Source organism: Komagataeibacter xylinus (assembly GCF_009834365.1).
Classification (GTDB): Bacteria; Pseudomonadota; Alphaproteobacteria; order Acetobacterales; family Acetobacteraceae; genus Komagataeibacter; species Komagataeibacter xylinus_D.
On sequence record NZ_CP041348.1, the window covers coordinates 1 to 53,278 of the forward strand.

General features: G+C 59.6%; 71 protein-coding genes (1 of these 71 cut by a window edge). 45 read left to right on the forward strand and 26 right to left on the reverse strand.

Features of this window, described 5'->3' with window-relative positions:
- Window positions 1-100: 100 nt before the first annotated feature.
- From dnaA to mutM, 3 genes are all read right to left on the reverse strand, one after another.
- Window positions 101-1,561 (reverse strand): chromosomal replication initiator protein DnaA, encoded by a 1,461-nt coding sequence (dnaA, locus tag FMA36_RS00005; RefSeq protein WP_159259944.1) that lies wholly within the window; start codon window positions 1,559-1,561, stop codon window positions 101-103.
- Between the two features lie 367 nt (window positions 1,562-1,928).
- Complete coding sequence (gene rpsT / locus FMA36_RS00010) at window positions 1,929-2,198, reverse strand: 30S ribosomal protein S20 (protein ID WP_159259946.1); 270 nt, start codon at window positions 2,196-2,198, stop codon at window positions 1,929-1,931.
- Window positions 2,199-2,328: 130 nt separating this feature from the next.
- A complete protein-coding gene (gene mutM, locus FMA36_RS00015; protein ID WP_159259950.1) occupies window positions 2,329-3,183 on the reverse strand; it encodes a bifunctional DNA-formamidopyrimidine glycosylase/DNA-(apurinic or apyrimidinic site) lyase in 855 nt (284 codons plus the stop codon).
- Window positions 3,184-3,212: 29 nt separating this feature from the next.
- Here mutM and FMA36_RS00020 point away from each other — a divergent pair, with 29 nt between their 5' ends.
- The 5 genes from FMA36_RS00020 to FMA36_RS00040 all read left to right on the forward strand — a co-directional run bounded on the left by FMA36_RS00020 (window position 3,213) and on the right by FMA36_RS00040 (window position 8,784).
- Window positions 3,213-4,010, forward strand: coding sequence for a class I SAM-dependent methyltransferase (locus FMA36_RS00020; RefSeq protein WP_159259952.1), 798 nt, complete (start codon window positions 3,213-3,215; stop codon window positions 4,008-4,010).
- A complete protein-coding gene (gene coaBC / locus FMA36_RS00025) occupies window positions 4,010-5,239 on the forward strand; it encodes a bifunctional phosphopantothenoylcysteine decarboxylase/phosphopantothenate--cysteine ligase CoaBC (RefSeq protein WP_159259954.1) in 1,230 nt (409 codons plus the stop codon). The genes FMA36_RS00020 and coaBC overlap by 1 nt, the downstream gene beginning before the upstream one ends.
- Window positions 5,236-5,697, forward strand: coding sequence for a dUTP diphosphatase (gene dut, locus FMA36_RS00030; protein ID WP_159259956.1), 462 nt, complete (start codon window positions 5,236-5,238; stop codon window positions 5,695-5,697). The genes coaBC and dut overlap by 4 nt, the downstream gene beginning before the upstream one ends.
- Window positions 5,698-5,768: 71 nt before the next feature.
- Window positions 5,769-7,412 (forward strand): ABC transporter permease, encoded by a 1,644-nt coding sequence (locus tag FMA36_RS00035; protein ID WP_206065241.1) that lies wholly within the window; start codon window positions 5,769-5,771, stop codon window positions 7,410-7,412.
- Between the two features lie 10 nt (window positions 7,413-7,422).
- The gene (locus tag FMA36_RS00040; protein WP_159259961.1) at window positions 7,423-8,784 is read left to right on the forward strand and encodes an ABC transporter ATP-binding protein; all 1,362 of its coding nucleotides are present in this window, start codon (window positions 7,423-7,425) and stop codon (window positions 8,782-8,784) included.
- A gap of 51 nt (window positions 8,785-8,835) precedes the next feature.
- On the opposite strand, the gene msrA is transcribed toward FMA36_RS00040, so the two are convergent.
- The 20 genes from msrA to FMA36_RS00135 all read right to left on the reverse strand — a co-directional run bounded on the left by msrA (window position 8,836) and on the right by FMA36_RS00135 (window position 21,184).
- The gene (gene msrA / locus FMA36_RS00045) at window positions 8,836-9,390 is read right to left on the reverse strand and encodes a peptide-methionine (S)-S-oxide reductase MsrA (RefSeq protein WP_159259963.1); all 555 of its coding nucleotides are present in this window, start codon (window positions 9,388-9,390) and stop codon (window positions 8,836-8,838) included.
- 128 nt (window positions 9,391-9,518) lie between these two features.
- Window positions 9,519-12,212 (reverse strand): valine--tRNA ligase, encoded by a 2,694-nt coding sequence (locus FMA36_RS00050; protein ID WP_159263442.1) that lies wholly within the window; start codon window positions 12,210-12,212, stop codon window positions 9,519-9,521.
- Window positions 12,213-12,546: 334 nt separating this feature from the next.
- Entirely contained in the window at window positions 12,547-12,765 is a 219-nt protein-coding gene (locus FMA36_RS00055) for a helix-turn-helix transcriptional regulator (protein WP_159259964.1), read from the reverse strand.
- On the reverse strand, window positions 12,758-12,928 hold the full coding sequence (locus tag FMA36_RS19100; protein ID WP_167517992.1) for a hypothetical protein: 171 nt from the start codon (window positions 12,926-12,928) through the stop codon (window positions 12,758-12,760). Before FMA36_RS19100 ends, FMA36_RS00055 begins: the two co-directional genes overlap by 8 nt.
- A complete protein-coding gene (locus FMA36_RS00060) occupies window positions 12,925-13,437 on the reverse strand; it encodes a DNA N-6-adenine-methyltransferase (RefSeq protein WP_159259966.1) in 513 nt (170 codons plus the stop codon). The genes FMA36_RS19100 and FMA36_RS00060 overlap by 4 nt, the downstream gene beginning before the upstream one ends.
- Complete coding sequence (locus FMA36_RS19375; protein ID WP_240906427.1) at window positions 13,434-13,808, reverse strand: DUF3310 domain-containing protein; 375 nt, start codon at window positions 13,806-13,808, stop codon at window positions 13,434-13,436. The genes FMA36_RS00060 and FMA36_RS19375 overlap by 4 nt, the downstream gene beginning before the upstream one ends.
- Complete coding sequence (thyX, locus tag FMA36_RS00070; RefSeq protein WP_167517993.1) at window positions 13,805-14,470, reverse strand: FAD-dependent thymidylate synthase; 666 nt, start codon at window positions 14,468-14,470, stop codon at window positions 13,805-13,807. Before thyX ends, FMA36_RS19375 begins: the two co-directional genes overlap by 4 nt.
- A complete protein-coding gene (locus FMA36_RS00075) occupies window positions 14,467-14,706 on the reverse strand; it encodes a hypothetical protein (RefSeq protein ID WP_159259968.1) in 240 nt (79 codons plus the stop codon). The genes thyX and FMA36_RS00075 overlap by 4 nt, the downstream gene beginning before the upstream one ends.
- Window positions 14,699-15,007 carry a hypothetical protein gene (locus FMA36_RS00080; RefSeq protein ID WP_159259970.1) on the reverse strand — a complete coding sequence of 103 codons (309 nt, stop codon included), beginning with the start codon at window positions 15,005-15,007 and terminating at the stop codon, window positions 14,699-14,701. The genes FMA36_RS00075 and FMA36_RS00080 overlap by 8 nt, the downstream gene beginning before the upstream one ends.
- Window positions 15,004-15,378: a hypothetical protein gene (locus FMA36_RS00085; RefSeq protein ID WP_159259972.1), complete on the reverse strand. Its 375-nt coding sequence runs from the start codon at window positions 15,376-15,378 to the stop codon at window positions 15,004-15,006. Before FMA36_RS00085 ends, FMA36_RS00080 begins: the two co-directional genes overlap by 4 nt.
- Window positions 15,375-15,560: a hypothetical protein gene (locus FMA36_RS00090; protein ID WP_159259974.1), complete on the reverse strand. Its 186-nt coding sequence runs from the start codon at window positions 15,558-15,560 to the stop codon at window positions 15,375-15,377. Before FMA36_RS00090 ends, FMA36_RS00085 begins: the two co-directional genes overlap by 4 nt.
- On the reverse strand, window positions 15,557-16,123 hold the full coding sequence (locus tag FMA36_RS00095) for a hypothetical protein (RefSeq protein WP_159259976.1): 567 nt from the start codon (window positions 16,121-16,123) through the stop codon (window positions 15,557-15,559). Before FMA36_RS00095 ends, FMA36_RS00090 begins: the two co-directional genes overlap by 4 nt.
- Entirely contained in the window at window positions 16,110-16,316 is a 207-nt protein-coding gene (locus tag FMA36_RS00100; RefSeq protein WP_159259977.1) for a hypothetical protein, read from the reverse strand. The genes FMA36_RS00095 and FMA36_RS00100 overlap by 14 nt, the downstream gene beginning before the upstream one ends.
- Window positions 16,313-17,197: a phage recombination protein Bet gene (bet, locus tag FMA36_RS00105; RefSeq protein WP_159259979.1), complete on the reverse strand. Its 885-nt coding sequence runs from the start codon at window positions 17,195-17,197 to the stop codon at window positions 16,313-16,315. Before bet ends, FMA36_RS00100 begins: the two co-directional genes overlap by 4 nt.
- Window positions 17,194-17,661: a siphovirus Gp157 family protein gene (locus FMA36_RS00110; protein ID WP_159259981.1), complete on the reverse strand. Its 468-nt coding sequence runs from the start codon at window positions 17,659-17,661 to the stop codon at window positions 17,194-17,196. Before FMA36_RS00110 ends, bet begins: the two co-directional genes overlap by 4 nt.
- Window positions 17,661-17,840, reverse strand: a complete 180-nt coding sequence (locus FMA36_RS00115) for a hypothetical protein (protein ID WP_159259983.1) — start codon at window positions 17,838-17,840, stop codon at window positions 17,661-17,663. The genes FMA36_RS00110 and FMA36_RS00115 overlap by 1 nt, the downstream gene beginning before the upstream one ends.
- 85 nt (window positions 17,841-17,925) lie before the next feature.
- Entirely contained in the window at window positions 17,926-18,219 is a 294-nt protein-coding gene (locus FMA36_RS00120) for a hypothetical protein (RefSeq protein WP_159259985.1), read from the reverse strand.
- Between the two features lie 188 nt (window positions 18,220-18,407).
- Window positions 18,408-19,697, reverse strand: a complete 1,290-nt coding sequence (locus tag FMA36_RS19270; protein WP_206065139.1) for a YdhT family protein — start codon at window positions 19,695-19,697, stop codon at window positions 18,408-18,410.
- A gap of 14 nt (window positions 19,698-19,711) precedes the next feature.
- The gene (locus FMA36_RS00130; protein WP_159259987.1) at window positions 19,712-20,443 is read right to left on the reverse strand and encodes a BRO family protein; all 732 of its coding nucleotides are present in this window, start codon (window positions 20,441-20,443) and stop codon (window positions 19,712-19,714) included.
- A gap of 129 nt (window positions 20,444-20,572) precedes the next feature.
- Window positions 20,573-21,184 (reverse strand): S24 family peptidase, encoded by a 612-nt coding sequence (locus tag FMA36_RS00135; protein WP_159259989.1) that lies wholly within the window; start codon window positions 21,182-21,184, stop codon window positions 20,573-20,575.
- 86 nt (window positions 21,185-21,270) lie between these two features.
- Between FMA36_RS00135 and FMA36_RS00140 the strand changes: the two genes are divergently transcribed.
- From FMA36_RS00140 to FMA36_RS00150, 3 genes are read left to right on the forward strand one after another with little or no spacing between them, the layout of a single operon-like run.
- Window positions 21,271-21,498 (forward strand): helix-turn-helix domain-containing protein, encoded by a 228-nt coding sequence (locus tag FMA36_RS00140; RefSeq protein ID WP_159259991.1) that lies wholly within the window; start codon window positions 21,271-21,273, stop codon window positions 21,496-21,498.
- Window positions 21,495-21,701: a S4 domain-containing protein gene (locus tag FMA36_RS00145; RefSeq protein WP_159259993.1), complete on the forward strand. Its 207-nt coding sequence runs from the start codon at window positions 21,495-21,497 to the stop codon at window positions 21,699-21,701. The genes FMA36_RS00140 and FMA36_RS00145 overlap by 4 nt, the downstream gene beginning before the upstream one ends.
- On the forward strand, window positions 21,702-22,412 hold the full coding sequence (locus FMA36_RS00150) for a hypothetical protein (protein ID WP_159259995.1): 711 nt from the start codon (window positions 21,702-21,704) through the stop codon (window positions 22,410-22,412).
- 4 nt (window positions 22,413-22,416) lie between these two features.
- Here FMA36_RS00150 and FMA36_RS00155 read toward each other — a convergent pair whose 3' ends face one another.
- Window positions 22,417-22,599 (reverse strand): hypothetical protein, encoded by a 183-nt coding sequence (locus FMA36_RS00155; protein ID WP_159259997.1) that lies wholly within the window; start codon window positions 22,597-22,599, stop codon window positions 22,417-22,419.
- A gap of 47 nt (window positions 22,600-22,646) precedes the next feature.
- Here FMA36_RS00155 and FMA36_RS00160 point away from each other — a divergent pair, with 47 nt between their 5' ends.
- The 31 genes from FMA36_RS00160 (at window position 22,647) to FMA36_RS00310 (ending at window position 46,964) form a co-directional block, all read left to right on the forward strand.
- Window positions 22,647-23,087 carry a hypothetical protein gene (locus FMA36_RS00160; RefSeq protein ID WP_146220893.1) on the forward strand — a complete coding sequence of 147 codons (441 nt, stop codon included), beginning with the start codon at window positions 22,647-22,649 and terminating at the stop codon, window positions 23,085-23,087.
- A gap of 287 nt (window positions 23,088-23,374) precedes the next feature.
- Window positions 23,375-24,325, forward strand: a complete 951-nt coding sequence (locus FMA36_RS00165; RefSeq protein ID WP_159259998.1) for a DNA cytosine methyltransferase — start codon at window positions 23,375-23,377, stop codon at window positions 24,323-24,325.
- Between the two features lie 214 nt (window positions 24,326-24,539).
- Window positions 24,540-24,956 carry a hypothetical protein gene (locus tag FMA36_RS00170; protein WP_159260001.1) on the forward strand — a complete coding sequence of 139 codons (417 nt, stop codon included), beginning with the start codon at window positions 24,540-24,542 and terminating at the stop codon, window positions 24,954-24,956.
- Window positions 24,953-25,831, forward strand: coding sequence for a helix-turn-helix domain-containing protein (locus tag FMA36_RS00175; protein WP_159260003.1), 879 nt, complete (start codon window positions 24,953-24,955; stop codon window positions 25,829-25,831). The genes FMA36_RS00170 and FMA36_RS00175 overlap by 4 nt, the downstream gene beginning before the upstream one ends.
- Entirely contained in the window at window positions 25,828-26,043 is a 216-nt protein-coding gene (locus tag FMA36_RS00180) for a hypothetical protein (RefSeq protein ID WP_159260005.1), read from the forward strand. The genes FMA36_RS00175 and FMA36_RS00180 overlap by 4 nt, the downstream gene beginning before the upstream one ends.
- Window positions 26,040-27,545: a replicative DNA helicase gene (locus FMA36_RS00185; protein ID WP_159260007.1), complete on the forward strand. Its 1,506-nt coding sequence runs from the start codon at window positions 26,040-26,042 to the stop codon at window positions 27,543-27,545. The genes FMA36_RS00180 and FMA36_RS00185 overlap by 4 nt, the downstream gene beginning before the upstream one ends.
- Window positions 27,539-27,796, forward strand: coding sequence for a hypothetical protein (locus tag FMA36_RS00190; RefSeq protein ID WP_240906428.1), 258 nt, complete (start codon window positions 27,539-27,541; stop codon window positions 27,794-27,796). The genes FMA36_RS00185 and FMA36_RS00190 overlap by 7 nt, the downstream gene beginning before the upstream one ends.
- 223 nt (window positions 27,797-28,019) lie before the next feature.
- On the forward strand, window positions 28,020-28,316 hold the full coding sequence (locus FMA36_RS00195) for a hypothetical protein (protein WP_159260009.1): 297 nt from the start codon (window positions 28,020-28,022) through the stop codon (window positions 28,314-28,316).
- A 171-nt stretch (window positions 28,317-28,487) separates the two neighbouring features.
- Window positions 28,488-28,703, forward strand: coding sequence for a hypothetical protein (locus FMA36_RS00200; protein ID WP_159260011.1), 216 nt, complete (start codon window positions 28,488-28,490; stop codon window positions 28,701-28,703).
- Between the two features lie 187 nt (window positions 28,704-28,890).
- Window positions 28,891-29,055: a hypothetical protein gene (locus FMA36_RS00205; RefSeq protein WP_159260013.1), complete on the forward strand. Its 165-nt coding sequence runs from the start codon at window positions 28,891-28,893 to the stop codon at window positions 29,053-29,055.
- A gap of 218 nt (window positions 29,056-29,273) precedes the next feature.
- The gene (locus FMA36_RS00210; RefSeq protein ID WP_159260014.1) at window positions 29,274-29,846 is read left to right on the forward strand and encodes a hypothetical protein; all 573 of its coding nucleotides are present in this window, start codon (window positions 29,274-29,276) and stop codon (window positions 29,844-29,846) included.
- 101 nt (window positions 29,847-29,947) lie between these two features.
- Window positions 29,948-30,376: a terminase small subunit-like protein gene (locus FMA36_RS00215; protein WP_159260016.1), complete on the forward strand. Its 429-nt coding sequence runs from the start codon at window positions 29,948-29,950 to the stop codon at window positions 30,374-30,376.
- A 2-nt stretch (window positions 30,377-30,378) separates the two neighbouring features.
- A complete protein-coding gene (locus tag FMA36_RS00220; protein WP_159260018.1) occupies window positions 30,379-31,605 on the forward strand; it encodes a PBSX family phage terminase large subunit in 1,227 nt (408 codons plus the stop codon).
- Window positions 31,606-31,699: 94 nt separating this feature from the next.
- On the forward strand, window positions 31,700-33,139 hold the full coding sequence (locus FMA36_RS00225) for a DUF1073 domain-containing protein (protein WP_240906429.1): 1,440 nt from the start codon (window positions 31,700-31,702) through the stop codon (window positions 33,137-33,139).
- Entirely contained in the window at window positions 33,139-33,936 is a 798-nt protein-coding gene (locus FMA36_RS00230; protein ID WP_159260020.1) for a phage head morphogenesis protein, read from the forward strand. Before FMA36_RS00225 ends, FMA36_RS00230 begins: the two co-directional genes overlap by 1 nt.
- Window positions 33,933-35,456 (forward strand): DUF2213 domain-containing protein, encoded by a 1,524-nt coding sequence (locus FMA36_RS00235; RefSeq protein WP_159260022.1) that lies wholly within the window; start codon window positions 33,933-33,935, stop codon window positions 35,454-35,456. Before FMA36_RS00230 ends, FMA36_RS00235 begins: the two co-directional genes overlap by 4 nt.
- A 4-nt stretch (window positions 35,457-35,460) precedes the next feature.
- Window positions 35,461-36,462, forward strand: coding sequence for a gp53 minor capsid family protein (locus tag FMA36_RS00240; protein ID WP_159260024.1), 1,002 nt, complete (start codon window positions 35,461-35,463; stop codon window positions 36,460-36,462).
- Complete coding sequence (locus tag FMA36_RS00245; RefSeq protein WP_159260026.1) at window positions 36,462-37,499, forward strand: major capsid family protein; 1,038 nt, start codon at window positions 36,462-36,464, stop codon at window positions 37,497-37,499. The genes FMA36_RS00240 and FMA36_RS00245 overlap by 1 nt, the downstream gene beginning before the upstream one ends.
- Window positions 37,500-37,502: 3 nt before the next feature.
- Window positions 37,503-37,823 (forward strand): hypothetical protein, encoded by a 321-nt coding sequence (locus FMA36_RS00250; RefSeq protein ID WP_159260028.1) that lies wholly within the window; start codon window positions 37,503-37,505, stop codon window positions 37,821-37,823.
- A gap of 7 nt (window positions 37,824-37,830) precedes the next feature.
- Window positions 37,831-38,253 carry a DUF4054 domain-containing protein gene (locus FMA36_RS00255; RefSeq protein ID WP_159260030.1) on the forward strand — a complete coding sequence of 141 codons (423 nt, stop codon included), beginning with the start codon at window positions 37,831-37,833 and terminating at the stop codon, window positions 38,251-38,253.
- On the forward strand, window positions 38,244-38,780 hold the full coding sequence (locus tag FMA36_RS00260; RefSeq protein ID WP_159260031.1) for an HK97-gp10 family putative phage morphogenesis protein: 537 nt from the start codon (window positions 38,244-38,246) through the stop codon (window positions 38,778-38,780). Before FMA36_RS00255 ends, FMA36_RS00260 begins: the two co-directional genes overlap by 10 nt.
- Entirely contained in the window at window positions 38,770-39,153 is a 384-nt protein-coding gene (locus FMA36_RS00265; protein WP_159260033.1) for a hypothetical protein, read from the forward strand. Before FMA36_RS00260 ends, FMA36_RS00265 begins: the two co-directional genes overlap by 11 nt.
- Window positions 39,111-39,671, forward strand: a complete 561-nt coding sequence (locus FMA36_RS00270) for a phage neck terminator protein (RefSeq protein ID WP_159260035.1) — start codon at window positions 39,111-39,113, stop codon at window positions 39,669-39,671. Before FMA36_RS00265 ends, FMA36_RS00270 begins: the two co-directional genes overlap by 43 nt.
- 4 nt (window positions 39,672-39,675) lie before the next feature.
- Window positions 39,676-41,328 carry a DUF3383 family protein gene (locus FMA36_RS00275; RefSeq protein WP_159260037.1) on the forward strand — a complete coding sequence of 551 codons (1,653 nt, stop codon included), beginning with the start codon at window positions 39,676-39,678 and terminating at the stop codon, window positions 41,326-41,328.
- A gap of 2 nt (window positions 41,329-41,330) precedes the next feature.
- Window positions 41,331-41,768, forward strand: coding sequence for a phage tail fiber protein (locus tag FMA36_RS00280; RefSeq protein WP_159260039.1), 438 nt, complete (start codon window positions 41,331-41,333; stop codon window positions 41,766-41,768).
- Window position 41,769: 1 nt separating this feature from the next.
- Entirely contained in the window at window positions 41,770-42,246 is a 477-nt protein-coding gene (locus FMA36_RS00285; RefSeq protein ID WP_159260041.1) for a hypothetical protein, read from the forward strand.
- A gap of 124 nt (window positions 42,247-42,370) precedes the next feature.
- Window positions 42,371-44,320 (forward strand): phage tail tip lysozyme, encoded by a 1,950-nt coding sequence (locus FMA36_RS00290; protein WP_159260042.1) that lies wholly within the window; start codon window positions 42,371-42,373, stop codon window positions 44,318-44,320.
- 15 nt (window positions 44,321-44,335) lie between these two features.
- The gene (locus tag FMA36_RS00295; RefSeq protein WP_159260044.1) at window positions 44,336-45,067 is read left to right on the forward strand and encodes a phage baseplate protein; all 732 of its coding nucleotides are present in this window, start codon (window positions 44,336-44,338) and stop codon (window positions 45,065-45,067) included.
- Entirely contained in the window at window positions 45,064-45,372 is a 309-nt protein-coding gene (locus tag FMA36_RS00300; protein WP_159260046.1) for a phage baseplate plug family protein, read from the forward strand. The genes FMA36_RS00295 and FMA36_RS00300 overlap by 4 nt, the downstream gene beginning before the upstream one ends.
- Window positions 45,365-46,315: a baseplate hub protein gene (locus FMA36_RS00305; RefSeq protein WP_240906430.1), complete on the forward strand. Its 951-nt coding sequence runs from the start codon at window positions 45,365-45,367 to the stop codon at window positions 46,313-46,315. Before FMA36_RS00300 ends, FMA36_RS00305 begins: the two co-directional genes overlap by 8 nt.
- Window positions 46,305-46,964 (forward strand): Gp138 family membrane-puncturing spike protein, encoded by a 660-nt coding sequence (locus FMA36_RS00310; RefSeq protein WP_159260048.1) that lies wholly within the window; start codon window positions 46,305-46,307, stop codon window positions 46,962-46,964. The genes FMA36_RS00305 and FMA36_RS00310 overlap by 11 nt, the downstream gene beginning before the upstream one ends.
- Before the next feature lie 308 nt (window positions 46,965-47,272).
- Here the strand turns inward: FMA36_RS00310 and FMA36_RS00315 are convergent, their stop codons facing one another.
- Together FMA36_RS00315 and FMA36_RS00320 are read right to left on the reverse strand one after the other, a co-directional pair.
- Window positions 47,273-48,415, reverse strand: coding sequence for a type I restriction endonuclease (locus FMA36_RS00315; RefSeq protein ID WP_159260051.1), 1,143 nt, complete (start codon window positions 48,413-48,415; stop codon window positions 47,273-47,275).
- 98 nt (window positions 48,416-48,513) lie between these two features.
- On the reverse strand, window positions 48,514-48,759 hold the full coding sequence (locus FMA36_RS00320) for an Arc family DNA-binding protein (protein WP_159260053.1): 246 nt from the start codon (window positions 48,757-48,759) through the stop codon (window positions 48,514-48,516).
- An 82-nt stretch (window positions 48,760-48,841) separates the two neighbouring features.
- Between FMA36_RS00320 and FMA36_RS00325 the strand changes: the two genes are divergently transcribed.
- The 6 genes from FMA36_RS00325 to FMA36_RS19380 all read left to right on the forward strand — a co-directional run.
- On the forward strand, window positions 48,842-49,042 hold the full coding sequence (locus FMA36_RS00325; RefSeq protein ID WP_148431301.1) for an Arc family DNA-binding protein: 201 nt from the start codon (window positions 48,842-48,844) through the stop codon (window positions 49,040-49,042).
- Between the two features lie 20 nt (window positions 49,043-49,062).
- Window positions 49,063-49,965: a phage antirepressor N-terminal domain-containing protein gene (locus tag FMA36_RS00330; protein ID WP_159260055.1), complete on the forward strand. Its 903-nt coding sequence runs from the start codon at window positions 49,063-49,065 to the stop codon at window positions 49,963-49,965.
- Window positions 49,966-50,376: 411 nt separating this feature from the next.
- Window positions 50,377-50,730, forward strand: a complete 354-nt coding sequence (locus FMA36_RS00335) for a contractile injection system sheath initiator (protein ID WP_159260057.1) — start codon at window positions 50,377-50,379, stop codon at window positions 50,728-50,730.
- On the forward strand, window positions 50,717-51,937 hold the full coding sequence (locus FMA36_RS00340; protein WP_159260059.1) for a baseplate J/gp47 family protein: 1,221 nt from the start codon (window positions 50,717-50,719) through the stop codon (window positions 51,935-51,937). Before FMA36_RS00335 ends, FMA36_RS00340 begins: the two co-directional genes overlap by 14 nt.
- Window positions 51,937-52,506: a DUF2612 domain-containing protein gene (locus FMA36_RS00345; RefSeq protein ID WP_159260061.1), complete on the forward strand. Its 570-nt coding sequence runs from the start codon at window positions 51,937-51,939 to the stop codon at window positions 52,504-52,506. Before FMA36_RS00340 ends, FMA36_RS00345 begins: the two co-directional genes overlap by 1 nt.
- Before the next feature lie 190 nt (window positions 52,507-52,696).
- Window positions 52,697-53,278, forward strand: partial view of a tail fiber protein gene (locus FMA36_RS19380; protein WP_159260063.1) — the 5' portion only. 273 nt of this gene lie beyond the right edge of the window; the window shows 582 of its 855 coding nt (coding positions 1-582); it begins with the start codon at window positions 52,697-52,699; its stop codon lies beyond the right edge, outside the window.

Consider the following 53,278-nt stretch of genomic DNA (forward strand, 5'->3'; position numbering starts at 1 on the left):
TATCCTCCACATCCCGCAGCACCCAAAAAAGCACAAAACGGGGGAGACCTGTCTAGCAGCCTGAAGCAACAGCGGTAAAGGGGCGCAGGCCCGAAATGCGTCAGGTCTCGAGCATGCGGCGCAGCAGTTCCACATCCTCGGCAAAGGCGGGGTCCTGGGCCATCAACTGCTCCACCTTGGTCACGCCATACATGACGGTGGTGTGGTCGCGGTTGCCGAACTTGCGCCCGATCTCGGGGTAGGAGCGGCTGGTCAACTGCTTGGCGAGGTACATCGCCACCTGCCTTGGCCGCGCCACGGCACGGCCCCGGCGGGCGGAGAACATGTCGGTCAGGCGCGTGTTCCAGTGCTCGGCCACCTTGCGCTGGATTTCCTCGATGGTGACGCGCCGGTCATGCGCCTTGAGAATATCATGCAGCACATCCTGCGTCGCTTCCAGCGTGACGGGGCGGCCAAACAGGTTGGCATGCGCGATCAGGCGGTTGAGCGCGCCCTCAAGTTCGCGCACGTTCGACGTGATTTTGTGGGCAAGGAATTCCAGCACCTTGGCCGGCACCACAACACCCGAAGCCGCAGCCTTGGCCTCAAGGATGGAAATGCGCAGCTCGAAGGTGGTGGCATGGATATCAGCCACCATGCCACAGCCAAGGCGGGTGCGCAGCCGGTCCTCAAGCCCCGACAGGTCGGAGGGCGACTTGTCGGCCGAGACCACGATCTGCCGCCCGGCATCGACCAGCGCGTTGAAGGTGTGGAAGAATTCGTCCTGCGTGTTGTCCTTGCCGATGAGGAACTGCAGGTCATCGATCATCAGCACGTCAACCGAGCGCAGCTGGTCCTTGAACTCGAGCGTGGACTGCGAGCGGATGGCCCCGATGAAGCGGTACATGAACTTCTCGGCCGACATATAGGCCACCGAGACCTTGCCCCCGCGCAGCAGTTCCGCACCGATGGCGTGCATGAGATGGGTCTTGCCCAGACCCACGCCGCCATACAGGAACAGGGGGTTGAAGCCGGGACTGGACGGGCGCTCGGCCACGCGGCGGGCGCAGGCATAGGCGAACTCGTTGGGCTTGCCCACGATGAAGGTGTCAAATGTAAAGCGCGGCTCGAGCGGGGCGGCAAGATCACTGCGCACCTCGGCTTGGCGCGGGCTTTCCGCCACGGCAGGTGCTGCGGCCGGCGCCGCCGGTTCGCTCGGGGGGGCAACAGCCGGGGCGGGCGCAGCCTCCTGCCCCTCGGCACCGGGTGCGGGCTGGGCTGCAGGGCGGGCCACCTGCAGTTCCACCCGGCGGATGGCGGGCACTTCGGCATGCCACAGCGTGCCGAGCCGGTCACCGTACTGCCCGCGCACCCAGTCACGCAAAAAGCGCGTGGGCAGGTAGAGGGTGATCTCGTCCTCTTCCACCGGGCCGACCGTGATCTGGCGCAGCCAGGTGCGGTATTCGACTTCGCCTACCTCGGCCTTCAGCCGCTCGCAGATGCGCGACCAGTGGATGGCGAGCACACTTTTCTGCGCGTTGGCTTCCGCAACCGCGTCATAGCCTTCCAGTCCGCCCGTCATATCCGCTCCCCGCCACATGGGGCACGAAAGGGACACCGCCTGCGCGCATGCCCCTGCCGTAACCCCGCTCCATTCCACCACCCCGCGCCGCCGGCCCGTGCCCTAACAGGACAAGCCACAAGCCGTGCCATCGGCACGACCCACAGCCCGACCCTTCGGCCAGGACCACCGATGACGCTGGAATTATCCCCATAATTTAGAGCACGGAATCGGGCGAAGCAACGGGAATCTGCCCCACCCCCGCCAAAACCCGTTCACACCAGCAAGATGTGGATAACAAAAAAAGGCCGTCGCCGCCAATAACGACGACAGACGACCTCTCTTATTACTTCCAGCCTTCTTTCAAATGAAAGAAACCAGCCGTATCTTACGCAGCAGCGATGGACTTGATACGGGCGGACAGGCGGGAAATACGACGGGCAACCGTGTTGGCGTGAAGAACGCCCTTGCCAACGGCGCGCTGCATTTCGGGCTGTGCCTCACGCAGGGCCACCACGGCGTCGTCCTTCTTGCCGGTGGCGATCGCGGTTTCAACCTTCTTCACGAAGGTGCGCACGCGCGACAGGCGCGCGGTGTTGCGGGCGTTGCGGCGTTCGTTCTGACGGATGCGCTTGCGCGCGGATGCTGTATTGGCCATTGCTCTCAGTTCATCTGCATAAATCAGGTTACGGCGGTCCGCCACCCGATCGTGCGGACATCCCATATCAGGCTGGCGATCTAGTCCACCCTGACCGCATTCGTCAAGACAAGTCTTTGCCTAAATCGTCTCATGCCTCCTGCAGGCGGGGGCAGAAGAAGCTCGAACGCCCCGATTGGGTAATGCGTTCCACCCCATCACACGCAGGCGGGCCGGGGCAATCGGGGCACCCCAGCCCTTCACGGCCATAGACGCGCCATGCATGCTGGAAATAGCCGAGCTCCCCGTCGGGTTGCACATAATCACGCAGGCTTGAGCCGCCTGCGGCAATCGCCTCCTCCAGCACGGCGCGGACTTCGGTGGCCAGCTCATCATATTCCGCAGCACTGATCTCGCCTGCTGCCCGCGCGGGGTGGATGCGCGCGCGGAACAGCGCCTCGGACACATAAATATTGCCAAGACCCGCCACCACGCGCTGGTCAAGCAGCAGCGCCTTGATGCTCGTGCGCCGCCCGCGCCCTTTTGCAGCAAGCCACGCGCCACCAAAACGGTTGCCCAGCGGCTCGGGGCCCATACCTGCCAGCAGGCGGTGATCTTCCACGCCCGCCACCGGCACAAGGTCGACCATGCCGAAGCGGCGGGGATCGACCAGCCCGCAGCGCGCGCCCTCCCCGGTCTCGATTACCAGATGCTCGTGCAGGGCGGGCGGGGCCGCGCGCTCGGCTTGCGTGGGGCGCGAGAGCAGCACGCGCCCGGACATGCCCAGGTGCAGCACGACCACCATCCCGCCCGAAAGGGTGATGAGGATATATTTCCCCCGCCGGGCGAATCCATCGATCCGCTGTCCTTCCAGCGCCCGGGCCAGACCGGGGGGAAACGGCCAGCGCAGCCCCGTATGGTGCGTGCTGGCGCGGGAAATAGTGTGACCTTCAAGATGCACTCGCATCCCGCGCATCACAGTTTCAACTTCAGGGAGTTCCGGCATGGCCTCATCTGGGGTTATACCTGTGCATCATGACCGACAATAGCCAGCCATACCATCCCTCCCCTTCCGCCGGCCGTCCCGATGACCGCCATGCGGATACCACCGATTTCGGCTTCCGCGATGTGCCATTGCGCGAGAAGAAATCCATGGTGCGCGAAGTCTTTGACAGCGTGGCCTCCAAATACGACGTCATGAATGATGTGATGTCGCTGGGCATCCACCGCGCGTGGAAAAAGATTTTCGTCAACGAACTCGCTCCCCACCCCGACCTGTCGCTGCTCGATCTGGCCGGAGGCACGGGTGATATCTCGTTCGGCTGGCTGCGCGGCGGCGGCGGGCCTGCCATCCTGTCCGACATCAATGTGAGCATGCTCACGGTGGGCCGCAACCGCGCCATGGAGCGCGGGCTGGTATCGGGCCTCAACTTCCTGGCCGTCGATGCCGAGGCCATTCCGCTGGCCGATAATTCGGTGGACCGCGTCTCCATCGCCTTCGGCCTGCGCAACTGCACCGACAAGCTGCAGGTGCTGCGCGAGGCACGCCGCATCCTGCGGCCGGGCGGGCGGTTCCTGTGTCTCGAGTTCTCGCGCGTGCAGGTCGCGGCCTTTGCACCCGTGTATGATGCCTGGTCCTTCCACGTGCTGCCGCGCATGGGCGCTGCCATTGCAGGCGACCGCGAGAGCTACCAGTACCTGGCCGAGAGCATCCGCATGTTCCCCGATCAGGAAACGCTGGCCGACATGATGCGCGAAGCAGGGCTTGAGCGCGTGTCCTACCAGAACCTTTCGGGCGGAATCGCGGCCATCCATTCCGGCTGGAAGATCTGATGACGGCACGGGCAGACCGTTCTGTCCTGCTGGTGGTGTGTGGGGGAATCGCCGCCTACAAGGCGCTCGATCTCATCCGCAGGCTCAGGGAACACGGCATTCGCGTGCGCACGGTGCTGACGGAAGGGGGCGCCCGATTCGTCACCCCCCTCTCGCTTCAGGCGCTGAGTGGCGAGCGCGTGTACAGCGACCTGTTCTCCCTCACCGATGAAAACGAGATGGGCCATATCGCCCTTTCGCGCAGCAGTGACCTGATCGTGATCTGCCCCGCCACTGCCGATATTCTGGCCCGCATGCGCGCAGGCCTCGCCGATGACCTCGCCACCACCGTGCTGCTGGCCACCGATGCGCCGGTGCTGGCCGCCCCTGCCATGAACGTGCGGATGTGGCAGCACCCCGCGACACAGGCAAATATCGCAACGCTTGCCGCGCGCGGCGTAGAATTTGTCGGCCCCGAGACCGGGCTGATGGCATGCAACGAGCACGGACCGGGCCGACTGGCCGAACCCGACTCCATCCTTGCCGCCATCATGGTCCGGCTGGATGGCGAAAAGCCGCTTGCAGGCCGTCGCGCGCTGGTCACCGCAGGCCCGACGCATGAACCGATCGACCCGGTGCGCTATCTGGCCAACCGCTCATCGGGCACGCAGGGCTATGCCATTGCACGCGCGCTGGCGGCAGCCGGAGCTGACGTGACACTGGTCAGCGGGCCGACCACCCTGCCCGACCCGCCGGGCGTGCACACCGTGCGCGTCGAGACGGCACGCGCCATGCTGGCAGCGTGCGGACACGCCCTGCCGTGTGACATTGCCATCTGTGCTGCCGCCGTGGCGGACTGGCATGTCGAAGAAACCCTGCAGAAGATCAAGAAAACCGCAGGTCAGCCCCCGCCCGAACTTCATCTTGTGCCCAATCCCGACATTCTGGCCACGCTGAGCCAGCCATCGCCTGCGCGGCCACGGCTGGTGGTGGGCTTTGCCGCCGAGACGGAGCATGTGGTCGAACACGCCACCGCCAAGCGCCTGCGCAAGGGCTGCGACTGGATCGTGGCCAATGATGTCAGCCCGGAAAGCGGCATCATGGGCGGGGCTGAAAACGAGATCGACCTGATTGACGCCACGGGCTGCACCCACTGGCCCCGGCTGGACAAGACGCAGGTGGCGCAGCGCCTGGTGGCGCGCATCGCCGCCTTTTTCAACTCCCCGCACGTTGACGGACACACCCCATGAGCCTTTCCTCCCTGCCCATTCAGGTCCGGCGCCTGGCCCACGCACATGACCTGCCCCTGCCCGCCTATGCCACCGAGGGCGCTGCTGGCATGGACCTGCTGGCTGCCGTGACCGAGCCCATGACCATTGCACCGGGTGGCCGCGCGCTGGTGCCCACGGGGCTGTGCGTGGCGCTGCCGCGTGGCTATGAACTCCAGATCCGTCCCCGCTCGGGGCTTGCGCTCAAGCATGGCGTGACCCTGCCCAACGCGCCGGGCACGATCGATGAGGATTATCGCGGCGAGATCGGCATTATCGTGATGAATGCAGGCGATGCCCCCTTCGTGGTCGAACGCGGCATGCGCATCGCCCAGGGCGTGCTGGCCCCCGTGGTGCGCGGCGAGTGGGTGGAATATGCCGAGCTTGATGAAACCACCCGTGGCGTGGGCGGCTTTGGCAGTACGGGCACGGCAGGGTGAGCGCAGGCGGCCAACCGGGAAACCTGCGCGTCCGCCCCAATATAGCGGACCTGCTCGGCCTGCTTGCCATCATGGCAGGCGCGGTCGTGGTGGCTACGGCGGGCCGCCACATGCTTGTGCCCATTCCCGCAAGCGAGGCCGGGACCATCCACCTCAGTCCGGCCTACCTGCCCGGCTATGCCGTGCGCACCACGCTACGCATGTTTGCAGCCCTGGCCGCGTCGCTGGTCTTTACCTTCACCTATGCCGTGTGGGCTGCCAAGAGCAGGCGCGCGGGGCAGGTGCTGGTGCCGCTGCTTGATGTTTTGCAGTCAGTGCCCATTCTGGGCTTTCTCACCTTTACGGTCATTTTCTTTCTCGGGCTGTTTCCGGGGCGGATGATGGGGGCGGAACTTGCCGCCATCTTCACCATATTCACCAGCCAGGCATGGAACATGGCCTTTGCCATGTATCAGTCGCTGCGCACCGTGCCGCCTGACCTTGAGGAAGCCGCCCGCTGCTTTGGCCTGACACCCTGGCAACGCTTCTGGCGGCTGGAGGTGCCGTTCGCCATTCCCGCGCTGGTGTGGAACACCATGATCTCGATGTCTGGCGGGTGGTTCATGGTCGTCTATTCCGAGACGATCACGGTCGGCAATACGGACATCACCCTGCCCGGCATCGGCTCCTACGTGGGCGTTGCGATCGAACAGCGCAACCTTGCGGCCATTTTCTACGCCATTCTCACCATGCTGGCCGTAATCCTGGCCTATGACCAGTTGCTGTTCCGCCCGCTGGTGGCATGGTCGGCGCGTTTCCAGACCGATGACGGCGCAACCCTTGCCGCCCCCGACCCGTGGGTGCTGGTGCTGCTGCGCCGCACGCACCTGCTGCGTCAGTTCTGCCTGCGCGCGGGGGACATGATGACCCGCATCGGCTGGCTGGCGCTTGGCCCGCGCCCGTCCGCCCCCGTGCGCGCGCTCATTCCCCCCCGCCTGACGGATGCGGCCTGGATTGCCGGGATTGCCCTGTGCGCCCTCACCCTGGGCTGGAAAACATGGACCTTCTCCCTCGCCCATTACAGCGCGGGGCAGGTACTGCATGTCATGGCGCTGGGCGGCCTGACGCTACTGCGGGTCATGATCACGGTGCTGGTAGCCTCCATGATCTGGGTGCCAGCGGGGATATGGCTGGGCCTGTCGCCCCGGCGGGCGCGGCATGCGCAGATGGCGGCACAGTTCATGGCCGCCTTCCCCGCCAACCTGTTCTTTCCGCTTGTCGTGGTCGCGATCGTGCACTGGCATCTGAACAGCAATATCTGGCTCACCCCGCTCATGCTGCTGGGCACGCAATGGTATATCCTGTTCAATATCGTGGCCGGGGCCTCGTCCTATCCCGGTGACCTGCTCGAGGCGGCGCGCAACTTCCACGTCAAGGGCTGGCTGTGGTGGCGGCGCGTGATGCTGCCGGGTATCACGCCCTATTTCATTACCGGCGCGCTGACCGCATCAGGCGGGGCATGGAATGCCGCCATCGCCACCGAAGTGGCAAGCTGGGGCGACACCACCCTGAGCGCTCAGGGGCTGGGCGCCTATATTGCCCATGCCACGGTGGCGGGTGCCACCGACGAGGTGGGCTTAGGCATGGCGGTCATGGCGGCCTTCGTGCTGCTGCTCAATCGCGCCGTGTGGCGCCCGTTATCCAATTATGCCGCCCGGCATTACACGTTTGACTGAGAGTTTCCTGATGCCGCAGCAAGCAGCCTCCTCCACCCCGAAGCAGACCGGCACGGAACTTGTCCGGATCGTCAACTGCAGGCAGGCCTACCCCAAGGAAAGCTCGACCGACCTTGTGGTGCTTGATGGCGTGAACCTGAGCATCCGCAGTGGCGAGATCGTGGGGCTTCTGGGCCGCTCAGGCTCGGGCAAGTCCACCCTGCTGCGCATTATCGCGGGGCTTTTGCCGCCCACCGGCGGCGAGGTGATCTGGAAGGGCAAGCGGCTGGAGGGGCCGGCTGCGGGCATTTCCATGGTGTTCCAGTCCTTTGCGCTGTTCCCCTGGCTGACAGTGCAGAAAAATGTGGAACTGGGGCTTGAGGCACAGGGCGTGGCGCCTGCCGAGCGCGAGAAACTGGCGGAAGACGCGATCCATCTGATCGGCCTGGGCGGGTATGAGAATGCCTACCCCAAGGAGCTTTCCGGCGGCATGCGCCAGCGCGTGGGGCTGGCGCGCGCCCTTGTGGTCCGGCCCGACCTGCTGCTGATGGACGAGCCATTTTCGGCACTGGACGTGCTGACGGCGGAAAACCTGCGCACCGACCTTGTGGAACTGTGGGCGGAAAAGAAGCTGCCCATCCAGTCGATCCTGCTGGTCACCCACAATATCGAGGAAGCGGTGCTGATGTGCGACCGCATCCTCATCTTCTCCTCCAATCCCGGCCGGGTGGCCTATGAGCTTCAGGTGCCCTTCGAGCACCCCCGCAACCGCGAGGACATGGCCTTCCGCCAGTTCGTGGACCGTATCTACGCGCTGATGACGCGCCGCGCGCCGGTCGTGTCGGAGGCAGACATGACCGACCCGGACATGAATCATGTCCAGATCTCGGCCGATGCCGTGGCCCTGCCTGCCCTGCCCATGAACACCATCGTGGGCATGATGGAAACGCTGGCCGCCGACCCGCTGCATGGCCGCGCCGACCTGCCGCTGCTTGCCAGCCGCCTGCAGCTTGAGCTTGATGACCTGTTTCCGCTTGGTGAATCCCTGCAACTGCTGGGCTTTGCCGAGCTTGAGGATGGCGACATCCTGCTCACGCCCGAGGGCATGCGCTTTGTGCAGAGCGAGCACGACATCCGCAAGCACATCCTGTGGCAGAGCATGCTGCACAACATTCCCATGGTGCGCACCATCCGCGCCGTGCTTGATGAGCGCCCCAACCACCGCGCCAGCGCCGAGCGCTTCCGCGATGAACTTGAGGACAGCATGTCACCCAACTACGCGCGCCAGACGCTCCAGACCCTGATCGGCTGGGCGCGCTATGCGGAACTGTTCGATTTTGATGAGGAAGCCGACCAGCTCTTCCTGGATGATGACCCGACGGATCGGAACTGAGCACGGCGTTTTGAAGCTTTTTGAAAAAAGCTTCACCGAAAACCGTTATCCTTAACCGGCGGAGTCCACCAGCCGGTCGCGGAACAGGCGGCGCATCTTGGCGATCTTGGGCGGAATGACCGCGCTACAATACGGGTTGCCGGGGTTACGGGCAAAATAGTCGCGGTGATAATCCTCGGCGGCCCAGAAATGGTCCAGCTTGGCAATTTCGGTCACGATCGGGTTGGGCCAGACGCCCTGCGCCGCAATCTCGTCGCGCACGGCATGGGCGGCTTTTTCCTGCGCCGCATCCTGCCAGAAAATGGCCGAGCGATACTGCGTGCCCACGTCATTACCCTGCCGGTTGGGCGTGGTAGGGTCATGCATGACAAAGAAGATGCGCAGCAGGTCGGCACATGAAAGTTCAGCGGGGTCGAAGGTTACGCGCACCACCTCGGCATGCCCGGTGCGGCCCGTACAGACCTGCTCATAAGTCGGGTTGGGGGTATGGCCACCGGCATAACCGGGCTCAAGCGCTTGCACGCCACGCAGTTCCTTGAACGGCGCTTCAATGCACCAGAAGCAGCCCCCACCGAGCACCAGTGTCTCCAACGCGTTTCCGCTCATGGCAGCTTCCTTCCCCAAAATGGTGTGAAGAGATTGTTCCAGAAGTTTTTGGTGAAGCTTTTTTCAAAAAGCTTCAAAGGAACGCCGCCTTTTTTGAAAAAAGGCGGCACCCAGAAACTTTTATGCCTTTAAGCAATCCGCGCCAGTGCCGCTTGCAGCCGCACGCGCTCTGCCTGGAACGCCTCCAGCCGCTCGCGGTTTTCTGCCACGACTTCCGGCTTGGCGCGGGCGACGAAATCGGCATTGCCCAGCTTGCGCTCGACCTTGGCAATCTCGCCATCCACCTTGGTGCATTCCTTCTCCAGCCGCTGGCGCTCAACACTCAGGTCAATGATTCCGGCCAGCGGAATGACCAGCGTTGCTTCATCCACCACAAGCTGGGCTGCCCCCTGCGGCATCTCGCCTGCAAGCGGCTGCACTTCGGACACGCGGGCCATGCGGCCGATCGCTTCCGCCCATTTGGCGGCACGTGCCACGGTGGTGGCAGATGCATCACGCAGCAGCACGGGGGCGAGGCGCGAAGGCGGCACGTTCATTTCCGAGCGCACGGTGCGGATGGCGGAAATGAAGCGGATCAGCCATTCCATCTCCTCGCGCGCGTCCTTTGCCCCTTCCAGATGTTCAGGTTGCGGCCAGGGGGCGGTGATGAGCGATCCCTCGCCCCCGAAGCCGAAATGCTGCCACAGCCGGTCGGTCATGAACGGGGTCACGGGCTGGAGCAGGCGCAGGATGGTGCCCAGCACATGCGCGGCGACTGCACGGGTCTCGACGGCTTCCGCCGTGTCGCCTGCTGCAAAGACCGGCTTGGCCAGTTCAAGGAACCAGTCGCAGAAACAGTTCCACACGAAGCGGTAGCAGGCACCCGCATATTCATCGAAGCGGAAGGCTTCCAGCGCCTTGGTGGCGTCTTCCACCGCCTGCGCCAGTTCAGCCAGAATCCAGCGGCCCAGCGGGGATTTCACTTCGGCTGGGTTGAAGCCCGCCACGGGGGCCACGCCGTTCATCTCGCAAAAGCGCGCGGCATTCCAGATCTTGGTAATGAAGGAGCGGTATTCCTCCACTTTTTTCGGGCCAAGCTTCACGTCTCGGCCAAGGCCGGTGAGCGAGCAGATGCAAAAGCGCATGGCATCCGCGCCGTAGCTGTCGATCATCTCCAGCGGGTCAATGCCGTTGCCCTTGGACTTGGACATCTTCTGCCCGCGCTCGTCACGCACCAGCCCGTGGATGAACACCTGCCGGAAAGGCACATCCTTCATGAAGTGCAGGCCCATCATCATCATCCGCGCCACCCAGAAGAAGATGATGTCAAACCCCGTGACCAGCACATCGGTGGGGTAGTAACGCGCCAGTTCCGGTGTCTGCTGCGGCCAGCCCAGCGTGGAGAACGGCCACAGGGCGGAGGAGAACCACGTGTCGAGCACGTCCTCATCACGCGTAAGCGTGGTGTCCTGCCCGTAATGGGCGCGGGCCTGCGTTGCGGCATCGGCCTCGTCATGGGCGACGAACACATGCCCGTCGGGGCCATACCAGGCAGGGATGCGATGCCCCCACCAGAGCTGGCGGCTGATGCACCAGGGCTGGATGTCGCGCATCCAGGCGTAGAAGGTATTTTCCCACTGCCGGGGCACGAATTCGATCCTGCCGGTTTCCACCGCCTCGATGGCGGGACCGGCGAGGGTCTTGGCATCGCAGTACCACTGGGTGGTCAGGCGCGGCTCGACCACCGCGCCGCTGCGCTCGGCATGCGGCACCTGATTGGTGTGCGGCTCGATCTTTTCCAGCCATTCCAGCCGCTCGAGCTCGGCCACCATGGCCTTGCGCGCCTCATCACGCGGCATGCCTGCCAGCGTGCGCACGAAGGCGGGGTCGGACAGCCCTTCCTCAGCGCGGAGTTCGCCTTCAATCTCGGCAAGGGTGATGCGGGCTTCCTCATCGAGCACGCTGGGCATGTCGAGCTTGTGGCGACGCCCCACCTCGAAATCGTTGAAGTCATGCGCGGGCGTGATCTTGACCGCGCCGCTGCCCTTGGTGGGGTCGGAATGCTCATCGGCCACGACGGGAATACGGCGGCCGGTCAGCGGCAGGATGACGTTCTTGCCCACCAGGTCGGCAAAGCGCTCGTCATCAGGGTGCACGGCCACGGCCATGTCGCCGAGCATGGTCTCGGGGCGGGTGGTGGCGACCGTGATGGTGCGGCCTGGCTGGCCCTCCACGGGGTAGCGGATATACCACAGGCTGCCCCGGCTCTCGCGGTTATCGACCTCAAGGTCGGAGATGGCGGAGCGGAAGGCGGGGTCCCAGTTGACGAGGCGGCGGTCGCGGTAGATCAGTCCCTCACGGTAGAGGGTGACGAACACCTCTTTCACCGCATCGGACAGGCCATCATCCATGGTGAAGCGCTCGCGCTGCCAGTCGAGCGAGCCGCCAAGGCGGCGGAGCTGCCTGGTGATGCCGCCACCGGACTCGGCCTTCCACTCCCACACGCGCTCGACAAAGGCATCGCGGCCCATTTCCTGGCGCGATGTGCCTTCCTTTTGCAGCATGCGCTCGACCACAAGTTGGGTGGCGATGCCCGCATGGTCGGTGCCCGGCTGCCACAGCGTGTCGCGCCCCTGCATGCGGCGCCAGCGGATGAGCGTGTCCTGCAATGTCATGGTCAGGGCATGACCGATATGCAGCGTGCCCGTAACGTTGGGCGGCGGAATCATGATGGTATAGGGCTTTGCCGTGCTGTCGGGCTGTGCGCTGAATGCGCCACTGGCCTCCCACAGGGCATAGAGGGAGGTTTCTGTCCCGGCAGGGGAGAACGACTTGTCAAGCATCACGAAAAACCAGATCCACCATAATCAGACGCAGGGCAGGACAACGCGCCCGGCCATGGGCAGATATACCCCAAACCGGCGCGAAGGGAACGCCTTGGCCCGTAATCTTTGTGCCGGAACAAATGAGGGGGAGATGCGGCCAGAGGTTTAAAGTATCAAACCACCAGCCCGGTTTACACCGCGCGGGCCATTACAGGCCCAATCGACCATTATTTTTGGGAAAGCATGGAGGTCTGGGCGACGGACGATCTAATGGCTTAATACCATGATTTTGAACGTTGAAAAATTGGTAAGGTAGGAGTGATACCCCCACCAATACCCCCAAAAAAATTGCTTACATCACCGACTCGGAAACCCTCATTTTGTCCACCCATGCCCGCACATCTCCTTCATCCCAGCGAACGCATTGCGGCCCCAGGCGCACAGGCTTCGGAAATCCGCCCCGCTCCAGTTTTCGATAAAGGGTCCGGGTCGTAATCCGCAGCCGGTCTGCAACCTCGCGCGCTGTAAGTAGCTGAGCCAGTGCAGGTTCGTTTCTCATGGCTTCACCCATTCCCCACCTCCACCACACGCCCGCTATCAACGAGCCGCTGCCAGACTGCGGGCCGGGTCACCACGACCTCCCCGCGGCGGCGCAGGAACACGCGGTCCTGGTTTTGAGCGACCAGTTCCACGGTTTCGGTCAGGTCGCCTGCTATGCGTAGCGTGTAGGTCATGCCGCCTCCCTTTCTTTGACTGTAGCCATCATCCCCAAACCCTGATCCTGAGCGCGGCCCATCGCCTGCACGGCCTGCTGCCCCATGCCGATCAGCACGACGCCATTGCCTGGAGAATTGCCCCGCGTTCCGTCAGGCCGCACAAACTTCGTCTTGCCTCGGGGGAACAACAGAGCATCGGCGTAGGGCGCAAAGTCATGGAACCATCCCGCACTGGTCAGGGCGTTGACGCAGGCAATGCCGTTCCCGTGCTCCATGAAGCGTCGCAGCCACGGCACGACGCCGTTGCGGCCGCCAAAAGGAGGGTTCATCCAGACGAACCCATCCCACGGCGCAGTCAGTCCGTTATCGCTGATTGTCAGGAACCGTCGGCATGGAACAGACAGAAAGGCGCGGCCTGTTTCTGGCTGAGCCACGTCAAGATCGAAGGTCACACCCAACGCCTCGAAAATTTCCGGCGGTGTGAACCATTCGTCGGTCTGCCCTGGCGCTGCATGATGAGGCTTCATGCCTCCTCCCGCCGCGCGATCTCGCGCTGGATATACCACTCGGCCTTCTTCAGATCCTCGAGCGCATTACCCTTCTCATCGGCGCGCCAGATGTATTTCAGGGCATTGCCAAGGTTGAAGGACATGTGCTCGACCACCTGGATGCATTCGATGCCGGATGGGTGAGCGTTGTAGTGGCGGGGATGGTTGACAGAACTTGCGGCCTCCTCAATGACGGCAAATCCCCCGGACACACTGTCATACCCGCTTTTCCAATCGTTCTCCGCGAATGTAATGCCACCAGACTGAAGCAGGTCGGCAGGCACTTCACGCGGCGCCCCACGCTCAGCCGCCCGGCGGCCGCGCTGGTAGGGAGTGTGTGTTTCGGTCAATTTTCGTCCTCCCGGCTCGGGATCAGGTCGGCAATGTCGGGGAACTGCTCGCGCAGGATGTCAGCCACGTCGAAGGCAATTTCCCGGTGCTCTTTCTGGGTTTTCCGCTCGCACCGCAGCGCGCAGTAGTGCATCCATGACCGCAGCGTTCCGGCCATGTAGAGGCGCGAGGGTGTCATGCCCTCGGGCAGCACGGCTCGGGCCACCTCTTTGGCAATGCCATGCTCAAGCGCCCAGCTATAGGCGTCGTCAGCCGCGATGTTGACGCGGGCCTGCATATCCTCCCATCCACGGGCCAATTCCGCATCATCCGTCTCGATGCTGTTCTGCCGGTCCTTTCGGTCCTGCAGCCGCGCCTCACGGAACACAGCTATATCATCCACCACCGCATAGCGCTGGGAGAACTCCTGAAACGAGAATGACCGGTGCCGCAGGATCTGGCGCGCAATGTCGCGCGTGGTCTCGATCTCCATGGTCAGGGAGATCATTTCCAGCGGCGACCATTCCTTGCGCTCGACCAGAAACCGCAGCAGCTTCGGCCCGGTCTCGTGGTTCATCTGGTTGGCCGTGCTGGACACGCGGGCGCAGTAGGCGAGAAGTTGGGCCGCGGTATCGACGCCTGGCACCACAGACTTCGTGATGCCTGTCAGGGTTACGGTCATGCGACCCTCCAAAACCGATATCCGGTCTCTGTTTTGCGGTAGGCATATTTGCGGGCCGGATGCTTCATCCGCACCCGCTTTGCCGTGTTGTTCCATGTCTTGAGCTCGCGCGCGGAGATGGAAAAGCTATCGCCCAAATCCATGTCCAACATCAGGTTGTAGCGTGGGCCGGTGCTTTTGGTCTGGATCGAGGGCATCGGTACGCCTTTTTCGATGGTGGGAAGGGCTTCAACCATTGCCGTTCTCCCCATTCATGGCGGCGTCAATGGCTGCGCGAAGATCGGTCATTTTCTGTTCGGGCTTTCGGTCACGGACTGGACCGAAACCGGGAATGCCCCAAAAGCATCCCGTATTGTTTGCCGCCCATATGAACCGAGCAGCATCCCGCCCCATCTCCGCGCGCTCCAGTTCGCGGCCGCGCTGGATGGCTTCGTCGATGTGTCGCTCAGCCTCGGGCTTAGCTTTATCACGAAACCGGAACCCAGCTTCATAGAACACTTCTGTCAATTCTATAATCTGTTCTTCCCGACTTCTCACGACTTCTTCCCTTCGTCGTCGGTTAGGGTGCGGATGGCGGCAATAGCCGTGTGAATACCTAGATTAAAAGCCGCTTGGTTCTCCCCAAGATCGACCTTCATTTCCTGCTGACTAACAGCCGCGATTGCCCGCTCCCGCTCATCCTTCCGCATCTGCGCGAGTTCGGATGGGCTTAAGCACAAGCCGCGATAATGGAAGATTCCAGAGACGGATTTTGGGTCAATCACACTCCACGCCCCGATCATCCATACCCTTTCGCGGCCAGACCAATAACCCGGTGCGAGGGCCTCTCTTGCTGCCAGTTTATCATTCAGCCAGTGCCACCCACTCCGCTCCGGCTGATCTGGCAGGCCGTTCCAGGGGGTGGTCATGAGTTCACCATCCTGCCAATCTGCTCCGGCGTTTCATCGACCAGTATTGTCCATCCCCCGACAAATACGATTTGTGTTGAAAGGCTCAGTTTCTGGATCGCACATGCATTCTCCAGATTTACGAATACCTTTTTGTCTGCCCCTTTTTCAGGAAGGGCCATATGCAGCGCTACAACCCTCATCCCGCCGCTCCTTCGTTGAGGGCTGCGGTGACCAGTTCATAGATTTTTCGACGTGCCGTGTCTTTTGGCTCAAAACTGCCATCCGAAAGGTTCTGCACCTCGCCTAAAACGTAAATTAGTTCCTTGATAACAGCATCCTTCTCAGCCGCCACACGGGCAACCTGCGCTTCCATGTCGGTGCGGTGGACCATTTCAGGTAGTTCCGAACAAACGCGCTCTAGGGCTTGATCCCATCCATACCCCATGGCTTCATATCGGTCAGTTATGCCGCGATCTTCTAGTCCGCAGCCCATACCCTGATCGTGGTATTCTGGCATATATTCGGACAGATCAACCGTCTCCACATCCGCGCACGGCGGGATGGGGGTGCCGATGGCAAGAATGGATGCCTCCATCGCGGAACCTTTTCTTCCGGGCTTGTATGGCGCTCCATAGGCCACCATTCTCTGCTCATCAGTCAACGGCAACCGCACCATCACAAACTGTTCTTCGTTCTTCATAATCATATCTTCCAAATCAACCTGCCGCACATCAGGGATCAGTTCGTTTTCAGAACTGCACATTGTCAGCCCCCACGATCTGGTCGAACGCGGCCCACGGCTCAACCCCGTTAGCGCGGGCGATCTGGAGCCTCTCGTGCTGCCGGCTGGTGAGGGGCGCAGAATTATGCGCCCGCATGTGAAGCTCGACCTGTTCCATCCACGATGTGGTTCGGGTCAGGTGTTCGGGTTCGGCGGCGTCGGATAGCTGGGTCATGCTACCGGCTCCTCAACCGGCGCCTCGGACATTTCTTCGGCGCGCTGCTGCACGGCTCTCTGAAGCACGCCAGACCGCTCAGCCATCATGCCCTGCACATGCTCGATTGTGCCCTGATCGATGGGGCGACCGGCATCGGCGGCTTTGTCGATGGTTTCCGACCACTTCTTCCAGAGTGCATCGACGCAGGCCGTATCGCGGCAGTTGGTCAGGCGCGCGTCAAAAAACGCGATGTAGTCAACCGGGCGCTGCTCCTGCTCGACGCGGCGCGGCTGGGGCGTTACGTCGATGGTTCCTCCAGCAAAATCTTTGCCAGACATTTCATCATCCGTATTGGTGCCCCCAGTCTGTTCTGGGAATGCCATGCGCAGGGCCTGGGCCTCGGTGCATTTTGCAAGCTGCCCATAAGCCCGCTTCTTCCACATGGCGTTAGGTGCCTGCGTATCGCGTTTGGCGGTTGCATAGTTCTCCAGCCAGAACTCTTTCGCCGTGAACTCACAAATCTTGCCATGCACAAAGCGGCGCACCGTCACCCGGCACCATGACGGAAACGTCACCTCTATGCCACCCAAAGTCATGGACTTGTCTGGGCCAAACTCCGGCTCCGACTTCCCGACGTATTCGCCCGTGCGGGCCGCTTCAGTGCGATACAGGGCAATTCCCGGCATGATCACATCAACCATGCGCCCGGCGTCTTTGTTCCAGATGGGAACGATATGAACGGGCTTCTTCATCACATCTAGACCAGCGGCCCGGCAGTAGCCCATCACCATCATTACAGATGCATCTGCTGCACCTGGGTAAAGGCTATTCTTGAGAACATCCATCAGTTCACGTTCCGTGACCTGATTGCCATTCTGGGTGGTTACCACTGCGTTCATGCTGCAATTCCTTTCTTGCCACGGATCACGAGGCGCATCGCGCCGCCGTTGCTCAACGTGGCTCCGTCAATTCTCTGGCCCTTTTTCAGGGCTTTGGTCAGTTCAGTGCGGTTCAGCTTATCGGGCTGCAACTCAAACAGGTCGGGGCGCGCGGCACGCAGGGCTTTTTCATCCGTCACGGTCGCGGTCTGGGGTGACGCGGCCAGACTTCCGGTGAAGTGCTCGCTCTCGAAGGCGAGAACGCCAGCTTCTTCCATCTCGCCAGCAAGCGCTTTCCGCAACGCTGCCGCCTGCGCCTTCGCCTCTTTCTCCCAAATCTCCAGCATGGCGATCTGCTCGAGCGCGATCTGGTCCATGTTCGCGCTGGGCGCTTTGGAGGCTGTGCGTGAGGCGTTGAACGCCTTGATGGCTGGGGCGACCTGCTCGACGTAGATCCGGTCCATAAGGGTGGAGAGGTCCGCCATCACACGCCCCCCTCAACAAACGCCACCCGCTGTCCACCTGGCAGCCACAGCGCGCTGTAATCGGGGAGAGGGCACGCGGGGATGCGCAGGTCATCCACCGGCTGCACCTTGCTTTCCCATTCCCCGCCATACTGCCGGGCAAGCCCGGCGATCAGGGAGCGCCTCTGTTCGTGCGTCACAGCCCCCGCCTCCCCAAATGGGCAGGCACAGGCCGCCGGTTGACGCGCACGCGGGCGTATTGGTGGGATGTGAGGGGGAAGGCGTTCATTCTGCGGCCTCCAGATGGAGGGCACGAGAGCCGCGCCATTCGTCCTCAAGTCTACACAGGCCCTGATCCAGCCGTGCCATCTCGCCTTTCACTTCATCAATACTGTCCGTAAGGAACGCGACCGTATCCGACACCTGTCCGCCAAACACCTGCCGCGCTTCATAGAGGCAGTCCTCCAGCGACTTCTTCAGCTTTTCGGCGCGCTGTGCCTTACGAGCCAGAACCGTGTTCTGTTCCTGAAACCGACGATCAATATCAGCCTGCGAACAACCATCAGGAAGATTACACATAATCAATTCCTTTATTTCATGAATACTTAGCCAACTCGGCCAGACTGCCGGGACCGCAATCCCGGTGGCCTGGGCGTGTCAGGGCATTGCGACAGTGGCGAATGCGTAGAACACCGTGCCCAGAAGCATGGCGCCGAGCAGGGCCATGCCGAGGAAGCGGGTTAGGTGGTTGTCGGGGAAGGGAGGCATTACTGCCTCACCACTTTGCCGTTCTCGATGGCATAGAGAACACCAGCCTCAATGCCGTCCTCGCCTTCGTAGATATTGATGAAGCGATTTCGGGCGCCATCATGCCAAACCAAAGAAGCGGCACCACCTTTGCCCAGGCTGACCGATCCACGACGACCCGCGAATGCGACGGTGGCATTCTCTCCAGAGCATACGATCCGCGCGCCGTCGCCCGAGGAACCGATCTGCGCGCCGTCGCCCGAGGAACCGATCCGCGCGTCGTCGCCCGAGGAACCGATCCGCGCGCCGTAGCCCGAGGAACCGATCCGCGCGTCGTCGCCCGAGGAACCGATCTGCGCGCCGTCGCCCGAGGAACCGATCTGCGCGCCGTCGCCCGAGGAACCGATCTGCGCGCCGTAGCCCGAGGAACCGATCTGCGCGCCGTAGCCCGAGGAACCGATCTGCGCGCCGTCGCCCGAGGAACCGATCCGCGCGCCGTAGCTCGAGGAACCGATCTGCGCGTCGTCGCCCGAGGAACCGATCCGCGCGCCGTAGCCCGAGGAACCGATCCGCGCGTCGTCGCCCGAGGAACCGATCTGCGCGCCGTCGCCCGAGGAACCGATCTGCGCGCCGTAGCCCGAGGAACCGATCTGCGCGCCGTAGCCCGAGGAACCGATCTGCGCGCCGTCGCCCGAGGAACCGATCCGCGCGTCGTCGCCCGAGGAACCGATCTGCGCGCCGTCGCCCGAGGAACCGATCTGCGCGCCGTCGCCCGAGGAACCGATCTGCGCGCCGTCGCCCGAGGAACCGATCTGCGCGCCGTAGCCCGAGGAACCGATCTGCGCGCCGTCGCCCGAGGAACCGATCCGCGCGCCGTAGCTCGAGGAACCGATCTGCGCGTCGTCGCCCGAGGAACCGATCCGCGCGCCGTAGCCCGAGGAACCGATCCGCTCGCCGTAGCCCGAGGAACCGATCCGCGCGTCGTCGCCCGAGGAACCGATCTGCGCGCCGTCGTTCTCGTCAACATCAACGCCTTCGGTTACGGCAATGATTGAACGAACGTCGCTTTTGATAAAATCAGCATTGATGTTCTTCACGTCGAACGCTTTGTCGGCCAGCCAGCGCGCGTCACCGTAACGCTTGTCAGCATAGAGACCATTCATGACCTCGCCATACGTGCCGCCCTGGGGGAATTTCTCGCGGAACCAGTCGCGTCCATCGGAGCAAGCGCCCCATTCGCGGATCTTGAGGAGGGTAATCTGTGCGGGGTTGTTTTCGGGAGCAGTCTGCTGCTCGACCTGTGTGTGCATGCTCGTTTCCATTATTACTGCATCCCCATACGGTTAATAAGGGCTTGAATTCCCTTGGGCGTGAAGAAAACCTGCGGACTAAAATGTTCTTCGCCATCACGGTCGCGGTAAGATGCAAACTTCACATGGCAATGACCGGCCTTTACTTTGTCGGAATAGGCATTCCATTTCTTGCCCTGCCGGAAAATGAAGCCATACTGGTGCGCCGCGCTCGTAAACTGCCTCGGTGGCATGTTTGCTGCCTTGGCCGAGAGGTTTAGGTTATATAGACCGTCGCTGTCCGCGATCTTGTCGTGGATCTGCGCCTTGGGCGCCAGCGCGGCGTTTTCGTGCTTCAGTTCTTCGATTTCTTCTGCCTGATCTGCCGCAAGACGCAGGGCTTCGGAAAGGGTCTTGGGGATATCGAACTGCCGCTCGATGCTGTAGCTGCCGGTCTTGCGTATGGTCGGAAGAACTTCATGGCGAACCCAGCGGTCGAAGCGCTTTGCTTCCGGTTTGCGGCTGCGGGAGATCAGCTTGTAAAGGCCTGGTTCGGTTACGCAGTTTACTTCCTGTTTTCCGCCAAGGGTCTCAATACTCTTTAGACCCTTTTCGTCCTCATCCAGAACGCGCAGGGTCATCGTGACATTGCTCAGTTCGAGCACGCGGCAGACATCGCCAGCATGAAACCAGAGATCGCCGTTCTCGTCCGCCTGGACGTTCAGAGGCTTTCCCTCAAATCGAAACAGGGTCGGTATGTTTTCCACTTCCCATCTCCGTGTTGGTGATGGGCTTATCATGTGCAAACTCGCAAACGCGGTCAAGTGAAAACTTGCACACGCTCTTACAAAAAATATGCGGCTCTCTGGCCGCATGAGGAAAAGGCTGGAAAACCTCTATTTTCTGAAACGTCTATCCACGAAAGTGACAGGAGAGACCCATCTAGCCACCACGTCTCGAATAGGAGAGGCATTGTAGCTGACCAATGTGGCGGTGCCTGGAGCAATGCCGGGAGTGACTTGCTTTAGATAAAGTTCGTCCGTATCAAGCGCCACCACGCACTCTCGATAAAGGGCATCCTCGAATGGGATCATGTTCCCCTTGTCGAAATATATGATGTCTCCCTCCCAATAAGCCGGAAACATACTATCGCCCTTCACGATTAGGGCGCAGGTGCCTGCTTCTGCCCATAAAGGAGCATCCACGAATTCAAGGGGCGTATCGCCATCAACGCGGGTTATTCTCTGCCCAGCTCCAACATCACCATATAAAGGAACCCTTTTCGAGGCCTCCTGCATATTGGAGCGCAGCACATCCATAATTCCGGCTGCCGCCATAACAGCCATGATGGTTTTGTAGGTCGGAGCGCTAGTTGGGTTGTCCCCCATCAGGCGTGTCAGAGTTGACGGAACCACACCAGCTAGACGCGCTAGGTTAGTCGGGTCTTTTCCCGTTTTATCCATGGCGTATTGCACGATTTCCCGCGCTTGTCTGATTTCCTCTCTCATATGTGCATCTTCGCACAAACGGCCTTTTCTGTCCGTGTGTAAGTTTTCACTTGCATCGTGTGAAAGTTTGCAAATATGGTGTGGTCATGACGAAATTCCTTTCAGCAGATGATGTTGAGGCCGCTGCGAAACGGCGCGGCCTGACCATTCCCATGTTGTGCTCTGAGGCGGGAGTATCTCACCCGACCTTCTATCGCTGGAAGGCTGGAGCGCACACGCCAACCCTTAAAACATACCAAAAAATCATTGCTGCGCTCCGGGCGCGTCGCCGCCGGGGCGCGCCGATCGTGCGCGGGCAGGAGGCCTCCCAATGACCCTATTCCCCCTCTCAAGCGCCCTATGCCGCCTCGGCCTCGCTGGCAGCCCGCAGGAAGCGCAAGCCCTCATCCGCCTCGAACTGGTCCGCATCGACGGCGACCGCGCCACGGCCAGCGCATCCGTTGGCTATGGCGTGACAATTTCCCTGCGCAATGGCCCGTCTGCCGTGGTCAGTCGGCAGGCTATGGGGGTGCGATAAATGCGCCCGTTCAAGGATTTATCCGGTCAGCGGTTTGGGCCTCTGGTCGCGGTGAAGTTTCTTGGTTGCGCATCTGGGGCCAGTACATGGCGCTGCCAGTGCACCGAATGCGGCACCCTGCGCCTGGTAAAAACGCAAGCATTGCGTTCGGGAAAGGGGATCGAATGCGAGCCTTGTAACCGTCACAATGCGCTCGCGCGCAAGAAGAAAACCAACATCGTGCGCCGACCGTGGTCAACCGTGGAGCTGTCCCAACTCTGTTCTCTTTGGAACAAGGGTCATGCGGTTTCTGATCTGGCAAAGCAGTTCAATCGCACTGAGCACGCGATCTACAGGCGGATCAGCCAGCAGGTGAAGGAAGGAAAGGCTTTCCCACGCGCCGTTCGGCACGCCAAGGCGCAGATGATCGGCCGCACCTTCGGCAGCCGCACCGTGATTGCGCGGGCACATTCGAGCGTAAACGGCTGCGTGATGTGGTCCGTGCGGTGCAAATGCGGGGAAGAAAGCGTGGTTGATGGGCATCTGCTTCATTGCGGCCGCCAGACTGCGTGCCGGAAATGCGCAGGCAATGCGCCTGGCAAGCACAATGGCCCGAGGCCAAAGCCCCAGGTAATGCCAAAGGCAAATCCGATCCTGTCCTTCGCTCATATCCGTGCCCACGATCGGCTGATAGCTGCGCGGCATGCTGCCGAAGAGGCAGCTTTCGCCTAATGCCTCAATCGCGCCCTGCCAATTCAGTAGCCACCATGGCCGCCAGATGCTGCCGGTCCTCAATGGTCGCGAAGGGATGGGTGACGGCCCATACTCGCGCCATCAGGACCAGTATCTGTGGAATTGACAGGGTGCGGTCTCCTTCTTTCATCCCATCCGCCAATTCGATTGGTGGTTTCTCCAACAAGGTTTTCTCCGGTTCCGTTCGTTGCTGTTCGGAATGTGGAGCAAACCTTGTCCAAAAAATTGGAAATCAATTCCGCCAGTTTGGAAAAACGCGAAATGCTTACTGCTGAGACAGTGACGCAGAATGCCCAGACAATGGCTCGAACCCTTTCAGAGACGTTCGGGCGCGGGCTCGGCGTCAAGGAAATCATTCACCGTATCGCTCGACTGCTGCGGGTCACTGACCGGCAGGCGAAGGGCCTTTACTACGGAGAATGGGAGCGCATCCCGGCGCATATCTATCTGCGCCTGGTTGATGCCTATCGCAAACATCTGGCGCGCGCAGAGCGGCAGGCCGAGCATCAGGCCGCCATCTACCGTGCCCTCAGTCAAGAATGGAACGACACATGGGGAGATACATCCTCCTGCGGCGCGCTGCCATCACCCGATGGCGGGCAAGCCGAGCACTCCGGCGCGCAATCTCCCTGCGGCGCTGGGCCGAATACCTGAGCGAACGAGCCGACCGACTGGAACGCCGGGCCGATGAACTGAAACGGGAGGCCGGAGAGTGACACACCTCATAACCGGTCGCCCGATTACAGAAATGCAATCAGTTCTTGCAGATGCAGTAGAGCTGGCGGGTGGGCAGCATGCGTGGAGCCGAAAAACCGGGATTCCTCAGTCTGTCGTGTCACTCACGCTTAGCGGCCGGCGCGACGTATCTGAAAATATTGTCAACGCCCTGGGCTACGTGACCCGGACCGTTTGCCTGCCGATGAAAGGGCAGAACCATTGATATGGACGTCTACTACAACGAGTGGGACGAACCCACAGCAGAATGGCTCCGCGCGCTCTGTGCCCGACACCATCTGCCCGCCGGGCAGGTCGATACCCGGTCAATTCGAGATGTTCGCGCCGGAGACCTGCGCGAATATGACCAGGCGCATTTCTTCGCAGGCATTGGAGGCTGGCCTCTCGCCTTGCGCCTCGCAGGATACGAGCGGCTGCCATGCTGGACCGGATCACCACCCTGCCAGCCATTCTCTGTCGCAGGGCAGCAGCGAGGAAATGACGACGAGCGCCACCTTGCGCCCGTCTGGCTCGATCTCGTCCGTGAGTGCAAGCCTCCAATCCTCTTTGGCGAGCAGGTTGAGGCAGCGATTAGGCACGGATGGCTCGATGATCTATTCGATGCACTGGAAGCAGAAGGTTACGCCTGCGGGGCGGCAGTATTGCCAGCTTGTAGCGTCGGCGCGCCGCACATCCGAAAACGATTGTTTTTCGGAGCGGTCAGGTTGGCCGACGCCAATGGCTGGCTCTCCAGCGACCGAGAAGAACAATGCAGCGGGGAACACAGACTATTCGCGCAAAGTGGAAGCGATGTGCGGGAAAAGCGTGAAGGGACACGGATTGATCTTGGCGGGTTGGCCCACGCCGACGACACGCGACCACAAGGACGGGAGCGAGTGCCCGAACGTGCCGACGAACAGCCTACTGGGGAGAGAAGTCTGGAAAGCGGATCAGCCCATTCGGATCACGGCGGCTGGTCAGGTGCTGACTGGATCGGATGCCGGGACGGTAAGTTCCGGCCAGTTGAACCCGGAATTTTCCCTTTGGTTGATGGGTTTCCCAGCCGTGTGGGCCTCCTGCGGGGTGCAGGCAATGCAATCGTCCCGCAAGTCGCGGCGGCCTTCATCCAAGAATTCATCGGCGCGTTCGCCGAAATCCAAGAAAATACGGGAGGCTGAAAATGTCTGACCGCACATGGACCCGCGTATCAGGCGTAGACCGAGACGGAACGTATTTCGTGGGGATCTACAACGTGATCTCCGAGCAGCAGGCGCGAGAGTGGCTACGCACCGAAAACCGTAATTGGATCAGAGGTCGCCTGACTGGCTTGCGATACGAGGCGCTTGGGCCGGGTGACCGGGCATGCCCGTTCCCGGCGCGAGAGATGGCCGCATGATAACCTTCACCATCCCCAAGCCCTTCCCATTGCTTAACCACAGCATCGGCCAGAGCCGGTTTGCGCTTACTGGAATGCGTCGGAAGATGGCGCGGGCAGTCGCGGACGCGGCACTTCATCTGCGGCCCTCTGAGCCGTTCCAGCGGGCGCATGTGCTGATCGAGCGCTACTCGACCGGCACGCCGGATACGGACGGCCTATACGGCGGCGCGAAGTTTCTGGTGGATGCCCTGACGACGCCGCGCCTCCTGAACGTCCGCACGCCGGGCGCACGGCAGCGCGTGAAGAACAAGCGGGGCCTTGGCTTCGTCGTGGATGACGGGCCCGCGCACATGCGGATCGAGGTGCGCAGCGTGAAGTGCCGCCTGTGTGAGCAGCGGACTGTTGTGACGATTACTGAGGTGGCGCCATGAGCATAAAGGCCATCAACTGGGCCATGATGCAGCCAGGGCTGGCACCGTCGCCAAAACTGGTTCTGATTGTGCTGGCCAACAGGGCAAATGCACAGTTCAAAGCATGGCCTGCCCTCGAGACAATCTGTCGCGAAAGTGGGCTCAGCGACCGCACGGCCCGGCGCGCTCTTTGCGAACTGGAAAAGGCCTCCCTGATCGAGCATGTCGGCTTTTCCTTCAGGGCAAAATGCTACCTGCTCAAGGTGCCATCTGGCTTTGAAATGACCGTTGAGACGGCCGATCTAACCGGTCAAATTGACCACGTAACCGGTCAAAATCGACATGTAACCGGTCATGATGACCGACTACAGCAAAACGTAACCGGTCAAATTGACCACGTAACCGGTCATGGTGACAACGTAACCGGTCACCATGACCGACAAACCATCATGAACCATCAAAGGAACCATCAGGAACCAGAGCCTGTAGCGAGCGCGCCGGAGCCGACGATCGACACGGCATGGCAACCACTGGTCAAGCAGGTTCAGGATGCGGCTGGATACGATCTGGCACGGATGATGCCGAGTTCGGCTGATGGCGGAGAGGTTCGCCAGTGGCTGGCCGACGTGACCGCCAAGGGTCACTCCGTGCAGTCGGCATCTGAGATTGTCCTGATGGCCGTCAATGCCGTGATGGAACGGCGGCGCGACCAGGGACCGCCAAAGACCCTGCGCTACTTCCGCAATGCCGTGGCTGAGATGGCCGTGGCCACGCCGACCCGTGCGGCTGCCCGGATGGAAGCGGCCTACCTCGAATACACCAAGGTCGAGATGCGCCATAAGCGCCGGCCGAAGTCCTGGACCGTGTTCCAGCAGGAATGGAGTTCTGCAGCATGAGCGCCGAAATCATACCGTTTCCGCCATCCCTGAACCTGTATCTGGCGCCGATGTATGCCGAGCGCCATTTTCGGGAGGCGCGCCAGCAGATGCTTGAGGCTTTTCACGAGGTCATCAAATCCGGCGGGTATCCCACCAGTCTCCGAGATGAAGCCATGGCAACGTGGAACGCCATGCGCGGACTGATCGACATCGAGGAGATGGAGGCATGAACGAAATCCATTTCCAGCCCGGAGCGGAAATCACGCCCGATGCCCCGGTGAATATCCAAGCCGAAATCGGTGTGATCGGCGGCATCCTGATGAATAATCGCGGCTACGAGCTGGTCTGCGATTTCCTCGAAAAGCGCCATTTCGCCAATTCGGTGAATGGCTGGCTGTATGGCGAGATTGAGAAGGTCATCCAGTCTGGGGTAGAGGCAAACCCGATCACGATGAAGGCGCGGGTTGAAAATGCGCTGGAGTTGGAAGCGGTTGGCGGGTTTCGATACTTGATGGCCGCTGTTCAGTCGCAGCCAGGATGGATGGCATGCCGTGGTTCCGGGCACGCTGTGCGGGATGCATGGCTCCGTCGTCAGCTTCTGGACATTGGCATCATGACCAAATCGCGTGCCCTGTCTGGGGAAGGGGCCGCGCCGGAAGAAATCATCGACGCCATCGAGCAGGAACTGCTTGCGCTCGGGAAAGACCGCGGCGACCAGCGTCTGACTAGCCTCACTTCCGCGATGGATCAGGCCATGGAGGAAGCATCCGCAGCAGCGGCGCGCGGGGATGGCATCATCGGCATGCGCACTGGCTTCCAGAAGCTGGACGAAGAAACCAGCGGCCTTGCTCCGGGGTGCTTCTACCTTCTGGCCGGACGGCCCTCCATGGGGAAAACGGGCATGGGCGTGGGGATTGCCGTTCGTGCGGCCAAGCTTTCCCAGAAGCCGATCCTCTACTGGTCGGGCGAGATGGATGCCAAGTCGATCTCGGCCCGGATCATTTCCGCGCATGCCCAACTGCCTCTGCGCTGGGTTTTGACTGGCACCAAGCCTGGACTTCGCAATCCGGATGGATCGGAAGGTAAGCGCGTGCCGCTCGATAGGCGCGAATGGGATAGGATCTTCATGGCTCGCAAGGCGGCCGAGCAGGTTCCGGTTGTGGTGGATGATCGGCCAGCCATCAGTGTGGCGCAGCTTTATGGCCGCGCTCGGCGCATGGCGCGCTCAAAGGCAGGACTGGGGATGATCGTGGTGGATTACGTCGGGCTGATGCGCGGCACGCCTACGACCCGGAAGCAAGGGAAGTATGCCGAGGTTAGCGAGATCAGCAGCGATCTTCTGGCGCTGGCCAAAAGCCTGAATGTGCCGGTCCTCGGCCTGCAGCAGCTTAACCGCGGAGTAGAGGGACGCGACGACAAGCACCCGACCATGGCCGACCTGCGAGACAGCGGAAATCTGGAACAGGATGCCAGTGGGATATTTCTGCTCTACCGGGATCACTACTACGCCCAGCGCGACCCCGAACCGACCAAGAAGGCCGCCGAAAGCATGGATGCCTTCAGTCAACGTGTTGATGCCTGGCACGAGCGCATTCGCGCATCTGAGGGCAAGGCTGAGATCATCATCGCGAAGAACCGGCAAGGCGACTGTGGGACCGTGCCGATGCTGTTCAACGGGCCGACAACGTGGTTCCGCGATGTGGTCGAAGGCGAGGACAGCGCAGCGTGGTGACTGAGAAAATGGCTGAAAACCAACACGAAAACAGTACCAATCCGCGCGCCGGGGTGGTACTATCCAGCATGGATAATCCCGACGAAATCTGGCCGCACCGCTGCGGCGCCGACTACGTGGCCAACCTCGCGCCGCCGATCGACTGGAACGCGGCTGCTGCGAGATGTCGGGCGCGGTGTGAGCGTGACATGGCTGTTTCCGCTTCGAGGATTGGCGCTGGTGGCGATGTAGCGTCTGAGATGGGAGATTGACCGTGCGAGACGATAAGGGCGCTGTGCGGGCGAATATGGAGAGGTTTTGCGACGGGTGCGCCATTGCTTTCCGCTACGGCTCACCGGTCTCGTTTCTGGTCATCCTCGCCAACCTCGGTGCGCGCTTTGGGCTTGATGCCGCCTTCTGCGCATTTGGGGCGGCTTGTTCGGCTGTGGTCGGTTGTTGGCTTTGGTTGAATTGGATGGCGGGGATCGGAGAGTGATGGATATTTCTGTGATCGATGGGGATGTGGTCCAGAAAGTCGGCCCTCTCATTTCTCGCTTAGGAAGGGCTACCCTGAGGGGTGATCTGTTGGGAACGGGACGAAGTGAAGTTCTCCGCATTGGCAATGAAGCCAATGAAATTGGCGGGTTTCAGGCGATGAAATTTCTTCATGATTTCGCTGCAATGGGTTTTTGCGATCTCGTCGACGAAAAAGGCCTGGATCTAGCAAGTGAAATATTCACGCCAGCCGAAATATCAGTGATTTGGGATGGAATTGGAGAGTGGCGCGCATGATCCGCTTCCTGAAACGCCACGTGTGGCCTTGGGCGGAGATTGAGAGGCTGCGACTAAAGGTAGAGGTGATTAACCTGAAATACGAAATTGCCGTTTCGCAATGTAAAGTTGAGGCAATGCGATGCGACCAATATGAGCTCCCACACGATGAGAGCTGCAGGTTTGTTCGTAATGGCTGACCGCATAGATCATGCGATAGCGTTGAACCTGACTGTGGCCCGACATATAGGCGCAATTTCCACCCGGCTTGCACCTGATGAGTCCGTTTCGTGGGATGCTGTGGCCGAATACATTGCGCATGAAGAGGGATGCACCCTCGATGAGGCGTTCGATATGATGGAACAGGCCCGGCGTGACGGCCTGTTCTCAGGCGGTTACCAGCAATGAAAATCCGCCTCCACCGTAAACTGCAACGCGAAATGGCCGACAGAGGATGGGCCGCCATCGCGATCACCGGCAGCGGGCACATCAGATGGCAGCACAGTAATGGAGCCCTATATTTCTCAAGCGCCACGCCAAGTGACTGGCGGGCGGCGCGGAAAATGCGGGCGGATATGAGGAGATTGGAGGAAAGATGAGCACGCAGGCGCTGGTGATGGCTGATCCTTTCGAATACTGGCTATGGAAATCAGGATGGCTTATTCCTCTGGAATTGTTTGGTGGGGCACTTTTCCTTTGCTGGTTTTTGTTTGTGGCAGTTTCGATCATGAGGGTCCGTCGCCGGATTATGAGAGGTTAAGGGGTGGACATAAAGAACCCTTTCTTGCGCCGCAAGAAAACAGTCTCTGAACTGGAAGGCCTTGTCTGTGAGGCATGGAATGAAGGCATCCGCGACGCCAAGGCGCGCCGGTGCTTCCTGGTCCATAAATGGGGGATATGGGAACCTTTATCCGGTTATGAATATCAATGGCAGACACGCCGCTGTTTGCAATGTGGGAAATTTCAGGACAAGCCCCGATGACCCAGACCATCTCCAAAGAAACCCAGCGAACCCTTAACGCAGTCGTTACGCCCGAACGCCAGCGCCGGTCGGAATGGACATTACAGCAGGGTGCCCCGCGCATTCGCTCCGCAGTCAAGACGCTGCTGAATAGCGAGTATATCGACCAAGATGCAGCCGATGCTGCGGAAAGATGGCTGCGGTCCTACAATCTCGGCAAGAACGACTACGTGGAGTATCCGCCAAATCACACACCGAACACGACCGTCAGGCACGATGCCGTGTCGTGGCAGATGTTACGCGCGGTCTCGTGGCGTGAAGTCGCATTTGTCCGGTCTCACCTTGGGCGACAAGCGCACCAGTTGTTTGAATTGATGTTGGCAGATGAGAAGTCATTCGGGCAGATTGCTGAGATTGTATTCCCCTCTCTCGGTCTTACCACCGGCATCACGCGGTCATCTGCGGCCTGCGCGATGGTGCTGTCCCAACTCCCTGGTGCGTTAAAGGCATATGATCGGTGGGTGAAGAATCAGTCAGACGCAGGTGAAAAAGGGGAATGCTGGCTATCCAAAGAAATGGCTGAAAAATAACACTTGTACTTTTCGAAAGAATGTGATGTTGTGTCATTACATTCGATGAATTGCGTTCAATGGCTGCCGGTTGGCGGCCTTTTTTTTGTTTCGAGGGTGATGTGGACGAGAAGATGAAGGCGGGAAGGCCATCTGGTTTCTCAACTACTGTTGCAGACGAAATTTGCGGAAGGATCATGGATGGGGAAAGCCTTCGCGCTATATGCCAAGACGATCATATGCCGGGTCGAAGAACGGTATTTGAGTGGCTTGACAACGACGCGCATAAGGATTTCCGCGCCAGGTACGCGCACGCACGCGCGCGAGCCGCTGAGGCGTTCGAGGATGAAATTGTTGACGTTGCTCGTGCGGCAACCGCTGAGGATGCCGCTGCCAATCGTCTGCGCGTCGATACCCTGAAATGGGTGATGTCAAAGCGTGCGCCCAAAGTGTATGGCGACAAGGTAACGCAGGAACATACAGGCCCGGATGGTGGCCCCATGCAGGTTAGCGAAATCCGGCGCGTAATAGTGGATGCCCCTAAAGACTGACGATGAAATCTCTCGACATACCAACGGCGCGCGTGTTCGAACCACTACTCGCGCCGCGTAGGTATAAGGGTGCATACGGCGGTCGTGGATCTGGCAAATCGCACTTCTTTGGGGAATGCATAGTAGAGGAGCATTTGCGCATTCCGGGGCACCGGACGGTGTGCATCCGTGAGGTGCAAAAATCCATCGAACGATCATCAAAGCAGTTGATCGTAGACAAGATCAGCAAGTTCAATTTGAACGGCCTGTTTGACGTTCAGGATCAGTTGATAAAAACGCCCGGCGGTGGCCTGATTATCTTTCAGGGCATGCAAAATCATACTGCGGATAGCATCAAGTCCCTTGAGGGGTTTGACCGGGCATGGATTGAGGAAGCGCAGTCGATCAGCGCCTATTCATGGCGCATGCTGCGTCCGACCATGCGAAAGGCCGGTTCGGAAATATGGGCCAGTTGGAACCCGGCCAGCCCGGATGACCCAATAGATGACTTCTTTCGTGGTTCGGGATCTGATCGCCCTGACCTGATCGCTGTTCGGGCGAACTGGTCCGATAACCCGTGGTTTCGCTCTGGCACCCTCCCCACGGAACGCATCGAGGACCAGAGGGCGCGACCGGACGAATATGGGCACATCTGGGAAGGTGATTACGTCAGTATCACGGATGCAATCATATTCAGGAACCGGGTGTCGGTTGAGGACTTCAAAACCCCGGATGGCATGCGGTTTTACTACGGTGTTGACTGGGGATTTGCGAAAGACCCGACGGCGGCGGTGCGTTGCTTTGTGTCGGATGGGTGCCTTTACGTGGATCATGAGGCGGGCGGCGTCGGAATAGAACTGGATGATACTCCCGCTGTCCTGAGCCAGATACCTGGCGCGCTCGATTGGCCGTGGAAGGCAGACGGCGCGAGGCCGGAAACGATCAGTTTTCTTGCCAACAGGTTTGGGTTTCGCATCAGTGCGGCGAAGAAATGGCCGGGAAGCGTCGAGGATGGGGTGGCGCGCCTGAAGTCATTCAAGCGCATTATTGTCCATCCTCGTTGCAAGCGGGTGGCAGAAGAGTTCAGGAAATATTCCTACAAGGTGGACAAGAGGACTGAGGAAGTCCTTCCTGTCATTGCCGATGCGTGGAACCACTGGATAGACGCCCTACGCTATGCGCTGGACGGGGTGATCCAGAACAGGCGCACCGTTCCGGTTTTCAGTTCAGCAGACAACGACCAGATTTAGGCAACAAATGTTCTTCAGGCGTAAGAAAGAAGCGGCTCCCGTGCCTGCACGGGTTGAGCCTGTGCTTGCGCGCGCCCATCGCAATCCTATGGTCATGCGGGACACGGACTGGCGTGAGGTAGACCGCAGGCCCGTCGCGTCTCTGGAAATCGCAAAGCCCTATCAGCCAATCCCCGGCGTCATCCCTGACGGTCAGGTTCTGGCGATGGATAGCGCGTATGGTCCTGGTGTTGCCCAATCGATCAACAATGCCATTGCCGATGGTGTGGTATTCCTTGGCTATCCGCGACTGGCGGAAATGTGGTCCCAGCGCGTTGAATACCGGCATATCGTCGGCACCCTGTCTGAGGAAACCACGCGCGAATGGATCGAGTTCCACGGCCCGAGCGACGAGGCGAAGAAAGAGCGCATCGAGCAGCTTGAAGCGGAGTTTGTTCGGCTCAAAGTGCGTGAACACTTCAAGATGTTGTCGGATCTGGATGGTGCTTTTGGCATCGGGCAACTGTTCCTCAACACAGGATTGCCGCGCCTGTCCGACGATCTGGCGACGCCGCTCCTTCTCACGCCGGAGACATTCCCCAAGGGCAGCCTAAAGGAAATTGTTCCTATAGAGCCGATCTGGACCAGCCCGAACGAATACAATTCGGAAAACCCCCTGCAACTTGATTTCTACCGGCCCACAAAATGGTGGGTGATGGGGGCGACCGTCCATCATACGCGACTGTTGCGGTTCGTGTCGCGTGAGCCGAGCCAGATCCTCGCGCCGACCTATAATTTCGGCGGCGTGCCCCTGATCCAGCTTGCCAAGCCCTACGTCGATAATTGGGTGCGCACACGTCAGTCCGTCAGCGACCTCATCAACGGCTGTTCGATTGTCAGCCTCAGAACCGACATGGTGGCCGTGTACGAAAATGCGGGCATTGGTGGCCTTATTGACCGGGTCCAGAACTTCATCAAGTTCCGCGATAACCGTGGCGTGTTCCTGTCCGACAAGGAGAGCGAAGAACTCCAGATCCTGTCAGCGCAATTGGCTGGCCTCGACAAGCTCCAAAATCAGGCGCTTGAGCAGATTTGCGTGGTTGCGCAGATGCCACTGGTCAAGTTCTCGGGCATATCCCCGTCAGGCTTGAACGCATCATCAGAGGGCGAAATTCGCGTCTGGTATGACCGTGTGGCGGCCTATCAGGAGGCGTTTTTCCGACCCGGCCTCACGCATGTCATGCACGCGGCCATGCTGAACATATGGGGCGAGATCGATAAGGATATCGATTTCAGGTTCATCCCCCTGTGGCAGCTGGATGAAGCCGCGAAGGTCGCGATCGCAAAGGCGCTCGCTGACACGCGTGCCGTCTACGAGGAAATGGGCGCGGTCAATAACGACGAGGTGCGTTCTTCCCTGCGCACAGATGAAGATGGGTTGTTCGATGGGGCCGATCTTGGTGGCCCCGGATATGAGCCCATGGACCATGAAGTGCCACAATCTGAAGGTGGCGCGCTCCGTAGCACGTCATTTATCGACAAAAATGGTATCTGATGCCCCCCAAGCCGAAAACATTGAAGCCCATCCGGCCCAATGCCGGTGTGGGGAAAGCCTATGAACGCGACCTTATCGCGCTGATAGACGAGATGGAGCGCGCCATCAGATCACAGTTGCGCACTAGGTATCGAAAGGTCGAGGGCCGCATAACGCAGGACGCAAGCCCGGCGGCAGAATTGCAGAGTCTGATGGACAAGCTGACCGAACGTTGGCGGTCGCGGTTCGATGAGCTTGCCGAAAGCCTCGCACCACGGTTCGTGGACAAGGCCACGGCCAGTATCGATCGGACCTACAAGCGGGAACTGGACCGGGCCGCAGGGTTCACGATCCAGTTCCGTCCGACCGAGGGCGTAACCGATGCGATGAAGGCATGCGTCAATGAAAACGTATTGCTTATCAAGAGCATCGGTGAGCATCACCTGAGCGAAGTGAACCAGATGGTGATGCGCGCCGTGGCGCATGGCGGTGATCTGGGGGAACTGACAGATGGCCTGCAACAGCGTTTCGGCATCACTCGCCGACGGGCCGCGAACATCGCCCGCGACCAGAACGCCAAGGTGACAAGCGCCATCAACAAGCAGCGCCAGATTGAAACGGGGCTGTTTGAGTCGGAATGGGTTCACTCGGCAGGCGGAAAACATCCGCGCGAAAGCCATGTGGAGGCTGGGCGCAAGCGCCTGCGTTTCGATGTGCGCGAAGGTGCGCTGATTGACGGTGAACGCATATGGCCGGGGCAACTGCCGAATTGCAGATGCTCAAGCCGGGTAATCCTTCGAGGGTTCAACGATAAATGACCAACATCCTCGCCTATGACCGCATGGGGACCGTCCGCACGACTGACGTGGAAGGGCGGCTTCGCGTCGCCAAGACACCGATCAGCAAGGCGAACATCTGCCCGTATATGGGAAGGGAAATCCCGGAAGGGCAGAAGCTGGGCCTTGACCCTGAACGAATATACCAGATGTTGCGCGATCCTGACGAACTGAAAAAGGCCGCGCCGAGCTTTAATGGCCTCCCTGTTCTTGAGGAGCACTTTCATGTCACGGCAGCAAATCCGCGCCGTGATCTGGTGGTGGGCACGACGGGGAATGAAGCCGCGTTCGACGCGCCTTATCTGATGAACAGCCTTGTGGTGTGGGACGGTGAAGCCATCAGCCGGATCAAGACCGGCGAACAGCGCGAGCTGTCCAGTGCCTATCGCTACACGGCTGACATGACCCCCGGTGAATACGAGGGGCAGAAATACGACGGCGTGATGCGCGACATTGTCGGCTCTCACGTGGCAGTCGTTCCCACAGGACGCGCCGGACCTGACGTTCTGGTTGCAGACTCCCAAATGGAAAACACGAACATGAAGTATATCCCCCGCGCTTCGCGGCGTGCGATGTTCGCAAAGCTGCGCCCGTTTCTGGCGCAGGATGCCGATATCGACGCCGCCAAGAAGGCGCTTGATTGCGATGAAATGGGCAAGGATGACGCGTGCGATACGCTACGCAACCTGCTCGGTGGACGCGTTCCTGATGAAATCATGGATCAGGTTCTTTCCCTGTTCGAAAATGCGGCCACTGGTGGCGCGCTGAACACGGCACAGGATTCCGACGAGGCAGAGCGGCGCGAAAAGCTGCGCGCGGCTGGCCTGTCCGATGATGAAATCGACAAGGTCATCGCCTCCCTTGCCGATGTGGCCGAGGACGATGATGACGACTTCGCCGAAATGGCGGAGAAGATGCGCAAGGCCGGGATGTCGGAAGAAGATATCGAGGCCTGCCGCGCCCTCTGTGAGCCTCAGGCCGCGCAGGACGATGAGCAGACCGAAGCGGACCGCGAGCGTGAGGCTGCGGGCGCGAGCGAGGCCGACCGGGCGCGTGCGGAACGTGACCGCAAGGACCGCCGTGATGAGGCGGAAGGTGCACGTCGCGCCGATGAAGAGCGTGCGGAGCGTGAGCGGCGCGACCGCGAGCGTGAATCCGCCGGGGCCAAGGCCGCGATGGACGCCGCCATCAGCAAGGCGAAGTCAGATGCCGTGGCGGAAACGATGGCCGCTATGCGGGATCTGCACACCGCGCAGGACGCCGTGAAGCCGTTCGTGGGCACCGTGGCGATGGACAGCGCCGAAGGCGTCTACCGCTTCACCCTGCGCCAGCTTGGCTATGACCTGTCCGGCATCCCTGCGACCGCATACCGCGCCATGTTCGATCAGCACGCGCGTCGCGCCGATAGCGCCAAGCGCCCGACCATCGCGGCGGACAGCAAGGCCGGTCTTGGGCTGCTGGACAAGTTCCCCGGCCTCAAGGCCGTGAAGATCAAGGGATAATCACATGCCTTTCCAGAATCAGGTTTATCAGGAACCCGCATATGGCGTTCCGGGCACGTATGCCTCCAACAACCCGTCGGCCAGCGTGCTGGCGGGTGAGGGCGCGCTTGTCGCGGGCACCGGCGGATGCACGATCGCGGCGTTCGGGTGGATTCAGGGGGACGGTCAGACCGTCCTGAACACACCTCCCGGCACCAGCGTTGGCAGCGGGGCGACTGCGACCGCAACCCTCGGAACCGAGACGACCTATACCGTTTCGGCTCTGGCCGTGAACGCGGCGGGCACGGGATATGCCACGGGCGATACCGTCACATTTACCGGCGGCACGGCGACCGTTTCGGCCATTGGGACCAGCGGCGCAGTCACGGCGGTCACGCTCAAGACTTCCCCGGCCCAGACCACAGACCCGGCGGCAACCGGCGTTGCGACCACGACCAGCGGAAGCGGAACGGGCCTGACGCTGGATGTGACGGCGACCCCCGGCACATCGTCCAGCGGCGTTGTGGCATCTGTTACCGTGTCGGCGGGCGGGTCGGGCTATACCGCCGTTCCCACCGTGACCATTTCGGGTGGCGGCGGCACGGGTGCCACAGCCACGGCCACGATCTACGGGGGTGCCGTGACCGGCGTGACCGTGACCGATGGCGGTTCGGGTTACACATCCGCCCCGACCGTGACCATCACGCAGGAGGCTGCAACTCCAGGCGCTCCCGATGGCTTCGTGTTCAATGATCGCAGCGCGTGGATCTCCGACATCTACGACGAAGCGACCATGGTCATGCCGCAGGGCTACATGCTCGATCTCAAGGCGCAGGGCGATTATTTCGCCGTATCCACAACCGCATCCACGCGCGGCCAGAAGGTCTTTGCCTCCACCACGGATGGCACGATCAGCACGGCGGCTGCAGGAAGCACGGTTTCCGGCGCCATTGAGACCGAATTTTACGTCGCAATCGGCGGCAATGCCGGTGAGACGATCACCATCAGCACGTGGGATCACAACTGATGCCTTTTGAAACCGAATTCGCGCTCCTTGCCGAGCGCGGTTTTGTCATGCCTGAGGGCAAGCACATCCTGCCGAGCGACGACGTTATCGCATCCGACCGGCTGGCGATGGATGCCGCCCCGACCCTGTCCACCACTGCCAACGCCGGTATCCCGGCCTTCATGGCGACCTACGCTGACCCCAAGCTGATCAACGTCGTGTTCTCCCCCATGCGGGGCGCGGAACTGAACGGAGAGAGCAAGAAGGGGGATTGGGCCACGCCGACCGCGATCTTCCCGATGATCGAAAGCACGGGTCGCGTTGCCAGCTATGGCGACTGGAACAACAACGGCGTTGTTGACCTGAACGCCAACTTCCCTGACCGGCAGTCCTATCACTATCAGGCGTTCGCGCGATGGGGTGAGCGAGAGGTCGAAATGGCGGGGGCGGCCCGCATTTCGTGGGTGGCCGGTCTGCGTCAGGCTGCTGCCCTGAAGCTGAACAAGTTTCAGAACCAGTCCTACTTCTATGGCGTGAAGGGGCTGCGCAATTACGGATACCTGAACGACCCGCGCCTGCCCGCGTCGGAAGTGGCAGCGGCCAAGACGGCTGGCGGAACGTCATGGAACAAGGGCACGCCAGAGGAAATCACGGATGACGTGATCAACCTCATCAATCAGCTTCGCTCGCAGTCCGCCGGTTACGTGGATACGGATTCCGAAATCACCATCGGGCTTTCCCCCACGCGAGCTGGCATCATGACCAAGCCGAACATGTACGGCCTGTCGGCATGGGACCAGCTCAAGAAGCAGTATCCGAACCTGCGCTTCGTTCAGGCTATCGAGTTTGGCGACGCGGCGGGCATGACCGTGCAGTCCATGATCGCCATCGCCAAGGAGATCGAGGGCCAGCAGGTTGCTGAAGCAGCGTTCACCGAAAAGCTGCGCACTCACTCCGTGGTCGTGAAGGCTTCGGGCTGGGAACAGAAGATGTCTCAGGGCACCTGGGGCGCAATCATCTACATGCCGCTGGGCGTGGCAACCATGACGGGGATCTGATCCATGACCATTGCAAACCCCGTCACGGTCGGCTGCAAGCTGCCCAACGGCCTCGTGCTGCGTTCCGGCGAGCATAAGGTAGTGCTGTCCGGTGCCAATTCCTCTCGCGTGATCGGCGGTTACGGGCTGACTTCCGTGCCGTCCGACCTGTGGGAAGATTGGGCGAAGCGCCACGCTGATACCCCGTTCATCAAGAAGCGCATCGTGTTCGCTCAGGCCACCCCGGCCAAGGCAGAGGGGCAGGCAAAGGAACAGGAGGGCGTACGCACGGGTCTGGAACCTCTGGACCCGGACAACGAAAAGGGCGGCATCAGCAAGCTGTGAGGGCAACATGGCGGTAGCGACGTTCGATTATGCCACATGGTCGGCGCGCTACCCCGACCTTGCGGCGAAGGTTCCTGAAACGCTGGCTGACCTGTATTTCGGTGAGGCCCAGCTTTATCTGGACAATACCGAGTGCAGCCCCGTGCGTAACATCATGCAGCGAACGATGCTGCTCTATATGCTGGTGGCGCACATCGCATACCTGAACCTGCCGACAACCAGCGGGGGGAACGGGGCGGGGATGGTGGGGCGTGTGTCGAACGCCACGCGCGGTTCCGTCTCTATTGGCACGGACATGGGCGCGCAGCCCGGTTCGGCTCAGTGGTTTCTGCAAACCCAATACGGTGCCGCGTTCTGGCAGGCCACGATATGGCTACGCACGGCGCGGTATGTCCACATCCCACGGGTTCAGAGGCAGACATGGCCGTAAACTTCAATGGTGGTTCGAAACTGAAGGCGGCGCTGGAAAAGCTGTCGCAGAAGGTGAAGGACGGGGGGCATGTGAGGGTTGGCTTCCTTGAGGGTAAGTCATACCCGGACGGAACGCCTGTTGCGCAGGTGGCCGCGTGGAATGAGTTCGGAACTAAAACGGCACCTCCCCGCCCATTTATGAGAAACACAATATCTGCTCATTCTGAGCAATGGGGGGATGCGCTATCGGCGGCCTTGAAGAGCACGGATTACGACGCGAAAAAATCGCTTGAAGTCGTGGGAATGGTTATTGAGGGGCAGATTCGCGACGAGATTTCGAACCTTAACGACCCTCCCAATGCCCCCCTGACCAACCTGCTGAAGGATCGTTTCCCAAGGGGGGATTATTCAACTGAAGATTTCCTTCAGGCGGTTCACGACCTGAAAAATGGCGAGACAGCGCCCGAAGGAAAGCCTCTGGTCTGGTCGGGCCTCATGAGGCAGGACGTATCTCACGAAGTCAAGGACGGCCCCGATGAGTCTTAACATCTTCGGTGCCGCCGGTAACGTCTGTCAGGCCGTCAACCCGCATATCACCATCCCGATCCGGTTCAGCACTGGAAGCACGGATAATGCCGATGGTTCACCCAATCCGACCTACTCAACCGCGTCTGTCGAAGTCGAGGTTCAGGCGGTCAGTTCGGAAGACCTGAAGCAGATTGAGAACATCAATCAGCAGGCTGACATGCGCTCTGTTTATGTGTTCGGGGTGCTGAACGCACTGAACAGGCCGCTACAGATCGGCGGCGATATCCTGACATTCTACGGGTCGGACTGGCTCGTAACCCAGCAGCTTGAAGAATGGGGCGACGGCGAATGGACGAAAGTTCTGGTGACGCGGCAGATTACTACGTCATAAGCCCTACCGAAAGCGAGATCTACACAGCCATGCGTGCGTGGCTTCTGGAAATCCTGCCGTCTGGCATGCGGGTCATTCAGGGGCAGCAGAACCGTCAGGCCGCCCCGCGTGACCCCTTTGCGGTCATGACCATTATCGGGCGTGAGCGGATTGCCACCAACGGCTGGACCTATGACGGGACCAGCACCCGGACAGTGACGGAACAGGTCCGCATCACGATGCAGATCAGCCTGTTCGGACCGGCATCCAGCAACCAGATGCAGCTTGTAACGGCCCTGTGGCGCGACATGCAGGCGGTTGACTATTTCCGCAGCCAGTCCGTTCCTGTTTGTCCCCTGACCACATCAACCACCCGGCAGCTCGGCTTTATCACCGGCGAACGCCAGTATGAGGACTGCTGGTCTGTCGATCTGTCCATGCAGGTCAACCTGACCGTCAAAATCCCCCAGACGTTCTCAGGCCAAATCCCATCAATAGAATTGAACGAGGCCACCCTGGGCACTCGCACAACGGAGTAATTTAATGGCATCCATCCCCATTTCCCAGGTGGTAAAGGTCACGCCCGGCGTGCTCGCTGCCGGGTCTGGCCTGAATGAACTGTCTGCCCTGTTCGTCACTTCCGCATCGCCTGCGCTGACTGCCGGTTCGGTCCAGTCGTTTACATCCGCAAGCGATGTGGGGACGGAATTCGGCACCACGTCCGCGCTGTATAAGATGGCCGAGGTCTATTTCTCCGGATACGAAACGGCAGTCATGACGCCCGGAACGCTGTATGTTGGGGCAATCAACTCGGCTGGCTCCGGGGCATCCGCCACGGCTGTCCTCGGCGCCACCAGCACCTATACCGTTTCTGCTGCTTCGGTCGATGCGGCAGGCACCGGATATGCCACGGGCGATACCGTCACATTTACCGGCGGCACGGCGACCGTTTCGGCCGTCGGGACCGGCGGGTCCGTTAGCGCACTGACGCTCGGCACGACCACGGCGCAGGTCACAGATCCTGCAGGAATCGGACTGGCCACCACAACCAGCGGCAGCGGTACGGGCCTTACGGTTACGACCACCTCGACTGCGGCAAGCGCTTCGAACGGAACCGTGGCTTCAATCTCGGTTTCCTCTGGCGGTTCCGGTTACGCGACAGCCCCGACCGTAACGCTGTCCGGTGGCGGCGGAACGGGGGCAACAGCTACCGCGTCCGTCTCTGGTGGCGTCGTGACCGCCTTCACCGTCACCAATGCCGGTTCTGGCTACACATCAGCCCCGACCGTAACACTGACCCCTGCCAGCGTGACGGATATCGGCACCCAGCTTGATACCCTGCGCGCGGCAGAAGGCGGCTGGAACGGGCTGGCGTTTGACACTGAACTGTCCGCCGATGACAAGGAGGCGGCTGCGCAGTGGGTCGGAACGCAGAATGACCAGGTGTTTGCCGCCATCGTGGACAGCGACAGCAGCGCCACGACCAACGATAGCCAGACTGCATTCGGGGTTTGGCTGGGCAACCAGTCCATCAACGGCGTTACAGCGATCTATTCCACATCCGTTCTGCCGGGCGCGTTGGCCATGGCATGGATGGCTTCCCTGTCTTTTGATACGGCAGACGGACGGCAGACGCTGGCATTTGTCGAAGACGCTTCTGGCCTGATTTCCGCTGACGTGACAGATGGCGCTACGGCATCGACCCTGATTACGAACGGATATTCGTTCTATGGGCAGTATGCCAACGGGGCCAGTCAGTTCATCTTCATGCGGCCCGGCCAGGTATCGGGCAAGTTCCTGTGGGCAGACAGCTTCGTCAACCAGATCTGGCTCAATTCCAATCTGACCAGCGACCTGATCAACCTGCTGCTGACCACGGGCAATATCCCCTACAATACCGAGGGTGATACGCTGGTTGAGGCTGCCGTGAAGGATACCATCACACAGGCCATTTCCTTCGGCATGATCCGATCGGGCGTCAACCTGACTACCCTGCAAAAGCAGCAGATCAACAATGCCGCCGGGGTCACGACCGCAGCGGATAATGTGGTCAACTACGGGTATTACCTTAAGCCGGGTATCAGCACCGCTGCCGCGTCCTATCGCGTGGCCCGCACCACCCCACCCGCGCAACTCTGGTATTCCGACGGCCAGAGCGTGCAGTCCATCAACCTGAACAGCATTGAGGTGCAGTAAGCATGGCTGATCTTGATATCACGGCGGCCAATAGCATCTTTGTGATAACCGTCACATCGCTGCTTCAGGCCCCCGTCCGGCTGGAAAACTACGCAGCGGACCGCGCTTGGGATGCGCCGGAACTGGAAATGGCCGAAACCGAGATGTCCATTGACGGATATCTCAATGCGGGCTGGGTTCCCAACCCGGTTGACCAGACCGTATCCCTGTCCGCAGCCAGTTCCAGCGTCCCGGTGTTTGAGGCGATCATCGCGGCCCAGCAGACTGCACGCTCCCTCTATCGCATCGGCGGTGAAATCACGCTGACCAGCACGGGGCGCAAATACACCATGGTCAATGGCCTTCTGCGCGCCGCCAGTGTGCTGCCCGCCGCCGGGCGTGTGCTGGAAACCCGGACATTCGCCATCCGCTGGCAGTCCGTAACTGCGGCAGGGGTGTGATATGGCCCGCAAGGAAGTGACGGTCACGTGCCCGCATGAGGGCGCGGACAAAGGCAAGCGGTTCATCATTACCCGCATGTCCGCCGTGGATGCCGACCGCTGGGGGCGTCATTGCCTTCAGGCGGCAGCGGCATCTGGTGGCGATATTCCCGGCGTGGTTCAGGGCGGCGGGGTCGCTGCCGTCGCGGCGGCGGGCATCGGCATCTTCGCCGCCATGGACCCGGACCGCATGGACGCGCTGATTGACCGGCTCATGCAGTGCATCGAAATGCAGCCCGATCCGGGGAACCCGGCCACGCGCCTGAACTGGGCCATCGCGCAGACCCAGATTGAGGAAATCCCCACCATTGGGTGGCTTCAGTCTGAGGCATTCAAGTTGCATGTGGATTTTTTCAAGGGCGCAGGCCGCTTGTTCTCCCTCATATCCCTGATGCTGGGGATGGAAGAAAGCGACCCTGTGCCCGCGTCCGAAACCTAGACGAACGGCACGCTGCCGTCATCATGGAGGGGATGGCAACCCTTCATGAACTACAGACCATATACGACAGCGAGGACTTTGAGGACTTGCTTGAGGCCGCGATTGTGAAAAGGTTCAATGGATAATGGCCACCGTCATTGACGCACTCGTTGTCACGCTCGGCCTTGACCCCAAAGGGGTGAAGAAAGGACAGAAGGAAGCCGACACTTCATTCAGCAAGGTGAAGACTTCTGCCCAGAATATGGGCAAAGGGGTTGACGCCGCCGCCACCAGCGGCGCACAGGCCCTACGAACCATGTCGCGTGAGGCGCTTTCGTTCTTCGCAGTGCTGACGGCGGGCAAGAGCCTGAAGGCCTTTGTGCAGGACAATACCCGCTCCAACGTAGCGCTGGGCAACATGTCGCGCAATCTGGGTGTGTCGGCCCAGTCCCTTGGCGCATGGCAGAAGGTGGCGCAGTCCTTCGGCGGCACGGCAGAAGATGTGTCTGGCTCAATGCAGTCCCTCGTGTCGCAGTTCCAGACCGTTGAGGGGAGGACAAATCTGGGGATGACGTTTGGCCAGATGGGGGTGAGGCTACAGGGCGCCAATGGCCAGTTGCGCAACATGAATGAGATGCTGCCTGATCTGGCTCGCGCGGCACAGCGTCTTGGCCCGCAGATGTTCTCTGCTCTCGGTTCTCAGGCCGGGCTGTCGCAGGGCTTCATCAATATGCTGGAGCAGGGGCCGGAAAAAATCGAGGCCATGTATGCTGCCCTGAAAAAGTATGCCCCCACCAAGGCGGATACGCAGGCATCTGGCCAGTTGATGATGGACTGGACCAAGCTGACGGCACAGTCCGAGGCGTTTGGCCGCACCATCATGACCAGCCTGACGCCTGAACTGCATGACATGATGCAGTGGGTGTCCAGCATGATAGACCAGAACCAAGGGTGGATCAGGCAGGATATTCCCAAGTACGCCAAGGAAATTGGGGACGGGATAAAGTCTATTGACTGGAAGACTGTCGGCGCGGATATCAAAGCTCTGTGGGATTATCTGCGCTCCATCGACTGGAAAGCGGTGGGGGACGGCATTAAGAGTTTTGCATCTGGTGCCAATACCGCCGCTCAGGCCGTGGGCGGATGGTCGGAAGCGGTTCGTATTCTGTTTGATCTCTGGTTGGGCGCTCAATTCATTCGGGTCATTGCCGCCGTTCGTAAACTGGCGGTTGCTACAGGCGTAGGCATGTCTGGCGCGCAAAAACTGATGGGTATCTCTCCAGGTGGCGCGCTGGCTGGTGCCGCTGCCTTCGCAGGTTATGAAGGATACGAGGCATATAAGGAAATCAGCCACAATGCATCCGATGAAGGAAAGATGCAGAACCGGCGCGATATCTACAATCGTCATGACCGATATTATTCAGCCAACCGCTACTCTCAGCTTGAACAAAATCAGATTCAACATGCCCTTTACGGATACGGCGTAGGCTCGCTTCATCGAGACCCGCGGGATGTCGCAGCCATGCTGGCTCAATTCAAGGCAGAAAGCGGATTCAATACGCAGGCCATTGGTGACAATGGATCTGCGATAGGCATGGCTCAGTGGCATAGCGACCGAGAAAAATGGATTGAGCAGCAGGCTGGGAAGTCAATAACGGACATGTCCCCCCAGGAACAGATGAAGTGGGCGTTCGCTGAGTTGGATAAGCGCAGGCAATCCAATATGGGGAACGATCTGACAGCGGCGCAGCGTGCCAGAATACTGACGGCAAAATACGAAACGCCCGCAGATATTCCTGGGCAGTCCTATGCCCGCGCAACTATGGCCGCTCGAATTTATGCCGGCGAAACAGGAAAGGCTATTGAAGCTGTCGCGCAGGAAAATGCAAAAGCTCTTGTTGCCTCAACCGCTGAAAGCATACGGGCTGCACAGGATAATTCCACATCAAACAGCACTGTGAACAACAGCAATTCCCACATCACGGGAACCTACAACATCACCGTGAATGGGGCTGATCCCGCGCCGATAAAACAGGCCGTCATGGACAGCCACAGCAACCTTGCCCGACAGGCAAACGGCGCATTCCCGGCATAGGAAACCCAAATGGTCATGACGCTGGTAGCCCAGCCCACAACGGCAAATGTCGGAACGGGGGCGGGCGTTCCCAAACTGTGGTCAACGGTCATGTCGGATGCCGAGGCGGTGGCGTCCGTCGAACTGGACACCCTGCTGCAAAGCTATCTGGTCAGCAATGCTGCCACGCAGTGGGGGCTGTTCAACACCTACAGCAAGCCGGTGCTGACGGCGGCGCGAGTGCGGGCGATTGATATCCGGTCACAGTATCGCAAGTCCGATGCCCCGCAGGAGAACGGCGGCTTCATGTCCTATAACAAGGTCAAGATGCCCCGACAGGTGATGCTTGAGGTGCTGTGCGATGGCACCGCTATGAGTTACGGCAACGTAAGCGCCATCACCAGCCTTCTGGCTGTGGCAGGCATAGGTGGCACGACGCAGGGCGTGACCGTGCGCAAGCAGTTCCTGGCGGCGCTGGACTCTCTTGTCGCGGACCTGAACACCTATCTGGTGGTTACGCCAGAGGCTACATACTCGAATATGAATGTGATCGGCTATGCGATCAGGCGCGAAACACATCGCGGCGTAACCATGGTCCGCGCGGAAATCATGCTTGAGGAAGTCCGGTTGCAGCACAGCAAGTCTGTCTCTGTCACCAGCCCTTCACAGCCGTCCGGCGCCAGCCAGACAAACGGCGGCAATGTGCAGTCACAAAGCCTGACATCCACGCAGACGGACACTTACGCCAGCGGGACCACCACATCATGACCGATGCCGTTACAATTCCCGTCAGCGCGGTGGCAAGCCAGACCCTGACTGTGCCGCTGTCCAGCCACACGGCCAAGCTGAACCTGTACCAGCTTGATACTGGCCTGTTCATGGATATCTATCTGGATGGTACCCTGATCATGGCAGGCGTGCTATGTCAGGACCGGACATGGATCATCCGCAAGGCATATTACGGCTTTCCCGGCGATCTGGTCTTTATAGATAGCCAAGGCACTGAAGACCCGTATTATAGCGGCCTGAACGATCGGTGGTGTCTGTATTATCAGGAGGGTCAAAATGTCTGACAGCAGCTTTACACGCAAGCGCCTGCGGGTGAAGTTCCTGATCAAAGGGAATACAGAAGATTCCACCCTGACCCTGACAGACCTGCGCGTAGCCTGCCAGGTTGCCAATGCAGGGCTTGAGGGCGGGGTGATGTGCTCCCTGCGCATAGAGGGCGTAAACATCAACCACATGAATCGCCTGTCCATGGTTCAGGCTGGCGTGGTGGCCCAGAACGCAAACACCGTTACGGTGGAGGCGTGTGATACTGGTGACGATGTATGGCAGATGGTGTTTTCCGGTGGCGTGGTCGGGGCGTTTGCAGATTTCAACAGTACTCCGAACACCGCTTTTATGGTCACGGCCCAGAGCATGGCGCAGCCATCCGCCATGCCGATCACGCCAACGGCCTTCAAGGGCAGCGTGGCGGTGGCCGATATCATGAAAGCGATAGCCGAGAAAGTCGGCCTGTCATTTCAGAACAACGGCGTGACGGCAGTCATGAACGGCAGTGTCACGCTGAATGGATCTGGCGCGGACCAGATTCAGGCCATCGCACAGGCTGCGCAGATAACCTATATCGTCGCCACGAATGTCCTGAGCATCTGGCCTGCAACCGGCCCGACCAGCACGACCGCGCAGGTCACGATTTCATCCGAAACTGGCATGATAGGTTACCCGGCCTATGCGCAGTATGGCGTAACGCTGCGCACGCTGTTCAACAGCGCCATAGGCTTTCAAAGCGTTCTGAAGCTGGAAAGCGAATATGCCCCGGCTGCATGGGTTAACGAAATGGGGCAGCTTAACCAGTTGGGCGGGAATAACATCTTCCCGGCATCGAATGGCATATGGGTAGCCTACCGCGTGCAGCACGACCTGCAATCTGAAATCCCCGGCGGGGAATGGACCACCTACATCGAGGCGCAACGTCAGGATCTTGCAAAGGGGACGGTATTTGCCCGATAACACATACATAGGAACGAACCGGCCCGAGGACGCGGGCTGCACGTTCAACGTGTTCAACGCCATGATCCGTCGCGTAATGGGGCGGATGGGCGCGAACCTGCCGGTCAAGGTGCTGGCGGTTAATGGCGTTGGCCTGAACCCGGTCGGGTTTGTCGATGTTCAGCCGCTTGTGCATCAGGTTGATGGGGCAGGAAAGCCGACCCCGCGTGGCGTGATCTATGATGTGCCCTACATCCGCATGCAGGGCGGCAGCCGGGCCATCATCTGTGACCCGCAGGTGGGTGATATCGGGTATGCCATTGTGTCGGGTCGAGACATATCCAACGTCAAGACCAATCGGGCGGCGTCGGTTCCAGGGTCATACCGACACCATGACGTGTCAGACGCCGTGTATGTGGGCGGCCTGCTGAACGCCGCGCCGACCGAATATATCGGCTGGGTGGATGATGACGTGCATGTCCACACGGCTGGGAAGTTCATTGTGGACGCCGCCAGCATGCAGGTGAATTGCGCCATAACCACAACCAGCGATATCACGGCGCAGGGCACCGTTACAGGTCAGACGGACGTGAAGGCCGCGGGCATTTCCGGCAAGGGCCACACACACCCGGTCACAGACGCGCCGGGAACGACAGGAGCACCAGAGTGAAGAAGATCGAACCATTCACCGTCGATGTGTCGCTCAGCCTGCACCCAGATATTATGGGCTGCTTTTTATCAAGGGCTTGAGTCTACTTTACTGCTTATTGACTGTGCCTGCTTGTCCTGCATATCGGTTAGGTATGCACCGACAGCTACGCATGCTGCGATTGATAAGCAGCCGATAAAAATTAGCCCAGAACGGTTAGAGCGATTAGAAGCGAGTCCGATCTGAAGAATCTCAACTCCTTTCATTACAAGGTAGAATGATAGAAGCCATGTAATTATCTGCAACATACCCGGCATAGATTTAACCTTTCAGTCTGAAATTTTTGTTCGTTTATTTTTTAAACCCATAACCTCAACTCTATATTTAAATACACTAAGAAGATGATCATCTATTCCGGATAGTTCATCCGAGCCAAATTCACCTCCAAATTCTTCACCAAAGTCAAACGTATATTTGGGACCCTTATCTTCATAAAAATCGAACAAACGTCCTGCCCGCTCTTTCCGGTAGAATACCACAAACTTTCCTTTGTAGTCTTTATATTCAATGCCGGTTATAGCATCGAATAATTCGTCACTATCCGCCAAGAACGCGAGCCGCCGTTTGGCATACTCATAAACTTCCAACTCGGTTTCTGTCGTGATAATACCATCTGCGGGTTTTGCATCGGGATCTACCTTCGGGACATCGACAACCAAAACCGGCTTGTCAGCTTCCTTGTCCTTTACCGGGAGGTCTAGTCTTTGGAGAATGCGAAGGTTCACGAACTCAGCGAAGGCGCTTTTTGTCAGGTCCGTATACTCGGCAACTGCCTTGGCGCGAATATGCTTGAGGCCAATGCTTTGCAGCAAAAGGCGCACAAACGCCTCACTAGGTGATGCTGCAAGATCCTCGATTTGCTGAACGAGATTTTGGAAAACAAGCTTGCGTTTGGCTTCTGCCCCGATGTTTTCAGGGTCGAAGTTAGACTTTTGAAGACTTTTTAACCCGTCAACAACGGAGTCCTCAATCTTCCCTTTTGCAATCTCCCGAAGGTCAAATGATAGAAAGGCAGTCGGGTCCATCATATTTGGCTCATCTGAGTCTGCATAGAACTCATAAACTAGGCCATCAGTGATAACTCCCATTTTTACTGTGTGGGCTGCATTAAAATATGACTTTAACTGTCCTCTGTCATCTTTCAATGGCGCACCTAGAGCCTTGCATTCGATTGCAATTACTGGCTGTCCTTCACGAAGGACAGCATAGTCAACTCTATTTTTGTATTTTTCTGAAAAATCTGCGTGATGTTCCGGGCATACTTCGTCCGGATTCATGATGTCATATCCCAAGAACTGCAAAAATGGCAGGACAAGGAACATTTTGGTAGCTTCTTCATTGCTGCAACGCGGAGCGAGGGTAACCATGCGCTCTGAAAATGCTTTAAACTTTTGCCGGAAATCGTCTGACATAATCCATCTTTCATAAATTTTTTAAAAGTTACGGATTGTGGCGATTTTATGGAAATATTTTCAGAAAATTACAGTTATTTATTTAATTAATAAACGTCTCATTTTTCCCGAGCGCACTTCTGCGCATCCTTCGCCCTCTCAAGGGCCTCAAGCGCGATCTTCTTAATCTCTGCCAGTTCGCTATCCCGCGTGGCGATTTCCTTCTGATAGCCGTCGCGCATGAACTCGATCATCCAGACGAGTTCGGCGTTTACGGACCTGCCGTTTCGGGCAGCCTGCTCCTCCACCCATTCCTTTAGGTCTGGGGGTAGACGGAAGTGGATCATGGGAGGTCGAATCGTCATGGTATCAAATTAGATACATTGGTTATTGACGGCAATGCTAACCATAGGTATACAGTGGTTACAGAGCGAAGAGAGGGAGTTCATGAAACAGAGAGACCCGCAAATTCATGTCCGCGTCCCACAGTCCATGAAGGACGCATTGGAAGCAAACGCAAAGGCAAACTGCCGATCCGTCAATTCAGAGATTATTTTTGGATTGAAGTTTTATGCTCAGCATCTTGAGCAAGCAGAAAAGGCGTTGGGCACCGCCGTAGGAAGCCAGCCCAACGCCCCTCAGAAATGACCCTTACAAGGAACATCACTATGACCGCTCTTACCACAATCGACTTCCACGGTTCAAACCTTATCGCCATTCAGGGCGACCGTCCCGAAACAACGCTGGTGGCGATGAAGCCGGTGGTTGAGGGGATGGCACTTGATTGGGGCGCCCAGCACAAGAAAATTACGGCGCACCCGGTGCTTAGCAAGGGTATCTCCGTAAAGGAGATACCTACGGAAGGTGGGAATCAGTCCGCAACCTTCCTCTCCCTCGACCTCCTCAACTTCTGGCTCGCCACGATCCACCCCGACCGGATCAAGAATGAAGCGACCCGCGCGAAGGTCATCGAATACCAGACCGAATGTGCCCGCGTTCTGTTCAACCACTTCTTCGGCAAGGCTCTGGCCCGCGGTGAACAGCCTGCATCCAACCACCTCTCTGCCCGTGAAGTTGGTGGCATCGTGAAGTCGGTCGTCACCAAGATGAAAAGTGACCTGCTGGCGGAACTGAAAGCAGAGATCCGCGAGAAGCTGACACCGGCACAGCGGGAGCTTTCCGAACGCGCCATTGCCGTGGTGCAGGAAAAGGTTGCCGAAAAGCAGGCGCTGGTCGAAACCCGCGTGCCCGGCCAGATCGCAGCCTTTCCCATCCCGGCTAACCTGATCCCCAAGCGCCGACCGAACACCGGAACGTGCCGCCTGCCGGTTGGTGAGATCGGTCGCCGCCTTGGTATCGGTGCCGCAAAGGTCAACGCTATGCTGGCCGATCTTGGTTTGCAGTCGGCTGGCACGACAAATCAGCCGTGGATGGTCACGGACAATGGCGAGTTCTTTGGCGTTCAGCCGACCAAGCGAGTGATCCTGTGGCCGGCCCGAACCCTTGACGTGCTGCGCTGGCGCATGGAGGCGCGCCCTTTCGCCAAGACCAAGGAGCCAGCCCCGGTGTAGCCCTGACGGAGAACCCCATAACCGGCCACCTGCCACCCGACGAAGAACTCCTGATCTGGATGGCTGAGTGCGAAGGATGGGAACGTGTGAACGCGGACAAGCCACGGGATATGGAAGCGCTCATGCATATCAACCTGCTCAGGAGGTGGATCAGGGACCGCCGAGGCATTAGACCCTACGTTGAGCGCGCCCGGCAGGACTGGTTGCAGAAGCGGCGGGTGGTGACGTTGAGGGCGCGGAAGGTAAGGGAGTTGATCGCGTAGGAAACACGATGGCCGCCCTATAAAAGCGGCCAGCAAACTCTACTTGTACTTTTCGAAACAGACTGCTAGATTTCAAACACACTGCAACAAATGCGCCAAAGCCGCCCCTTATCCGGGCGGCTTTTTGCGTTTATGCCCCCGAGAAAACATGAACACGCTCCTTCTGGACCGCTCAACGTGGGATCTGCTGCTTGATGCCAGCGGAAACATTGCGGTGGCATCAGATGTATATGCGATCGCGCAGGACATATCGTCCGCCGTGCGCGTGTTTCTGGGGGAATGTTGGTACGACACCACCCAGGGCATGCCCTATCGGCAGAACATCCTTGGCCGCAGCCAGTCTGTAGCGGCGTTTGAAAAGCAGGTTGAGCAGGTAGCCCTGACCGTGACCGGCGTGGCCGACGCGCAATGCCTGGTGTCCGGCCTGACTACATCGCGGCAGATGACCGGAACAATTCTCTTTACCACTACCAGCGGAAGCACTGGCAATGTCAACCTCTGATACCGGAACAACGTCCGTTCCCGCACCGTCCTTCACGGATGCGGGGTTCGCGGCCCCGGCTGAGACCGATATCCTTTCCGGCTCGCTGGCTGATATCAACGCCGCCATGGGCGGCAATATGAACACGGCCCTGTCCACACCGCAGGGGCAGCTTGCCACCTCCTTCACGGCGGCGTTAGGGGATGCCTATGCGCAGATCCTCAACGTCCTGAACGGTGTTGACCCGGATCGTGCGTTTGGTCGCCTTCAGGATGCTATCGGCAACATCTATTTCATGAGCCGGAAGGGAGCGACCGCAACAGTTGTGACGGTCGTATGCACCGGCGCATCCGGCACGGTCATACCTGAGGGGACTCTGGTTCAGGATGCCAGCGGCTACTACTATGCGGCTGATGGGGCGATAACCATCGCGGCCACCGGAGCTGGAACAGGAACATTTTCCTGCACCACCCTTGGCGCGATTGACTGTGCGGCCAATAGCATCAGCGTCTATCAGGCTGTAACCGGCCTTACGTCCGCCACCAACCCCGCCGCTGGTTCAACCGGATCGGCGGAAGAGGGGCGGGCGGCATTCGAGGCAAGGCGCGCCGCCTCTGTAGCATCAAACAGCGTAGGGACGCTTGATGCTATAGCGGGGGCGGTAAGCGCGGTTGATGGTGTGACGGCCAGCTACGTCGCGGATAACAGCACATCAGCCGCCGTTACGACTGGCGGTGTCAGCCTTGCCGCGAATAGCCTGTATGTGTGCGTCAATGGCGGAACGGATGAAGCCGTTGCCCTGGCTATCCTGACCAAAAAACCACCGGGCTGCGGCTATACCGGCACAACCACGGTAACGGTGGCGGACCCGAACAGCGCATATCAGACCGCTCCGACCTATAGCGTGTCGTTTACACGGGCCACTGATACCGCCCTGTATTTTGTCGTGACGATCAAAAGCGGCTCTAGCGTTCCGTCAACAGCGGCCACCGATATACAGGCCGCTATCGTGGCGGCCTTCACGGCAGATGACGGGGACGGCTCCATCATCGGCGGGACCGTCTATGCCAGCACCTATTACTCGGCTGTTGCCGCGCTCGGTTCATGGGTCAGGATTGTTGAAATAACGGTTGGCACATCGGCCAGCCCGACCGGGTTTACCGCGGCCCTTGATATCGACCAGATCCCCACGCTCGATGCGTCCGACATAACCGTGACGATTTCCTGATGGAAAACATACAGCAGACAGTTCTATCGCAATACGCGAACAGCCCGGCGCTTTGCACGATCATCAACGCATGGAATCAGTGCATCGACCCGTCCAGTCTCATCGACCAGTGGTATGACCTGATATGGAACGTGCAGACGGCGCAGGGGTACGGTCTTGACGTATGGGGGCGGATTGTTGGCGTATCACGTGTCCTGACAATTTCATCGACGGATTATCTCGGGTGGAGGGAGGCAAACGACCTGACGGAAGTCGGGTTTAATCAGGCTCCTTGGTATTCGGGAAAGGCCGCGACTACGAACTACAGGCTGTCAGATGCAGGGTTCAGGCAGCTTATTTATGCCAAGGCGCTCGCCAACATATCTGACTGCTCCATCACGTCTGCAAACGCCGTCTTGATGACTTTATTTCCAGATCAAGGGGACGTTTATGTGAAGGATAACTTGGACATGACGATGACCTACGTTTTCGATTTCGTTCCTACTGATGTCCAGGTCAGCATTATTCAGAACAGTGGTGTTCTGCCTCGCGCTGCTGGTGTTGCAATCTCCTACTCAATCAAGGGATAACATGAAAAGCACCGACAGCCTGAATAAGTTCGGAGTCCTGATCGGGGCTTCCGCCTCGTCGTCTGACATTACAACAATCCCAGCCACTCAATCAACGGCGGGTGATGGATCAGCCTCAATCGCGTTAGCGTTTCCGCCTGAGACATTTATCGCACGGGCGGCTGGGGGAGAGCCGCCGAACGGAAAGGATATGAACGGGTTCCTCAACCTGATTTCGGCGGCCATACAGCCGTTGCAGGCTGGGTATCTGGGGCCGTTTGACGCAGCCTTTGCTGCAGAAATAGGCGGATACCCCTCTGGCGCAATCGTTTCTGGATCTACAGTTGGCGTCTTCTGGGTTTCTACTGCCGATAACAATACGACAACGCCCGGCGATGATGGCGCGGCATGGCAATCCCTATTCAATGGATACGCATCTCAGGCGTGGGCCAATCTACAATATTTGCGCCTGTCATATGCAGTCACCCAGACCGTAACCGGCCCGGTTACGTTCACGGGTGACAATACCCATAGCGGCGCGGAGGATTTTACTGGAAGCGTTACTATTCCTGATGCCACGGAAAATAAAAACCCGACCACTCTTGAGCAGCTACGCAGTGATTGCCCGGTTGGTACTATGGCATTGTGGCCGCTGACAACACCACCTAGCGGCTGGCTGGCGCTGAACGGCGCTACGTTTGATCCGACTGTATATCCTCTATTGGCTGCCATTTTCCCATCAGGGAGCCTTCCAGACTGGTCGGGATTGTTTCCGCGTGGTTACGACCCTCTG

Bases quoted from the DNA above. Each gene is read 5' to 3' on its own strand.
- dnaA (WP_159259944.1), bottom strand. From the start codon at position 1,561: ATGACGGGCGGACTGGAAGGCTATGACGCGGTTGCGGAAGCCAACGCG.
- rpsT (WP_159259946.1), bottom strand. From the start codon at position 2,198: ATGGCCAATACAGCATCCGCGCGCAAGCGCATCCGTCAGAACGAACGC.
- mutM (WP_159259950.1), bottom strand. From the start codon at position 3,183: ATGCCGGAACTCCCTGAAGTTGAAACTGTGATGCGCGGGATGCGAGTG.
- FMA36_RS00020 (WP_159259952.1), top strand. From the start codon at position 3,213: ATGACCGACAATAGCCAGCCATACCATCCCTCCCCTTCCGCCGGCCGT.
- coaBC (WP_159259954.1), top strand. From the start codon at position 4,010: ATGACGGCACGGGCAGACCGTTCTGTCCTGCTGGTGGTGTGTGGGGGA.
- dut (WP_159259956.1), top strand. From the start codon at position 5,236: ATGAGCCTTTCCTCCCTGCCCATTCAGGTCCGGCGCCTGGCCCACGCA.
- FMA36_RS00035 (WP_206065241.1), top strand. From the start codon at position 5,769: ATGGCAGGCGCGGTCGTGGTGGCTACGGCGGGCCGCCACATGCTTGTG.
- FMA36_RS00040 (WP_159259961.1), top strand. From the start codon at position 7,423: ATGCCGCAGCAAGCAGCCTCCTCCACCCCGAAGCAGACCGGCACGGAA.
- msrA (WP_159259963.1), bottom strand. From the start codon at position 9,390: ATGAGCGGAAACGCGTTGGAGACACTGGTGCTCGGTGGGGGCTGCTTC.
- FMA36_RS00050 (WP_159263442.1), bottom strand. From the start codon at position 12,212: ATGCTTGACAAGTCGTTCTCCCCTGCCGGGACAGAAACCTCCCTCTAT.
- FMA36_RS00055 (WP_159259964.1), bottom strand. From the start codon at position 12,765: ATGGGTGAAGCCATGAGAAACGAACCTGCACTGGCTCAGCTACTTACA.
- FMA36_RS19100 (WP_167517992.1), bottom strand. From the start codon at position 12,928: ATGACCTACACGCTACGCATAGCAGGCGACCTGACCGAAACCGTGGAA.
- FMA36_RS00060 (WP_159259966.1), bottom strand. From the start codon at position 13,437: ATGAAGCCTCATCATGCAGCGCCAGGGCAGACCGACGAATGGTTCACA.
- thyX (WP_167517993.1), bottom strand. From the start codon at position 14,470: ATGACCGTAACCCTGACAGGCATCACGAAGTCTGTGGTGCCAGGCGTC.
- FMA36_RS00075 (WP_159259968.1), bottom strand. From the start codon at position 14,706: ATGGTTGAAGCCCTTCCCACCATCGAAAAAGGCGTACCGATGCCCTCG.
- FMA36_RS00085 (WP_159259972.1), bottom strand. From the start codon at position 15,378: ATGACCACCCCCTGGAACGGCCTGCCAGATCAGCCGGAGCGGAGTGGG.
- FMA36_RS00090 (WP_159259974.1), bottom strand. From the start codon at position 15,560: ATGAGGGTTGTAGCGCTGCATATGGCCCTTCCTGAAAAAGGGGCAGAC.
- FMA36_RS00095 (WP_159259976.1), bottom strand. From the start codon at position 16,123: ATGTGCAGTTCTGAAAACGAACTGATCCCTGATGTGCGGCAGGTTGAT.
- FMA36_RS00100 (WP_159259977.1), bottom strand. From the start codon at position 16,316: ATGACCCAGCTATCCGACGCCGCCGAACCCGAACACCTGACCCGAACC.
- bet (WP_159259979.1), bottom strand. From the start codon at position 17,197: ATGAACGCAGTGGTAACCACCCAGAATGGCAATCAGGTCACGGAACGT.
- FMA36_RS00110 (WP_159259981.1), bottom strand. From the start codon at position 17,661: ATGGCGGACCTCTCCACCCTTATGGACCGGATCTACGTCGAGCAGGTC.
- FMA36_RS00120 (WP_159259985.1), bottom strand. From the start codon at position 18,219: ATGTGTAATCTTCCTGATGGTTGTTCGCAGGCTGATATTGATCGTCGG.
- FMA36_RS19270 (WP_206065139.1), bottom strand. From the start codon at position 19,697: ATGCACACACAGGTCGAGCAGCAGACTGCTCCCGAAAACAACCCCGCA.
- FMA36_RS00135 (WP_159259989.1), bottom strand. From the start codon at position 21,184: ATGAGAGAGGAAATCAGACAAGCGCGGGAAATCGTGCAATACGCCATG.
- FMA36_RS00140 (WP_159259991.1), top strand. From the start codon at position 21,271: ATGACGAAATTCCTTTCAGCAGATGATGTTGAGGCCGCTGCGAAACGG.
- FMA36_RS00145 (WP_159259993.1), top strand. From the start codon at position 21,495: ATGACCCTATTCCCCCTCTCAAGCGCCCTATGCCGCCTCGGCCTCGCT.
- FMA36_RS00150 (WP_159259995.1), top strand. From the start codon at position 21,702: ATGCGCCCGTTCAAGGATTTATCCGGTCAGCGGTTTGGGCCTCTGGTC.
- FMA36_RS00165 (WP_159259998.1), top strand. From the start codon at position 23,375: ATGGACGTCTACTACAACGAGTGGGACGAACCCACAGCAGAATGGCTC.
- FMA36_RS00170 (WP_159260001.1), top strand. From the start codon at position 24,540: ATGATAACCTTCACCATCCCCAAGCCCTTCCCATTGCTTAACCACAGC.
- FMA36_RS00175 (WP_159260003.1), top strand. From the start codon at position 24,953: ATGAGCATAAAGGCCATCAACTGGGCCATGATGCAGCCAGGGCTGGCA.
- FMA36_RS00180 (WP_159260005.1), top strand. From the start codon at position 25,828: ATGAGCGCCGAAATCATACCGTTTCCGCCATCCCTGAACCTGTATCTG.
- FMA36_RS00185 (WP_159260007.1), top strand. From the start codon at position 26,040: ATGAACGAAATCCATTTCCAGCCCGGAGCGGAAATCACGCCCGATGCC.
- FMA36_RS00195 (WP_159260009.1), top strand. From the start codon at position 28,020: ATGGATATTTCTGTGATCGATGGGGATGTGGTCCAGAAAGTCGGCCCT.
- FMA36_RS00200 (WP_159260011.1), top strand. From the start codon at position 28,488: ATGGCTGACCGCATAGATCATGCGATAGCGTTGAACCTGACTGTGGCC.
- FMA36_RS00205 (WP_159260013.1), top strand. From the start codon at position 28,891: ATGAGCACGCAGGCGCTGGTGATGGCTGATCCTTTCGAATACTGGCTA.
- FMA36_RS00210 (WP_159260014.1), top strand. From the start codon at position 29,274: ATGACCCAGACCATCTCCAAAGAAACCCAGCGAACCCTTAACGCAGTC.
- FMA36_RS00220 (WP_159260018.1), top strand. From the start codon at position 30,379: ATGAAATCTCTCGACATACCAACGGCGCGCGTGTTCGAACCACTACTC.
- FMA36_RS00225 (WP_240906429.1), top strand. From the start codon at position 31,700: ATGCGGGACACGGACTGGCGTGAGGTAGACCGCAGGCCCGTCGCGTCT.
- FMA36_RS00230 (WP_159260020.1), top strand. From the start codon at position 33,139: ATGCCCCCCAAGCCGAAAACATTGAAGCCCATCCGGCCCAATGCCGGT.
- FMA36_RS00235 (WP_159260022.1), top strand. From the start codon at position 33,933: ATGACCAACATCCTCGCCTATGACCGCATGGGGACCGTCCGCACGACT.
- FMA36_RS00240 (WP_159260024.1), top strand. From the start codon at position 35,461: ATGCCTTTCCAGAATCAGGTTTATCAGGAACCCGCATATGGCGTTCCG.
- FMA36_RS00245 (WP_159260026.1), top strand. From the start codon at position 36,462: ATGCCTTTTGAAACCGAATTCGCGCTCCTTGCCGAGCGCGGTTTTGTC.
- FMA36_RS00250 (WP_159260028.1), top strand. From the start codon at position 37,503: ATGACCATTGCAAACCCCGTCACGGTCGGCTGCAAGCTGCCCAACGGC.
- FMA36_RS00255 (WP_159260030.1), top strand. From the start codon at position 37,831: ATGGCGGTAGCGACGTTCGATTATGCCACATGGTCGGCGCGCTACCCC.
- FMA36_RS00260 (WP_159260031.1), top strand. From the start codon at position 38,244: ATGGCCGTAAACTTCAATGGTGGTTCGAAACTGAAGGCGGCGCTGGAA.
- FMA36_RS00265 (WP_159260033.1), top strand. From the start codon at position 38,770: ATGAGTCTTAACATCTTCGGTGCCGCCGGTAACGTCTGTCAGGCCGTC.
- FMA36_RS00270 (WP_159260035.1), top strand. From the start codon at position 39,111: ATGGACGAAAGTTCTGGTGACGCGGCAGATTACTACGTCATAAGCCCT.
- FMA36_RS00275 (WP_159260037.1), top strand. From the start codon at position 39,676: ATGGCATCCATCCCCATTTCCCAGGTGGTAAAGGTCACGCCCGGCGTG.
- FMA36_RS00280 (WP_159260039.1), top strand. From the start codon at position 41,331: ATGGCTGATCTTGATATCACGGCGGCCAATAGCATCTTTGTGATAACC.
- FMA36_RS00285 (WP_159260041.1), top strand. From the start codon at position 41,770: ATGGCCCGCAAGGAAGTGACGGTCACGTGCCCGCATGAGGGCGCGGAC.
- FMA36_RS00290 (WP_159260042.1), top strand. From the start codon at position 42,371: ATGGCCACCGTCATTGACGCACTCGTTGTCACGCTCGGCCTTGACCCC.
- FMA36_RS00295 (WP_159260044.1), top strand. From the start codon at position 44,336: ATGACGCTGGTAGCCCAGCCCACAACGGCAAATGTCGGAACGGGGGCG.
- FMA36_RS00300 (WP_159260046.1), top strand. From the start codon at position 45,064: ATGACCGATGCCGTTACAATTCCCGTCAGCGCGGTGGCAAGCCAGACC.
- FMA36_RS00305 (WP_240906430.1), top strand. From the start codon at position 45,365: ATGTCTGACAGCAGCTTTACACGCAAGCGCCTGCGGGTGAAGTTCCTG.
- FMA36_RS00315 (WP_159260051.1), bottom strand. From the start codon at position 48,415: ATGTCAGACGATTTCCGGCAAAAGTTTAAAGCATTTTCAGAGCGCATG.
- FMA36_RS00320 (WP_159260053.1), bottom strand. From the start codon at position 48,759: ATGACGATTCGACCTCCCATGATCCACTTCCGTCTACCCCCAGACCTA.
- FMA36_RS00325 (WP_148431301.1), top strand. From the start codon at position 48,842: ATGAAACAGAGAGACCCGCAAATTCATGTCCGCGTCCCACAGTCCATG.
- FMA36_RS00330 (WP_159260055.1), top strand. From the start codon at position 49,063: ATGACCGCTCTTACCACAATCGACTTCCACGGTTCAAACCTTATCGCC.
- FMA36_RS00335 (WP_159260057.1), top strand. From the start codon at position 50,377: ATGAACACGCTCCTTCTGGACCGCTCAACGTGGGATCTGCTGCTTGAT.
- FMA36_RS00340 (WP_159260059.1), top strand. From the start codon at position 50,717: ATGTCAACCTCTGATACCGGAACAACGTCCGTTCCCGCACCGTCCTTC.
- FMA36_RS00345 (WP_159260061.1), top strand. From the start codon at position 51,937: ATGGAAAACATACAGCAGACAGTTCTATCGCAATACGCGAACAGCCCG.